The 57,345-nt window shown below is 72.5% G+C and carries 50 protein-coding genes (2 of these 50 only partly in view); 32 read left to right on the top strand and 18 right to left on the bottom strand.

From position 1 onward, the window contains the following. The 4 genes from ABT106_RS00305 to ABT106_RS00320 all read left to right on the top strand — a co-directional run. Positions 1–566, top strand: the final stretch of a protein-coding gene (locus ABT106_RS00305) for a YifB family Mg chelatase-like AAA ATPase (protein ID WP_351270046.1). The gene continues 1,060 nt to the left of window position 1, outside the view; only the last 566 of its 1,626 coding nucleotides appear in the window; the start codon falls outside the window, past its left edge; it ends in the stop codon at positions 564–566. Further along, positions 563–1,933, top strand: a complete 1,371-nt coding sequence (gene dprA / locus ABT106_RS00310; RefSeq protein ID WP_502979125.1) for a DNA-processing protein DprA — start codon at positions 563–565, stop codon at positions 1,931–1,933. Before ABT106_RS00305 ends, dprA begins: the two co-directional genes overlap by 4 nt. Positions 1,934–2,142: 209 nt before the next feature. Next, positions 2,143–2,979, top strand: coding sequence for an RNA polymerase sigma factor WhiG (whiG, locus tag ABT106_RS00315; protein ID WP_351270051.1), 837 nt, complete (start codon positions 2,143–2,145; stop codon positions 2,977–2,979). 70 nt (positions 2,980–3,049) lie between these two features. After that, entirely contained in the window at positions 3,050–3,589 is a 540-nt protein-coding gene (locus tag ABT106_RS00320) for a TetR/AcrR family transcriptional regulator (protein ID WP_351270258.1), read from the top strand. A gap of 44 nt (positions 3,590–3,633) precedes the next feature. Here the strand turns inward: ABT106_RS00320 and ABT106_RS00325 are convergent, their stop codons facing one another. Continuing rightward, on the bottom strand, positions 3,634–4,107 hold the full coding sequence (locus ABT106_RS00325) for a M23 family metallopeptidase (protein WP_351270054.1): 474 nt from the start codon (positions 4,105–4,107) through the stop codon (positions 3,634–3,636). A 248-nt stretch (positions 4,108–4,355) separates the two neighbouring features. Here ABT106_RS00325 and rpsB point away from each other — a divergent pair, with 248 nt between their 5' ends. From rpsB to ABT106_RS00370, 9 genes are all read left to right on the top strand, one after another. Next, entirely contained in the window at positions 4,356–5,309 is a 954-nt protein-coding gene (rpsB, locus tag ABT106_RS00330; RefSeq protein ID WP_351270057.1) for a 30S ribosomal protein S2, read from the top strand. A 135-nt stretch (positions 5,310–5,444) separates the two neighbouring features. Next, the gene (gene tsf / locus ABT106_RS00335) at positions 5,445–6,281 is read left to right on the top strand and encodes a translation elongation factor Ts (RefSeq protein ID WP_351270060.1); all 837 of its coding nucleotides are present in this window, start codon (positions 5,445–5,447) and stop codon (positions 6,279–6,281) included. A gap of 163 nt (positions 6,282–6,444) precedes the next feature. Then, complete coding sequence (pyrH, locus tag ABT106_RS00340; protein WP_267717575.1) at positions 6,445–7,224, top strand: UMP kinase; 780 nt, start codon at positions 6,445–6,447, stop codon at positions 7,222–7,224. Between the two features lie 75 nt (positions 7,225–7,299). Then, the gene (frr, locus tag ABT106_RS00345) at positions 7,300–7,857 is read left to right on the top strand and encodes a ribosome recycling factor (protein WP_351270063.1); all 558 of its coding nucleotides are present in this window, start codon (positions 7,300–7,302) and stop codon (positions 7,855–7,857) included. After that, entirely contained in the window at positions 7,857–8,927 is a 1,071-nt protein-coding gene (locus ABT106_RS00350; RefSeq protein WP_351270066.1) for a phosphatidate cytidylyltransferase, read from the top strand. The genes frr and ABT106_RS00350 overlap by 1 nt, the downstream gene beginning before the upstream one ends. A gap of 75 nt (positions 8,928–9,002) precedes the next feature. Next, positions 9,003–10,115, top strand: coding sequence for a dual-specificity RNA methyltransferase RlmN (gene rlmN / locus ABT106_RS00355; protein ID WP_267717572.1), 1,113 nt, complete (start codon positions 9,003–9,005; stop codon positions 10,113–10,115). A 251-nt stretch (positions 10,116–10,366) separates the two neighbouring features. Further along, positions 10,367–11,464, top strand: coding sequence for a thiamine ABC transporter substrate-binding protein (locus ABT106_RS00360; protein WP_351270069.1), 1,098 nt, complete (start codon positions 10,367–10,369; stop codon positions 11,462–11,464). Between the two features lie 101 nt (positions 11,465–11,565). After that, positions 11,566–13,182: an ABC transporter permease gene (locus tag ABT106_RS00365; RefSeq protein WP_351270261.1), complete on the top strand. Its 1,617-nt coding sequence runs from the start codon at positions 11,566–11,568 to the stop codon at positions 13,180–13,182. After that, a complete protein-coding gene (locus tag ABT106_RS00370) occupies positions 13,182–14,204 on the top strand; it encodes an ABC transporter ATP-binding protein (protein WP_351270072.1) in 1,023 nt (340 codons plus the stop codon). Before ABT106_RS00365 ends, ABT106_RS00370 begins: the two co-directional genes overlap by 1 nt. A gap of 28 nt (positions 14,205–14,232) precedes the next feature. Here ABT106_RS00370 and ABT106_RS00375 read toward each other — a convergent pair whose 3' ends face one another. From ABT106_RS00375 to ABT106_RS00420, 10 genes are all read right to left on the bottom strand, one after another. Continuing rightward, on the bottom strand, positions 14,233–15,477 hold the full coding sequence (locus ABT106_RS00375; RefSeq protein WP_351270075.1) for a cytochrome P450: 1,245 nt from the start codon (positions 15,475–15,477) through the stop codon (positions 14,233–14,235). Positions 15,478–15,517: 40 nt separating this feature from the next. Then, complete coding sequence (locus ABT106_RS00380) at positions 15,518–16,912, bottom strand: NAD(P)/FAD-dependent oxidoreductase (protein WP_351270078.1); 1,395 nt, start codon at positions 16,910–16,912, stop codon at positions 15,518–15,520. After that, on the bottom strand, positions 16,909–17,184 hold the full coding sequence (locus tag ABT106_RS00385; RefSeq protein WP_351270081.1) for a ferredoxin: 276 nt from the start codon (positions 17,182–17,184) through the stop codon (positions 16,909–16,911). The genes ABT106_RS00380 and ABT106_RS00385 overlap by 4 nt, the downstream gene beginning before the upstream one ends. A gap of 79 nt (positions 17,185–17,263) precedes the next feature. Next, positions 17,264–17,869, bottom strand: coding sequence for a hypothetical protein (locus ABT106_RS00390; RefSeq protein ID WP_351270084.1), 606 nt, complete (start codon positions 17,867–17,869; stop codon positions 17,264–17,266). A gap of 98 nt (positions 17,870–17,967) precedes the next feature. Continuing rightward, positions 17,968–18,873, bottom strand: a complete 906-nt coding sequence (locus tag ABT106_RS00395) for a DMT family protein (protein ID WP_351270087.1) — start codon at positions 18,871–18,873, stop codon at positions 17,968–17,970. Positions 18,874–18,954: 81 nt separating this feature from the next. After that, positions 18,955–20,046 carry an LOG family protein gene (locus tag ABT106_RS00400; RefSeq protein ID WP_351270090.1) on the bottom strand — a complete coding sequence of 364 codons (1,092 nt, stop codon included), beginning with the start codon at positions 20,044–20,046 and terminating at the stop codon, positions 18,955–18,957. A gap of 26 nt (positions 20,047–20,072) precedes the next feature. Further along, positions 20,073–21,146 (bottom strand): hypothetical protein, encoded by a 1,074-nt coding sequence (locus ABT106_RS00405; RefSeq protein WP_351270092.1) that lies wholly within the window; start codon positions 21,144–21,146, stop codon positions 20,073–20,075. Then, a complete protein-coding gene (locus tag ABT106_RS00410) occupies positions 21,128–21,925 on the bottom strand; it encodes an ABC transporter ATP-binding protein (protein ID WP_351270095.1) in 798 nt (265 codons plus the stop codon). The genes ABT106_RS00405 and ABT106_RS00410 overlap by 19 nt, the downstream gene beginning before the upstream one ends. Positions 21,926–22,119: 194 nt before the next feature. After that, on the bottom strand, positions 22,120–23,499 hold the full coding sequence (locus ABT106_RS00415) for an aspartate aminotransferase family protein (protein WP_267717557.1): 1,380 nt from the start codon (positions 23,497–23,499) through the stop codon (positions 22,120–22,122). Continuing rightward, the gene (locus ABT106_RS00420; protein ID WP_351270098.1) at positions 23,484–23,987 is read right to left on the bottom strand and encodes an Lrp/AsnC family transcriptional regulator; all 504 of its coding nucleotides are present in this window, start codon (positions 23,985–23,987) and stop codon (positions 23,484–23,486) included. The genes ABT106_RS00415 and ABT106_RS00420 overlap by 16 nt, the downstream gene beginning before the upstream one ends. Before the next feature lie 169 nt (positions 23,988–24,156). Here ABT106_RS00420 and ABT106_RS00425 point away from each other — a divergent pair, with 169 nt between their 5' ends. The 3 genes from ABT106_RS00425 (at position 24,157) to ABT106_RS00435 (ending at position 27,421) form a co-directional block, all read left to right on the top strand. Beyond that, complete coding sequence (locus ABT106_RS00425; protein WP_351270100.1) at positions 24,157–25,596, top strand: gamma-aminobutyraldehyde dehydrogenase; 1,440 nt, start codon at positions 24,157–24,159, stop codon at positions 25,594–25,596. A 92-nt stretch (positions 25,597–25,688) separates the two neighbouring features. Beyond that, the gene (locus tag ABT106_RS00430) at positions 25,689–26,867 is read left to right on the top strand and encodes an ABC transporter substrate-binding protein (protein ID WP_351270103.1); all 1,179 of its coding nucleotides are present in this window, start codon (positions 25,689–25,691) and stop codon (positions 26,865–26,867) included. Positions 26,868–26,953: 86 nt separating this feature from the next. Next, entirely contained in the window at positions 26,954–27,421 is a 468-nt protein-coding gene (locus ABT106_RS00435; RefSeq protein WP_351270105.1) for a hypothetical protein, read from the top strand. Between the two features lie 87 nt (positions 27,422–27,508). Here the strand turns inward: ABT106_RS00435 and ABT106_RS00440 are convergent, their stop codons facing one another. Together ABT106_RS00440 and ABT106_RS00445 are read right to left on the bottom strand one after the other, a co-directional pair. Then, entirely contained in the window at positions 27,509–28,198 is a 690-nt protein-coding gene (locus ABT106_RS00440) for a glycerophosphodiester phosphodiesterase (protein WP_351270108.1), read from the bottom strand. A gap of 21 nt (positions 28,199–28,219) precedes the next feature. Beyond that, positions 28,220–29,245, bottom strand: a complete 1,026-nt coding sequence (locus ABT106_RS00445) for an adenosine deaminase (protein WP_351270111.1) — start codon at positions 29,243–29,245, stop codon at positions 28,220–28,222. Positions 29,246–29,355: 110 nt separating this feature from the next. On the opposite strand from ABT106_RS00445, the gene ABT106_RS00450 reads away from it, so the two are divergent. Then, positions 29,356–30,099 (top strand): DUF4190 domain-containing protein, encoded by a 744-nt coding sequence (locus tag ABT106_RS00450; protein ID WP_351270113.1) that lies wholly within the window; start codon positions 29,356–29,358, stop codon positions 30,097–30,099. A 47-nt stretch (positions 30,100–30,146) separates the two neighbouring features. On the opposite strand, the gene ABT106_RS00455 is transcribed toward ABT106_RS00450, so the two are convergent. Together ABT106_RS00455 and ybiA are read right to left on the bottom strand one after the other, a co-directional pair. Continuing rightward, positions 30,147–31,793 carry a TROVE domain-containing protein gene (locus ABT106_RS00455; protein WP_351270116.1) on the bottom strand — a complete coding sequence of 549 codons (1,647 nt, stop codon included), beginning with the start codon at positions 31,791–31,793 and terminating at the stop codon, positions 30,147–30,149. Positions 31,794–32,371: 578 nt separating this feature from the next. After that, complete coding sequence (gene ybiA / locus ABT106_RS00460; protein ID WP_351270118.1) at positions 32,372–32,926, bottom strand: riboflavin biosynthesis intermediates N-glycosidase; 555 nt, start codon at positions 32,924–32,926, stop codon at positions 32,372–32,374. A 194-nt stretch (positions 32,927–33,120) separates the two neighbouring features. Between ybiA and ABT106_RS00465 the strand changes: the two genes are divergently transcribed. The 8 genes from ABT106_RS00465 (at position 33,121) to ABT106_RS00500 (ending at position 43,092) form a co-directional block, all read left to right on the top strand. Continuing rightward, positions 33,121–34,635, top strand: a complete 1,515-nt coding sequence (locus tag ABT106_RS00465; RefSeq protein ID WP_351270264.1) for a gamma-aminobutyraldehyde dehydrogenase — start codon at positions 33,121–33,123, stop codon at positions 34,633–34,635. 52 nt (positions 34,636–34,687) lie between these two features. After that, positions 34,688–35,938, top strand: a complete 1,251-nt coding sequence (locus ABT106_RS00470; RefSeq protein WP_351270121.1) for a polyamine ABC transporter substrate-binding protein — start codon at positions 34,688–34,690, stop codon at positions 35,936–35,938. Positions 35,939–36,092: 154 nt separating this feature from the next. Beyond that, positions 36,093–37,241 carry an ABC transporter ATP-binding protein gene (locus ABT106_RS00475; protein ID WP_351270124.1) on the top strand — a complete coding sequence of 383 codons (1,149 nt, stop codon included), beginning with the start codon at positions 36,093–36,095 and terminating at the stop codon, positions 37,239–37,241. Beyond that, positions 37,238–38,167, top strand: a complete 930-nt coding sequence (locus ABT106_RS00480) for an ABC transporter permease (protein WP_351270126.1) — start codon at positions 37,238–37,240, stop codon at positions 38,165–38,167. Before ABT106_RS00475 ends, ABT106_RS00480 begins: the two co-directional genes overlap by 4 nt. Then, positions 38,167–38,973, top strand: coding sequence for an ABC transporter permease (locus ABT106_RS00485; RefSeq protein WP_351270129.1), 807 nt, complete (start codon positions 38,167–38,169; stop codon positions 38,971–38,973). Before ABT106_RS00480 ends, ABT106_RS00485 begins: the two co-directional genes overlap by 1 nt. Positions 38,974–38,997: 24 nt before the next feature. After that, positions 38,998–40,416, top strand: a complete 1,419-nt coding sequence (locus tag ABT106_RS00490; protein ID WP_351270131.1) for an NAD(P)/FAD-dependent oxidoreductase — start codon at positions 38,998–39,000, stop codon at positions 40,414–40,416. Positions 40,417–40,691: 275 nt separating this feature from the next. After that, a complete protein-coding gene (locus tag ABT106_RS00495) occupies positions 40,692–41,198 on the top strand; it encodes a hypothetical protein (RefSeq protein WP_351270134.1) in 507 nt (168 codons plus the stop codon). Positions 41,199–41,298: 100 nt separating this feature from the next. Next, positions 41,299–43,092: a chitinase gene (locus ABT106_RS00500; RefSeq protein WP_502979130.1), complete on the top strand. Its 1,794-nt coding sequence runs from the start codon at positions 41,299–41,301 to the stop codon at positions 43,090–43,092. 102 nt (positions 43,093–43,194) lie between these two features. On the opposite strand, the gene kilB is transcribed toward ABT106_RS00500, so the two are convergent. The 3 genes from kilB to gabT form a co-directional block, all read right to left on the bottom strand. Next, positions 43,195–43,686 carry a plasmid transfer protein KilB gene (gene kilB, locus ABT106_RS00505; RefSeq protein ID WP_351270138.1) on the bottom strand — a complete coding sequence of 164 codons (492 nt, stop codon included), beginning with the start codon at positions 43,684–43,686 and terminating at the stop codon, positions 43,195–43,197. Between the two features lie 71 nt (positions 43,687–43,757). Then, positions 43,758–44,546 carry a phosphatase PAP2 family protein gene (locus ABT106_RS00510; RefSeq protein ID WP_351270140.1) on the bottom strand — a complete coding sequence of 263 codons (789 nt, stop codon included), beginning with the start codon at positions 44,544–44,546 and terminating at the stop codon, positions 43,758–43,760. A 141-nt stretch (positions 44,547–44,687) separates the two neighbouring features. Continuing rightward, positions 44,688–46,022 (bottom strand): 4-aminobutyrate--2-oxoglutarate transaminase, encoded by a 1,335-nt coding sequence (gabT, locus tag ABT106_RS00515; protein ID WP_351270142.1) that lies wholly within the window; start codon positions 46,020–46,022, stop codon positions 44,688–44,690. A 242-nt stretch (positions 46,023–46,264) separates the two neighbouring features. Between gabT and ABT106_RS00520 the strand changes: the two genes are divergently transcribed. The 7 genes from ABT106_RS00520 to ABT106_RS00550 all read left to right on the top strand — a co-directional run. Continuing rightward, positions 46,265–48,367, top strand: a complete 2,103-nt coding sequence (locus ABT106_RS00520) for an ATP-binding protein (RefSeq protein ID WP_351270145.1) — start codon at positions 46,265–46,267, stop codon at positions 48,365–48,367. Positions 48,368–48,637: 270 nt separating this feature from the next. Then, positions 48,638–50,218 (top strand): PucR family transcriptional regulator, encoded by a 1,581-nt coding sequence (locus tag ABT106_RS00525; RefSeq protein ID WP_351270148.1) that lies wholly within the window; start codon positions 48,638–48,640, stop codon positions 50,216–50,218. A 163-nt stretch (positions 50,219–50,381) separates the two neighbouring features. After that, positions 50,382–51,827: an aldehyde dehydrogenase family protein gene (locus ABT106_RS00530; RefSeq protein ID WP_351270151.1), complete on the top strand. Its 1,446-nt coding sequence runs from the start codon at positions 50,382–50,384 to the stop codon at positions 51,825–51,827. A 155-nt stretch (positions 51,828–51,982) separates the two neighbouring features. Further along, complete coding sequence (locus tag ABT106_RS00535) at positions 51,983–53,998, top strand: acyl-CoA dehydrogenase family protein (protein WP_351270153.1); 2,016 nt, start codon at positions 51,983–51,985, stop codon at positions 53,996–53,998. 58 nt (positions 53,999–54,056) lie between these two features. Further along, entirely contained in the window at positions 54,057–55,433 is a 1,377-nt protein-coding gene (locus ABT106_RS00540; protein WP_351270156.1) for a hypothetical protein, read from the top strand. Between the two features lie 12 nt (positions 55,434–55,445). Next, entirely contained in the window at positions 55,446–56,708 is a 1,263-nt protein-coding gene (gene dxr, locus ABT106_RS00545; protein ID WP_351270158.1) for a 1-deoxy-D-xylulose-5-phosphate reductoisomerase, read from the top strand. After that, positions 56,705–57,345 carry the 5' end (the start) of a M50 family metallopeptidase gene (locus ABT106_RS00550; protein ID WP_351270160.1) on the top strand. It continues 661 nt past the right edge of the window, so the window shows 641 of its 1,302 coding nt (coding positions 1–641); it begins with the start codon at positions 56,705–56,707; its stop codon lies off the right edge, out of view. Before dxr ends, ABT106_RS00550 begins: the two co-directional genes overlap by 4 nt.

Genomic DNA, 57,345 nt, shown 5'->3' on the forward strand with positions numbered 1-57,345 from the left:
CGCGCGCCGCCGGGGTGGTGCGGCTGCCCGCCCGGTTCCTGATGGTGCTCGCGGCCAACCCCTGCCCGTGTGGGCGGCACACGCTCCGGGGGCAGGGGTGCGAATGCCCGGCCTCGGTGGTCCGGCGCTACCAGGCGCGGCTGTCCGGGCCCCTGCTCGACCGGGTGGACCTGCGGGTCGCGGTGGAGCCGGTGACCCGCTCCGACCTGCTCCGCCAGGGCGGGCGCGGGGAGTCCACCGCGGTCGTCGCCGACCGGGTCCGGGAGGCGCGGGAGCGCGCCGCGTTCCGGCTCGCGGACACTCCCTGGCTGCTCAACTCCGAGGTGCCCGGGCAGGAACTGCGGACCCGGTGGCCCGTGGACCCCGGAGCGCTGGCCCAAGCCGAACGCGACCTGGAACGCGGGATGCTCAGCGCGCGCGGGCTGGACCGGGTGCTGCGGGTCGCCTGGACGGTGGCCGACCTGCGCGGGCGGGACCGGCCGGAGGCGCCGGACGTGGCGGTCGCGCTCGAACTGCGGACCGGGGTCGCCCGCGGGGCGGCGCTGGGGACGGGGGCAGCGGCATGACCGGGCCGCGGGCGCCGGGGCGCGTGCCGGAGCCGGAGCCGGACCCGGGGCGGCGGCCGGGAGAACGGCCGCAGGACGGGCCGGGGGCGCCGGAGGGCGTGGCGGGCCGGGCGCCGGGGGAGCGGCCGGAGGCGGATCGGGAGCGGGAGCCCGAGCGGGGGACGGGGTGTCCGCCGGGGCGGCGGTCGGGGCAAGGGCCGGGAGCGGAGGCGGAGTTGCTGGCGCGGGCGGCCCTGACCCGGGTGCTGGAGCCCGGGGAGGAACGGGGCGGCCGCTGGCTGCGGGAGCACGGCGCCGTGGGGCTGATGCGGCTGCTGACCGGCCCCGAACCGGAGGCGGCCGTGCTCACCGGGGTGCGCCCGGACCGGCTCGCCGGGTACCGCAGACGGGCGGCGCTCGCCGACCCCCGGCGGGACCTGGAGCTGGCCGCCGAGGCGGGGGGCCGGTTCGTGTGCCCCGGATCGGCGCAGTGGCCGACCCAGCTCGACGACCTCGCCGACGCCCGGCCCGTCGGGCTGTGGCTGCGGGGCCGGCCCGACCTGCGGACCTGGGCGCTGCGCTCGGTGGCCGTGGTCGGGGCCCGGGCCTGCACCCCGTACGGCGCGCACATGGCCCAGACCCTGGCCGCCGGCCTGGCCGAGCGGGGCTGGGTCGTCGTCTCCGGCGCGGCCTACGGGATCGACGGCGCCGCCCACCGCGGGGCCCTCGCCTCGGGCGGCGCCACCGCGGCGGTGCTGGCCTGCGGGGTGGACGTGTCCTACCCGCGCGGGCACGCCGGGCTCCTCGGCCGGATCGCCGGTCAGGGGCTGGTCCTCGGGGAGCTGCCGCCCGGCAGCCACCCCACCCCCAGCCGGTTCGTCCTGCGCAACCGGGTCATCGCCGCCCTCACCCGGGGCACGGTGGTGGTGGAGGCCGCCCACCGCAGCGGCTCCCTGGTCACCGCCCGCCGGGCCCAGCAGCTCGGGCGGTTCACCATGGGGGTGCCGGGGCCCGCGACGAGCGGACTCTCCGCGGGGGTGCACGAGTTGCTGCGGGGCGAGGCCGTGCTCGTATCCGACGCGGCGGAGGTCGTCGAGCTGGTCGGATCCATCGGCGAACTGGCCCCCGAGCGGCGCGGACCGGTCCTCGCCCGGGACCTGCTGGACCGCGCCACGGCCCGGGTGCTCGAAGCGCTCCCGGCCGGCCGGCCCGCGGACGTGGCGGAGTTGGCACATGCCTCCGGCACCGGCGCTGATGACGTCATCGGCAGACTGTACGAACTTCACTCTCTGGGGTTCGTCGAACGGCAGGGCGACGTCTGGCAGTTGAGCAGACAAACGCCGGGAACGCGCACGCAAACCGGCTCTGCCCGGCGAGGCGGTCGTTGACCTGGGGTGTTCCGGTGAAAGAGTGAAACCGATGAGAGACGCGGTGCTCCCGGCGGCAGCAGCCGGGACCGTGCGCGATGCGCCGGTCCCGGGTCGGCCGCGCGAGTCCGGAGGCCGTCGAGGCCCTGCGCGATCCCGTACTCTTCGCGCACCGCGACACTTCCGTCACGCTACGCTCCCAAGGAATCCGGCTCCGGCAAAGGCGAAGCATGCCCCAGCACACCTCAGGGTCCGACCGCGCTGCGGTGCCCCCCGCAGCCCGCGGCGGCGTGCGGTCCGCCGCACCCTCGTCCCTGGAGGTGCTGTGGCGCTCGTACAAGGAGTCCGGTGACGAGCGGCTGCGGGAGCAGCTGATCCTGCACTACTCGCCCCTGGTGAAGTACGTCGCGGGCCGCGTCAGCGTGGGCCTGCCGCCCAACGTGGAGCAGGCCGACTTCGTCTCCTCCGGGGTCTTCGGGCTGATCGACGCCATCGAGAAGTTCGACATCGAGCGGTCGATCAAGTTCGAGACGTACGCGATCACCAGGATCCGCGGCGCGATGATCGACGAGCTGCGGGCGCTGGACTGGATCCCCCGCTCGGTCCGCCAGAAGGCCCGGGCCGTGGAGCGCGCCTACGCCACGCTGGAGGCCCAGCTGCGGCGCACCCCGACCGAGAGCGAGGTCGCGGGCGAGATGGGGATCGGCGTGGAGGACCTCCACGCCGTTTTCAGCCAGCTGTCCCTGGCGAACGTCGTCGCCCTGGAGGAACTCCTGCACGCCGGCGGGGAGGGCGGTGACCGCCTCTCGCTGATGGACACCCTGGAGGACCGGGCCGCCGACGACCCGGTGGAGGTCGCGGAGGACCGCGAGCTGCGCCGCCTGCTGGCCCGGGCCATCAACACGCTGCCCGAGCGGGAGAAGACCGTGGTCACCCTCTACTACTACGAGGGCCTCACCCTGGCCGAGATCGGCAACGTGCTGGGCGTCACCGAGAGCCGGGTCAGCCAGATCCACACCAAGTCGGTGCTGCAACTGCGGGCGAAGCTGGCCGATGTGGGGCGATGAGCTTGCGGTACCTCCGTAGAGTGGACGCGTGCCCAGGATTCGAGCGGCCTCCGTGGCCGAGCACCGGTCGATGCAGCGCGGCGCCCTCTTGGACGCCGCGCGTTCCCTGCTGTCCGAAGGCGGGACGGAAGCGCTGACCTTCCCCGCCCTCGCGGAGCGGACCGGCCTCGCCCGGTCCTCCGTGTACGAGTACTTCCGCTCCCGCGCCGCCGTGGTCGAGGAACTGTGCGCGGTGGACTTCCCCGTGTGGGCCGCCGAGATCGAGGCGGCCATGGAGCGGGCCGAGTCGCCCGAGGCGAAGATCGAGGCTTACGTGCGCAGCCAGTTGGCGCTGGTGGGCGACCGCCGGCACCGGGCCGTGGTGGCGATCTCGGCCGGCGAGCTGGACGCCGGGGCGCGGGAGAAGATCCGTGCCGCGCACGGCGGGCTGGTGGCGATGATCGTCGAGGCGCTGGGCGCCCTGGGGCAGGCCGAGCCCAGGCTCGCCGCGATGCTGCTGCAGGGTGTCGTGGACGCCGCGGTACGCCGCATCGAGCTCGGCGCGGCGCAGGACCCCGGCGTCGTGACGGAGGCGGCCGTCGCCATGGCCCTGCGCGGCGTCCGGGGCTAGACCGTTTCGTGCGGATCCTGTCGGCCGGGGTCCGGCGCCTCCCCTCAGGTGCCGCCGGGTGCGGCGGGCAGCAGGCGCGCGGTCGGGCGGGGGAGCAGTGACAACGGGTTGAGGTAGGTCTCGCCCGCCAGCAGGCCCCAGTGCAGACACGGCGCCGGGCAGTGGGAGCCCGCCGTGAGGACCGCGACCACCTGGCCCGCCGTGACCCGCCCGCCCTCCGAGACCAGGGGCCGCACCGGTTCGTAGGTCGTTCGCAGTCCGTTCGCCAGCACGAGGGAGAGGACCCCCCGGCCGGCCACCCACCCCGCGTAGTGCACCCGGCCGTCGGCCACCGCGCGGAGCTCGGCGCCCACCGGCGCGGACAGGTCGACCCCGCGGTGGCCGGCCGCGTACGGGGTCGGGGGCGGGTCCCACCAGCGGGTCACCGTCAGGGGCCCGGGCAGCGGCCGGACCGAGGGGGCGGCGGCCTGGACCAGGGCCAGGAACAGGGCGAACAGCAGGGTCGGCAAGGTCGTCATGGACCCAGCGTCCCGCGCGCCCGGCGACCGCGGCGGGGGCTGTGGACAAGGCCGGGGGTGTGGACGACGGCGTCACCCGGCATACCGCCGGGTCCCGTACACTTCTTGTGGCGATCCGGGTCACCGGGTCGACTTCGCACGCCCCAACATCAGCCCGAAACGGCCTGGTGACAGCGTCTCTCGGTCCCTCTACGGGGCAGGACGCGGCGGGGCGTCAGGAACCAAACCGAGAAAACAAGGAGATGGCCATGGCCGTCGTAACGATGCGGGAGCTGCTGGAAAGCGGCGTCCACTTCGGTCACCAGACCCGTCGCTGGAACCCGAAGATGAAGCGCTTCATCTTCACCGAGCGCAACGGCATCTACATCATCGACCTGCTCCAGTCGCTGTCGTACATCGACCGCGCCTACGAGTTCGTGAAGGAGACCGTCGCGCACGGCGGCTCCATCATGTTCATCGGTACCAAGAAGCAGGCGCAGGAGGCCATCGCCGAGCAGGCGACGCGCGTCGGCATGCCGTACGTCAACCAGCGGTGGCTGGGTGGCATGCTCACCAACTTCTCGACCGTCTACAAGCGCCTCCAGCGTCTGAAGGAGCTTGAGGCGATCGACTTCGAGGACGTCGCCGCCTCGGGTCTCACCAAGAAGGAGCTCCTGGTCCTCTCCCGCGAGAAGATCAAGCTGGAGAAGACCCTCGGTGGTATCCGCGAGATGTCGAAGGTTCCCAGCGCCGTCTGGATCGTCGACACCAAGAAGGAGCACATCGCCGTCGGTGAGGCGCGCAAGCTCCACATCCCGGTCGTCGCGATCCTCGACACCAACTGCGACCCCGACGAGGTCGACTACAAGATCCCGGGCAACGACGACGCGATCCGCTCCGTCACCCTGCTCACCCGCGTGATCGCCGACGCCGTCGCCGAGGGCCTCATCGCCCGCTCCGGCGCTGCGACCGGCGACTCGAAGCCGGGCGAGAAGGCCGCCGCCGAGCCGCTCGCCGAGTGGGAGCGCGACCTGCTTGAGGGCGACAAGAAGGCCGACTCCGACGAGTCGACCGAGGCTGCGGCCGCTCCGGCCGAGGCCGCTGCCGAGGCCCCCGCGGCCGACGCCGACGCCGAGGTCGTCGAGGCTCCGGCCGCCGAGGCCGACGCCGCCGCCGACGCCGAGGTTGTCGAGGCCCCGGCCGCCGACGCCGAGCAGGCCTGACCCACTGAGGGGGCCCGGCGTTCACCCGCCGGGCACTCACGGTACGGACGATGACGGCGGGGGAGCCGCGCCACGAGCGCGGCGCCTCCGCCGTTCACCCGTAGATCTACGACTTCGAGAGAGAATCACAGACTCATGGCGAACTACACCGCCGCTGACGTCAAGAAGCTCCGCGAGCTCACCGGCGCCGGCATGATGGACTGCAAGAACGCGCTCGTGGACTCCGACGGTGACGTCGACAAGGCCATGGAAGCGCTCCGTATCAAGGGTCAGAAGGGCGTCGCCAAGCGCGAGGGCCGCTCTGCCGAGAACGGTGCCGTCGTCTCCCTCATCTCCGACGACAACACCTCCGGTGTCCTCGTCGAGCTGAAGTGCGAGACGGACTTCGTCGCCAAGGGCGAGAAGTTCCTCGCCGTCGCCAACCAGCTGGCCGCGCACGTCGCCGCGACCTCCCCCGCCGACATCGAGGCGCTCCTCGCGTCCGAGATCGAGGCCGGCAAGACCGTCCAGGCGTTCGTGGACGAGGCCAACGCCAACCTCGGCGAGAAGATCGTCCTGGACCGCTTCGCGCAGTTCACCGGCGGTTACGTCTCGTCGTACATGCACCGCACGATGCCCGACCTGCCGTTCCAGATCGGCGTCCTGGTCGAGCTCGACAAGGAGAACGCCGAGGTCGCCCGCGGCATCGCGCAGCACATCGCCGCGTTCGCCCCGCAGTGGCTCTCCAAGGAAGACGTTCCGGCCGAGAAGGTCGAGTCCGAGCGTCGCATCGCCGAAGAGGTCACCCGCGCGGAAGGCAAGCCCGAGGCCGCCCTCCCGAAGATCGTCGAGGGTCGCATCAACGGCTTCTTCAAGGACGCCACGCTGCTCGGCCAGCCGTACGCGCTCGACAACAAGAAGTCCGTCCAGAAGGTCCTGGACGAGGCCGGTGTCACCCTGAAGCGCTTCAGCCGCATCAAGGTCGGCATCTGAGTCCGTCCGTACGCGACGGACACCGGACCCCAGGTAGGGTCTGAAGCAGTCGTCCGCGCTCGCGCAGGGCGACCGCAGATCTGACGAGGAGGCCATTGCCGTAGAGGGAACCGCGAGGACCCACCGGCAATGGCCTTCTTCGTATGTGCACGAGGAGATCTCCATGAATCAGGGCGTGGACCACCACACCGCATCCGACGACAAGAGCGACCAGCACAAGAAGGGCCGCCGCTTCATGCTGAAGCTGTCGGGCGAGGCCTTCTCCGGTGGCGGAGGACTGGGCGTCGATCCCGACGTGGTCCACGCCATCGCGCGCGAGATCGCCGCGGTCGTCCGCGACGGCGCGGAGATCGCCATCGTGATCGGCGGTGGCAACTTCTTCCGCGGCGCCGAGCTCCAGCAGCGCGGCATGGACCGGGCGCGGTCCGACTACATGGGCATGCTGGGCACGGTCATGAACTGCCTCGCCCTCCAGGACTTCCTGGAGAAGGAGGGGATCGACTCCCGCGTGCAGACCGCCATCACCATGGGCCAGGTCGCCGAGCCGTACATCCCGCTGCGCGCGGTGCGCCACCTGGAGAAGGGCCGTGTCGTCATCTTCGGCGCCGGCATGGGCATGCCCTACTTCTCCACCGACACCACGGCCGCCCAGCGCGCCCTGGAGATCGATGCCGAAGCCCTGCTCATGGGCAAGAACGGTGTCGACGGCGTCTACGACTCGGACCCGAAGAAGAACCCGGACGCGGTGAAGTTCGACGCGCTCGAGTACAGCGAGGTGCTCTCGCGCGACCTCAAGGTCGCCGACGCCACCGCCATCACGCTGTGCCGCGACAACAAGCTGCCGATCCTGGTCTTCGAACTGCTCGCCGAGGGCAACATCGCCCGCGCGGTCAAGGGTGAGAAGATCGGCACGCTCGTCAGCGACCAGGGAACCCGGGCCTGAGCAGTCCGCTGCCGGACACGGCCCCGCCCGCCCCGCCCGCCCGAACCATCCAAATCTGACATGCAGGAGCACGTGGTGACCGAAGAGATCCTCCTCGAGGCCGAGGAGAAGATGGAAAAGGCCGTCGTCGTCGCCAAGGAAGACTTCGCCGCGATTCGCACCGGTCGTGCGCACCCGGCGATGTTCAACAAGATCGTGGCCGAGTACTACGGCGCCGTCACGCCCATCAACCAGCTCGCGTCGTTCTCGGTTCCGGAGCCGCGCATGGCGATCGTGACCCCGTTCGACAAGAGCGCCCTGCGCAACATCGAGACGGCCATCCGCGACTCCGACCTCGGTGTGAACCCGAGCAACGACGGCAGCATCATCCGGGTGACCTTCCCCGAGCTGACGCAGGACCGCCGCAAGGAGTACATCAAGGTCGCGCGGACCAAGGCCGAGGACTCCAAGATCTCCCTGCGCGCCGTCCGCCGCAAGGCGAAGGACGCCCTTGACAAGCTGGTCAAGGACAAGGAGGCCGGCGAGGACGAGGTGCGCCGCGCGGAGAAGGAGCTCGACGACACCACCGCGAAGTACGTCGCGCAGGTGGACGAGCTGCTCAAGCACAAGGAAGCCGAGCTCCTCGAGGTCTGATGAACGACTCTCCCTGGGCCACGGAGCCGGTTCCGGCGGGTCCCGCATACGATGCGCTGGTGGGCCCGCACACTCGGCCCATGCCCATCGTGCCCGATGCCGCCGGCCGTGACTTCGACGACCGGGAAGCACGCGATCGGGGGGCCGCCGGATTCGGCGGCCCCCCGTTCCGCGCCGAGACGCCGCCGCAGGAGCCCATGCCCAGCCCCCCGCCCCCGCAGGCCCCGCAGGCCGCCTCAGCCCCGCCGCCGAAGAAGCGCGCGGGGCGGGATCTGCGTGCCGCCATAGGGGTCGGTGTCGGCCTCGGCGCGGTCATCTTCGCCTCGCTGCTGATCGTCAAGGCCGTGTTCGTCGGCGTCGTCGTCGTCGCGGTCGTCGTGGGCCTGTGGGAGCTCACCTCCCGGCTCCAGGAGAAGAAGGGCATCAAGGCGCCCCTCGTCCCGCTCGCGGTCGGCGGCGCCGCCATGATCATCGCCGGATACGTCCGGGGAGCCGAGGGGGCCTGGGTCGCCATGGCCCTGACCGCGCTGGCGATCCTGGTCTGGCGCATGACCGAACCGCCCGAGGACTACCTCAAGGACGTCACGGCGGGCGTGTTCGCCGCGTTCTACGTGCCCTTCCTGGCGACGTTCGTCACGATGCTGCTCACCGCCGACGACGGACCGCAGCGGGTGATCACCTTCCTGCTGCTGACCGTGGTCAGCGACACCGGGGCGTACGCGGTCGGCTGGCGCTTCGGCAAGACCAAGCTCGCGCCCCGCATCAGCCCCGGGAAGACCCGGGAGGGACTGCTCGGCGCGATGGCCTTCGCGATGGCCGCCGGCGCGCTGTGCATGGAGTTCCTCATCGACGGCGGCGCCTGGTGGCAGGGGCTGCTGCTCGGTCTCGCGGTGGCCGTCAGCGCCACCCTCGGTGACCTGGGCGAGTCGATGATCAAGCGGGACCTGGGCATCAAGGACATGGGCACGCTGCTGCCGGGCCACGGCGGCATCATGGACCGGCTGGACTCCCTGCTGCCGACCGCCCCGGTGGTCTGGCTGCTGCTGGCGGCCTTCGTCGGCACGGGCTGATACCGTCCGGGCGGTTACTCTTGAAGGGCGCGCTGCTTCTGCGGCGCGCCTTTCGTCTTACGAGGAGTACCTGCCATGGCCCGCCCTGTTCCGGGAGAGCTCACCTTCGTCACCCCTCGGGGAGCCAAGAAGCCGCCCCGGCACCTTGCCGACATGACCCCGGCCGAGCGCCGCGAGGCGGTCGCCGCGATCGGTGAGAAGCCGTTCCGGGCCAAGCAGCTCTCGCAGCACTACTTCGCGCGCTACGCCCACGACCCGGCCGAGTGGACGGACATCCCCGCGGGCTCCCGCGAGAAGCTCCAGCAGGAGCTGCTGCCGGACCTGATGAACGTCCTGCGGCACATCTCGTGCGACGACGACACCACCCGCAAGACCCTGTGGAAGCTGCACGACGGCACGCTGGTCGAGTCCGTGCTGATGCGCTACCCCGACCGGGTCACCATGTGCATCTCCTCGCAGGCCGGCTGCGGCATGAACTGCCCGTTCTGCGCCACCGGCCAGGCCGGGCTCGACCGCAACCTGTCCACCGCCGAGATCGTGCACCAGATCGTCGACGGCATGCGCGCCCTGCGCGACGGCGAGGTTCCGGGCGGGCCGGCCCGGCTCTCGAACATCGTCTTCATGGGCATGGGCGAGCCGCTGGCCAACTACAACCGCGTCGTCGGCGCCATCCGCCGGCTCACCGACCCGGAGCCCGACGGCCTGGGCCTGTCGCAGCGCGGCATCACCGTCTCCACCGTGGGACTGGTTCCGGCCATGCTGCGCTTCGCCGACGAGGGCTTCAAGTGCCGTCTCGCGGTCTCGCTGCACGCGCCGGACGACGAGCTGCGCGACACCCTGGTCCCCGTGAACACCCGCTGGAACGTCCGCGAGGTGCTCGGCGCGGCCTGGGAGTACGCGGAGAAGTCCGGCCGCCGGATCTCCATCGAGTACGCCCTGATCCGCGACATCAACGACCAGGCGTGGCGCGGTGACCTGCTGGGCAAGCTGCTCAAGGGCAAGCGGGTCCACGTCAACCTGATCCCGCTGAACCCGACGCCGGGCTCGAAGTGGACCGCCTCGCGGCCCGAGGACGAGAAAGCCTTCGTGGAGGCCATCGCCCGGCACGGCGTGCCCGTGACCGTACGGGACACCCGGGGGCAGGAGATCGACGGCGCGTGCGGCCAGCTGGCCGCCTCGGAGCGCTAGCCTCCCGTTCTGTTCGACCGTATTCGGCCACGGGGTACCCTGTGGCCGAACCAACTTAATATTCCGACAGGGGAGCGCCACAGCGCTGAGAGTGCGGTAACCGTCACCGCAGACCCTCTGAACCTCGCCCCGGTCATTCGGGGTAGGAAGTTCGGTCACCACTCAAGCTGTTGCGCCCTGCCCGGCGTCCGCTCCGCAGAGCGCCGGGCAGGGCCGCGTCTTCTCCTGGACATCCCAGGAGGAATTGACCAGTGAGCACCACCAAGAAGATCGCGGGCGCCGCGCTCGCGGCCGCGCTGGGCGTCACCACGCTCAGCGCCTGCGGCGGCGACGCCAAGGACACGTCCGCGGGCGCGAGCGACGCCCCGAAGTCCACGACCGTCACCCTCGTCTCGCACGACTCCTTCAACGTGACCGACGCGGTCCTCAAGGAGTTCGAGACGCAGAGCGGCTACACCGTCAAGAAGCTGAAGTCCGGAGACGCGGGCGCCGCGCTCAACCAGGAGATCCTGACCAAGGGCTCCCCGCGCGGCGACGTCTTCTTCGGCGTCGACAACACCCTGCTCTCCCGCGCCCTCGACAACGGCATCTTCACCCCGTACGAGGCCAAGGGCCTGGGCGAGGTGAAGCCGGAGTACCTGCTCGACAAGGAGCACCGGGTCACGCCGGTCGACTCCGGTGACATCTGCGTCAACTACGACAAGCAGTACTTCGCCGACAAGAAGATCGCCCCGCCGCAGACGCTGGACGACCTGATCAAGCCGGAGTACAAGGACCTGCTGGTCACCGAGAACGCCGCGACCTCCTCGCCCGGCCTCGGCTTCCTCCTCGCCTCCGTCGGCAAGTACGGCGAGGAGGGCTGGAAGGACTACTGGAGCAAGCTCAAGGCCAACGGCGTCGAGGTCGTCGACGGCTGGGAGCAGGCCTACAACGAGCGGTTCTCCGGCTCGGCCGGCGGCAAGAAGGCCAAGGGCGACCGCCCGCTGGTCGTCTCCTACGCCTCCAGCCCGCCGGTCGAGGTGCTGTACGGGGAGCCGCAGCCGGCCGAGGCCCCCACGGGCGTCTCCACCGGTACCTGCTTCCGCCAGATCGAGTTCGCGGGCCTGCTCAAGGGCGCGAAGAACGAGGCGGGAGGCAAGGCGCTCCTGGACTTCCTGATCAGCAAGAAGTTCCAGGAGGACATGCCGCTCCAGATGTTCGTGAACCCGGTGACGAAGGACGCGGCCCTGCCGGAGCTGTTCACGAAGCACGGTGTGGTGGTCGAGAAGCCCGAGGCCGTGGCTCCGGAGACCATCGCGAAGAACCGTGAGCAGTGGGTCAAGGCATGGTCCTCGCTCGTCGTGAAGTAGGAACGCCGACGGGCCCGGGGGCGGCGCCGGGGGGCGCCGCACCGGGTCCCGGTCCCGGTCCCCGTGAGGGAGGCCGGGCCACGGCCGTGCGGCTCGGCCTGATGGCCGTGCCCCTCGTCTTCTTCGCGCTGTTCTTCGCCTACCCCGTCGGCGCGATCGTCGGGCGCGGGCTCGACACGGACGCGGGCTGGCAGTTCGGCCGGATCGGGGAGGTGCTGGCCCGGCCCGACATCATCGGCGTGCTGTGGTTCACCACCTGGCAGGCGCTCGCCTCCACCGTGCTCACGCTGCTGATCGCGCTCCCCGGCGCGTACGTCTTCGCCCGCTTCGACTTCCCCGGCAAGCAACCGCTGCGGGCCGTGGTCACCGTGCCGTTCGTCCTGCCGACCGTCGTCGTCGGGACCGCCTTCCTGGCGCTGGTCGGCCGGGGCGGGCTGCTGGACGAGCTGTGGGGCGTCCGGCTCGACACCACCGTGTGGGCCATCCTGCTGGCTCACGTCTTCTTCAACTACGCCGTCGTCGTACGGACCGTGGGCGGGCTCTGGGCGCAGCTCGACCCCCGCCAGGAGGAGGCCGCCCGGGTGCTGGGCGCCGGACGGTTCGCCGCCTGGCGGCGGGTGACGCTGCCGGCGCTGGCCCCGGCGGTGGCCGCCGCGGCGCTGATGGTGTTCCTGTTCACCTTCACCTCCTTCGGCGTCGTGCAGATCCTGGGCGGACCCGCGTACTCCACCCTGGAGGTGGAGGTCTACCGGCAGACCGCGCAGCTGCTGGACCTGCCCGCCGCCGCCGTGCTGACGATGGTGCAGTTCGCCGCGGTCGGCCTGATCCTCGGCGTCCACGCCCGGACCGTGCGCAAGCGGGAGACCGCCCTGCGGCTCGTCGATCCCGGGCGGACCGCGCACCCGCCGCGCGGCTGGGCGCAGCGCTCCCTGCTGGGCGGGGTCCTGCTGACGGTGGCCCTGCTGATCGTCCTGCCGCTCGGGGTGCTGGTCGAGCGCTCCTTCGACGCCCCCGGCGGGTACGGCCTCGCCTTCTACCGGGCGCTCCAGGACGAGGGGGCCGGCGGCGGGACCTTCCTGGTGCCGCCGCTGGAGGCGATCGGGAACTCCCTGGAGTACGCGCTCGCCGCCACCGCCATCGCCCTGGTCGTCGGGGGGCTCGCGGCCGCGGCGCTGACCCGGCGCGCGGGCCGCTTCGTGCGGGGCTTCGACGCGCTGCTGATGCTGCCGCTCGGGGTGTCCGCCGTGACGGTGGGCTTCGGCTTCCTGATCACCCTGGACGAGCCGCCGCTGGACCTGCGGACCTCGTGGATCCTGGTGCCGCTGGCGCAGGCGCTGGTCGGCGTGCCGTTCGTCGTACGGACCATGCTGCCGGTGCTGCGGGCCGTGGACGGGCGGCTGCGGGAGGCGGCCGCCGTCCTCGGCGCGTCCCCGCTGCGGGCCTGGCGGGAGGTGGACCTGCCGCTGGTGCGGCGGGCGCTGCTGATCGCGGCGGGCTTCGCCTTCGCGGTCTCGCTGGGGGAGTTCGGGGCGACCGTGTTCATCGCGCGGCCGGACGAGCCGACGCTCCCGGTGGCCGTGGCGCGGCTGCTGGGGCGGGCCGGCGAGCTGAACTACGGGCAGGCGATGGCCCTGAGCACGATCCTGATGCTGGTGTGCGCGGTGTCCCTGCTGGTGCTGGAGCGACTGCGGCCCGACAAGACCTCCGGAGAGTTCTGATGACACTGCTTCAGCTGGACGGGGTGTCGGTCCGCTTCGGCGAGCGCGCGGTCGTGGACTGCGTGGACCTCTCGGTCGCCGAGCACGAGACCGTGTGCGTGCTGGGGCCGAGCGGCAGCGGGAAGTCCACCCTGCTGCGGGTCGTCGCGGGACTCCAGCGGGTCTCGGCGGGCCGGGTGCTGCTGGACGGCGCCGACCAGGCGGGCGTGCCCGTACACCGGCGGGGGGTGGGCCTGATGTTCCAGGACCACCAGCTCTTCCCGCACCGGGACGTCGGCGGGAACGTCGCCTTCGGCCTGCGGATGCGCGGCTCCGGCCGCCAGGAGAGCGCGGAGCGGGTCGCGGAGCTGCTGGAGCTGGTCGGGCTTCCCGGTGCGGGGGGCCGCGCGGTCGCCTCGCTGTCGGGCGGCGAACAGCAGCGGGTCGCGTTGGCCCGGGCGCTGGCGCCGTCGCCGAGGCTGCTGATGCTGGACGAGCCGCTGGGGCAGCTGGACCGGGGGCTGCGGGAGCGGCTCGTGGTGGAGCTCCAGGGGCTGTTCTCCCGGCTCGGGACGACGGTGCTCGCCGTCACGCACGACCAGGGGGAGGCGTTCGCGCTGGCCGACCGCGTCGTGGTGATGCGGGACGGGCGGATCGCGCAGGCGGGGACCCCGCTGGAGGTGTGGCAGCGGCCCGCCTCGGAGTTCGTGGCGCGCTTCCTCGGCTTCGAGAACGTGGCGCCGGCGACGGTGTCCGCGGGCGTCGCCGCCACCCCCTGGGGCAAGGTGCCCGTACCGGACGGCTCGCCGGAAGGGGAGCGGCTGGTCCTGATCCGCCCGGCCGGGGTCCTGCTGACGGACGACGGCCTGCGGTGCGCGGTGGAGTCCCGTACGTTCCGCGGCACGCACGTCGCGCTGCTGCTGCGCCCGGAGGCCGGGCCGCCGCTGGAGGCGGAGTGCGGCCTGGCCGGGGCCCCCGCCGTGGGCGACCGCGTCACGGTGGCCTTCGCCCCGGCTGAGGTGGTCGTCCTGCCGGCGGCCTGAGCGGGCCGCCGGCGGCCGGCGCCGCTCCTCAGGGGCGGATGCCGTCGCAGGCGATCGGCAGATGGCGCGGTCCGCGCAGGACCGCGTTCTGGCGGTACGGGGGCGGGTCCTGAAGCAGGCGCGGGTTCTCCAGCCGGCGGGCCAGCTCGCTCAGGGCCAGCTGGGCCTCCTGCCGGGCCAGCGGGGCACCGAAGCAGCTGTGGATGCCGCTGCCGAGGCCGAGGTGCTGGATGTCCTCGCGGTCCGGGTCGAAGCGGTCCGGGTCCGGGAACCGCTTCGGGTCCCGGTTCCCGGAGGCCAGGACCAGCCACAGGGACGCGCCCTTGGGGATGGAGACGCCGGCCACCTCGATGTCCGCGAGCGTGGTGCGGTGCGGGATCAGCTGCACCGGCGGCTCGAAGCGCAGCAGTTCCTCGACGATGGGGACGGACAGGGCCGGGTCCTCGCGCAGCCGGGCCAGCACCTCCGGGTGGCGCAGCAGGGTCAGCATGCCGTTGGTGATGAGGTTGACCGTGGTCTCGTGGCCCGCGATCAGCAGCAGCGCCGAGGTGCTCAGCGCCTCCATCGTGGTCATGGACCCGTCCGGGCCGTCCGCGGTCGCCAGCTGGGACAGCATGTCGTCGCCCGGGTTCTTGCGGCGCTCCTCGATCAGCCCGGCGAGGTACATGCCGAGTTCCATCCGGGCGTCCGTCGAGCTCTTGCCGCGCTCGGAGGGGTCCGCGTCGGGGTCGGGGTCCAGGCTCGCGGCGATGGCCTCCGCCCAGACGTGGAACCGCGGCTCGTCCTCGGGCGGCACCCCCAGCAGCCGGCAGATGACGGAGACCGGGAACGGGTAGGCGAACTGGTCGACCAGGTCCACCTGGCCGAACGAGCCGGTGGCGGCGATGCGGTCGATCAGGCCGGTGACGAGTCCCTCCAGCTCCCCGCGCATGTCGTGGACCTTGTGCGGGGAGTGCGGCGGGCCGAACGGGCGGTTCGTCATGCGCCGCAGCCGGTCGTGGTCCGGCGGGTCGAGCTTGAGGAAGGACGGGGGCAGCGCCGTCTCCTCCTGCGCCCCCTGCCCCAGCGGGTCGTCGCCCGACTGCTTCAGGTTGCGGGAGTCGGAGCTGATGCGGGGGTCGTGCAGGAGGCTCTGGATCTCGTAGTACGTGCTGATGACGTACGGGCCGTCGCCCTCGTGGGACACCGGCGTCTTGCGGAGCTCCTCGTACAGCGGATACGGATCGGCGCGGTGCGCGTAGTCGATGATCTGCCGCAGGATGGCTTGGCTCATGACAGGTCCTCGTGGGTCCTCGGAGGAGGGCGCGCCGGGGTCAGTGGTGCGCGGGGATGAACGTCATCTTCCGGTCGGCCGGCGAGTAGCCGCTGAGGGTGATGGTCGGCCCGTGGGTGGGCACGGAGGGGTCGGGGAAGTCCGCGGACACCGGCTTGTGACCCTCCGGCCTGCGGTCCATGGTCTCGAACGGCACCGGGAAGGGCGCCCCCGTCTCGATCTGCTGCTGGTAGAAGGGCAGCCAGCGGCAGTTGTCGAAGGTCACCGCGGCGATCACGCGGCCCTGGTAGCCGTACACGGCGGCGAAGCGGCGCTCCTCGCGGGAACCCTGCGTGATCATGATCTCGGTGCCCATCGGGGGCACCCCGACGGACTTGATGTTCACGCCGAACTGCGAGGACCAGAACCCCGGCACCCACAGGTGCGGGAGGCGGTCGGCGCTCTCGCTGAGCATGTTGTGCGCCGCAGTCTCGGCCTGGGCGACCGCGTTGCCCCAGTGCTCCAGCGACAGGAACTGGTACCCGAAGAGCGCGTGCGGGGAGCGTGCCACGTCACCGGCCACGAAGATGTCGTCGGTGACGATGCCCCGGACGTCGAAGGCGCGGCAGCCCGCGTCGCAGGCGATGCCCCGCGGACCGGCGCCCAGGCCCGACCCGGAGAGCCACTCGGTGTTGCGCTGGGCGCCGAGGGAGACCACGACCACGTCGGCCTCGATCGTCTCCCCGTCGGAGAGGTGGGCGCCGCGGACGTGCCCGGAGGGGTCGCCCTCCAGACCGGTGACCATCACCCCGGTGCGCAGGTCGACGCCGTTCTCGTGGTGCATCTCGGCCGCGACCTCGCCGATGACCCCGCCGAGCGCGCCGACCAGGGGCGCGGCGCCCCGTTCGGCGACGGTCACGGGCAGGCCGCGCTCCCGGCAGGCGGACGCGATCTCGGAGCCGGTGAAGCCGGCCCCGATGACCAGGACCCGGCGGGGGCCGGCTGACAGGGCGCGTTCCAGGGCGGCGCCGTCGTCACGGGTGCGCAGGACGAAGACCCCGCCGAGGGCGCCCTCCTCCTCGTTCGGCCAGGGCCGTGCCCGTACCCCGGTGGCGATCAGCAGCCGGTCGTACTCCACCTCGTCGCCGTTGCCGAGCCGGACCCGGCGCGCCGCCATGTCCAGGCCGGTGGCCGGGACCCCGAGCCGCCACTCGGCGTCGATGTCCCGGCGGCGGGGGAGCGCGGTGTGCTCCGCGGTCGCCTTGCCGAGGAGGACCTGCTTGGACAGCGGGGGCCGGTCGTACGGCTCGTACGGCTCGTCGCCGATCATCGTCAGCGACCCGGTGAAGCCCTTCTCCCGCATGGTCTCGGCGGCCCGCAGGCCGGCGAGGGAGGCGCCGACGACCACGATGCGGCCGTCGCGCTTGAGGTGTTCCAGGGTTCTGTCAGCGCTCACCGCGCGCCTCCGGAGACCGGCACGCGGGCGGAACGGGCGGCTGCGGGGTCCGCAGGGTCCGTGGGGTCCGCGGGGTCCGCGGAGTCCGCCTCGACGAGGATCGCCCCGACCGGGCAGGCGGCGACGGCGCGCGCGACGTCCTCGCGGTGCTCCTCCGGCGCCTCGGGGTTGTACAGCAGCGACTCGTCGCCGTGCATGGCGAACACGTCGGGAGCGAGGAACGCGCACTGGGCGTATCCCTGGCAGCGGTTGAGGTCGACGACGAGCCTCATGAGTCATCAGCCCTTCCGTGGACCGGTACCCCGAGTGATCTCTTCTCCTCCTCAGCATGCGCGAGGGGGACGGAGCGCGCTACCGGATGCCGACCCGCACGATGTGCAGGCCCACGACCAGGGCCCATGCCGGAAGGATCAGTTCGGACCAGGGCATCCCGGAGCCCACGACGAGCAGCACCAGGCCCGTGACGTAGCCCAGCAGCGCCAGCGGGCGCGGGAAGATCCCGAGGCGGCGGCCGATCGTCGAGGTCGCGAAGACGAACACGGCGGCCATCCGCATCGAGTACGTCGTCAGGACCGTGTAGGCGTAATGGCGGCCGAAGACGGTGTCCGTGCCCTCCTGGAGCACGGTGCCGGCCGCGGCGGCGGCGACGAACAGCGTGGCGACGAAGACGATGCCGCTGCCCAGGAAGACGGTGGACACGAACCGGTCCTCGGCCTCCCCGGCGTGCGCGTGCAGGGCGCCCATGAACCAGAGGAAGAAGATCCCGGCGAACGGGACGATCTCCAGAGCCGTCCGCACCGCCCAGCGGTCGCCGGAATCGACGGCCGCGTCGGCTCCGTCGGCCGACGGGATGGCGATCCGCATCAGGACGATCGCCGCTCCGAGCAGCACCGCGAAGGCGATGCCGGCCGTTCCGGCGGCCCGGGGGGTGCGCAGACGCGCGCCGCTGGTCTCCATGGACCCCTCGCTCTCTCCCCCGTCCAGCAAGCGGCAGACCCCGTGCGGCCGCCACCAGGAGGCGGCCGCACGGGTGAGGAGCGGTCCGAGGGGGCCGGCTACGCCACCGCCGCCGGGACCGGGGGTTCGACCTCCTCCTCGGCGGCCTCGTGCTTGCCGTACCAGGCGACCGCCACCGCGCCGGCCACCGCCAGGACGAAGCCGAGGACGGCCAGCCAGCCCAGGCCAGGCCGGGAGGCATCGCCGAGCCAGAGCACCCCGATCGCGCCCGGCAGCACCGTCTCGCCGACGACCAGGGCGGCGGTCGCGCCGTTGACCGAGCCGATCTGCAGGGCGACCGTGTGCAGGTACATGCCGCCGAAGCCCGCCGCCAGGATCGCGTAGAGGGCCGGGTCGGACAGCAGAGTGCCCAGGTCGAAGGGGTCGATCCCGTCCAGGATCCGCACGCCGACGCCGAGCGCGCCGAAGCCGAGGCCCGACAGCAGACCGGCCAGGATCGCGGCCCCGCCGCCGAGGAGGCGTACGGCGACGGTACCGCCCACCATCAGCACCAGGGTGATCCCCAGCAGCCACCAGTGGGTGGACATCGGGGCGTGATGGCCGCCCTCGTGGCCGGCCGCCGTCGCCAGCAGGACCAGCGCCGCGCAGACGACACCGATGGAGGTCCACTCCTTGCGGGTCAGCCGGATGCCGAGCATCTTCACGCTCAGGACGGCGGTGACCACCAGGTTGGCGCTGATCACCGTCTGGGAGAGGAACAGCGGGAGCATCCGGGCCGCCAGCGCGCCGAGCCCGAAGCCCACGAAGTCCAGGATGGTGCCGACGATGAACTCCCAGGTCATCGCGGCTTTCGCGGTGGACGACAGATTGGGTCCGCCGTGCGCGGTCACCCCGGCCGCGGCCGGGGACATCCGGGCGGCGCGGCGCGATCCGACGGCTTGCAGGACGGATCCCGTGCCGTAACAGATGGACGCCGCGACGGCGGTCAGCAGGCCTATGAGCACCCGAAGGCTCCGTTCACGTCTGGCAGGTTTCGCTGTACCACTGCCAGACGTCAGAACGGGCCGGGAAGTTGCCTCCCGGGTTCAGCGCATTGACGCGAGCGCCGCCGGGACCTCGTCGACCGAGTCCACCAGCGCGATCCGGGACTCCATCGAGCGGCCGCGCGCCAGCGCCCGCAGCAGCGGCCACACCGGGAGGCGCTCGGTCCAGTGCGCACGGTCGACCAGGACCATCGGGGTCGGCTCGCCCCGCGACGCGTAGTAGTTGGGCGTCGCGTTGTCGAAGACCTCCTGGACGGTGCCCGCCGCGCCCGGAAGGAAGACCACACCCGCGGTGGACCGGGCCAGCAGACCGTCCTCCCGGGTGGCGTTCGCGAAGTACTTCGCGACGTGCCCGGCGAACGCGTTCGGCGGCTCGTGCCCGTAGAACCAGGTGGGGATGCCCACCGAGTCGCCGCCGCCGGGCCAGCGGTCCCGTACGGCGAAGGCCGCCCCGGCCCAGTCGGACACCGACGGGGTGAAGGACGGCGCCTTCGACAGCAGCTCCAGGGCCTCCGGGAGCGCCTCGTCCGGCGCCGGGGCCAGGTAGGCGCCCAGGTTCGCGGCCTCCATCGCGCCGGGGCCGCCGCCGGTGGCCACCGTGAGGCCGGACCGGGCCAGCGTCCGGCCGAGCTCGGCCGCACCGCGGTAGTCCCTGCCGCCGCGGGACATGGCGTGGCCGCCCATGACGCCGACGACCCGGGCGCCCGCGAGGTGCTCGTCGAGGGCGTCGGAGACCGCGTCGTCGTGGATCGAGCGCAGCATCGAGGAGAAGACGTCGCCGTCCGCCTTGGTCTCCTGGAACCACTCGTACGCCAGGGCGTCCGGGGTGGCCTCGTAGCCGGAGGGCAGACCGGCGAACAGCTCGTCCGGTGTGTAGAGCAGGCCGCGGTAGGGGTTGAACGGCAGGTCCGGGACGGGCGGGTAGACCAGGGCCCCGTCCGCGCGGACCTTCGCCGAGGCGTCGGGCTCCATCGCGCAGCCCAGGAACACGGCCGCCGAGGTGTCGGCGGCCAGCAGGGCGAACGTCCGCTCCAGCAGGTTGACGGACTGGATCCGGTAGCCGCTCAGCGAGCCCCGGGCGGCGACCCGGTCGAATTCGTCGAGCGTCTCGATCTCGATGTCTGCGTTGACCATTCGGCCCACACTAAGGGCTGCCCGCGTCAGCGGGTCAATGCCATCGACGTCAGCTGCGCCACACCCCAGCTGAGCGGCAGGCAGACCGCGACGAGGGCCGTGGCCCGCAAACTCGCCGCCGTACGGAGGACCTTGGCCGGAGCGCCGAGGGCGAGCAGGGCCTCGCGGCCGGGGCCCCTGGACCGGCGTGCCTCCACCGCCGATGTGAGAAGGGTCGCGGCGGCGCACAGCACGACCAGAACCGCGGCCGGCCCGGTCAGCGGGCCGAGCGGCACGAGCAGCCCGCCCCGGTCGCGCAGCGCCAGCGCGGTCAGGGCGCCCGCGCCGACCGCGCACAGCACGCCCAGTGGCGGCCCCAGCCGGGGGGCCTCCTCCTGGAGCGCCCGGCCGGCGAGCAGCCGCAGCGCGCCGGGGCGTACGGCCTGCACCAGCGTGCCGCAGGCGTAGGCCAGACCGGGCCCCGCGAGGGCGAGCCCGATCGCGGTCAGTGACCAGCCGGCCAGCATGCCGGGTCCGCCGCGGCCGGCGTACGCCTGGGTGGCGAGCCCGCAGGCGGTGAGGGTGATGCCCCAGGGCAGCCCGGTCTGCGGGGCCAGCGGGGTGCGCGGGCGCAGCAGGACGGCGGTCGCGGCCGACGCGGCCAGCGGTACCAGGGCCAGCAGGGTCAGGGCCGCGGCGACGGGCAGCGGCCGGTCGGCGTGGAGCAGCCGGGCCCCGGCGCCGTCGAAGGGCAGCCCGGCCAGGTCCCCGCGCAGGTGGAGGAAGACGGCCAGGGCGAGCGCGCTGCCCAGGGTGCACGAGACGGCGGTGGAGATCGCCGCGACCAGGGTGAGCCGTACGGGCCCCAGCCCGGCGGCGTCCAGTCCCTCCCGGGGGCGGGTCGCCGGGTCGGTACGGGCCACGGCCACGGCGAACTGGACGGTGGCGGCCAGCGGGACCAGGGCCCACAGCAGCCGGGGGAACGATCCGGCGGGCCGTTCCAGGGCTTCGGCGAGCACGTACAGCAGCAGGAACCCGGTGCCGGCCGCGGCGGCGGCGACGAGCAGCCGGCGCAGCTGGACGAGCGGCCGGGAGCCACGGGCTAGGCGGAGAGCGAGCACGCGGCCTGGTCCTCCGTGGTGTCGGCGGCGGGGGAGCCGGGGGAGTCGGGGGCGGCCTCGGTCACCTGGGCGGCGGCGTCGGCTGCCTCGGCGGTCTCGGCGGACCGGCCGTCGAGGAGGGCGAGGCGGCGGTCGGCGGCGGCCGCGGTCTCCTCGTCATGGGTGGCGAGCACCACGGTGATCTCGTGGGACCGGGCGGCGGTGGTCAGCGTACGGAGCAGCAGGGTCCGCTCGGCGCGGTGCAGCGGGGCGGTCGGCTCGTCGGCGAACAGCACCGCGGGCTCGCCGACCAGCGCCCGGGCCAGGGCGACGCGCTGGCACTCGGCCCGGGTCAGGGCGGAGGGCCGCTTGCCGGCGAAGGCGCCGATGTCGAGGCGCTCCAGCCAGGCGCAGGCGGCGTGTTTCGCGGTGCGGTGGGAGGCGCCGGTGAGGAGCAGCGGCAGAGCCGCGTTCTCCCACACCTTCAGCTCGGGCAGCAGCGCGGGCTCGGGCCCGATCCAGCCGAACCGGTCGCGGCGCATCCGCTCGCGGGCCGGCTCGCCCAGGGTGTGCACGGGGAGGCTGTTGAACCAGACCTCGCCCTGCTCGGGAGCCAGCTGCCCGGAGAGGCAGCGCAGCAGCGTGGTCTTGCCGCTGCCGCGGGGGCCGGTGACGGCCAGGATCTCGCCCTGGCGGACTCCGACGGAGACGCCGATGAGGCCGGGGGAGCCGCTGTGGGAGTAGTGCAGGGAGCGTGCCCAGAGCACATCGTTGTCCGGTGGGGCCACCATGGCGTACACCTCTTCGGTTCGACTGCGGATCGGGACTGGACCAGCCCGGCTCCCCCGGACGGGGGAACGAAGCCGGAGGCCGATCGGTCACTGGCGCCGTAAAGAGATGTAAAGAGATGAACGTCTTGTCGGCGGACAGCACACGGCCCGGACCCCTTCGTTCTCACTCGAACGGAGGGATCCGGGCCGTGTGGCCGGACGTTTTAGAGCTTGGTCCAGGCTTCGGTGAGCACCGAGCGCAGGATGCCTTCGATCTCGTCGAAGGTGCCCTGGTCCGCGATCAGCGGCGGGGCCAGCTGGATGACCGGGTCGCCGCGGTCGTCGGCCCGGCAGTACAGGCCGTTCTCGAAGAGCGCCTTGGAGAGGAAGCCGTAGAGCACGCGCTCCGTCTCCTCGTCCGTGAAGGACTCCTTGGTGCTCTTGTCCTTGACGAGCTCGATGCCGTAGAAGTAGCCGTTGCCGCGGACGTCGCCGACGATCGGCAGGTCGTGCAGCTTCTTCAGCGTCGAGAAGAAGGCGTCCTCGTTGTCCAGCACGTGCTGGTTGAGGCCCTCCTTGTCGAAGATGTCGAGGTTGGCCAGCGCGACCGCCGAGGAGACCGGGTGGCCGCCGAAGGTGTAGCCGTGCAGGAAGGTGTTGTCACCCTTGTAGAACGGCTCCGCGAGGCGGTCCGAGATGATGCAGGCGCCGATCGGGGAGTAGCCCGACGTCATGCCCTTGGCACAGGTGATCATGTCCGGGACGTAGTCGAACTTGTCGCAGGCGAACATGGTGCCGAGGCGGCCGAAGGCGCAGATCGTCTCGTCGGAGACGAGCAGCACGTCGTACTCGTCGCAGATCTCGCGGACCCGCTGGAAGTACCCGGGCGGCGGCGGGAAGCAGCCGCCGGCGTTCTGCACCGGCTCCAGGAAGACGGCCGCGACGGTGTCGGCGCCCTCGAAGAGGATCTCCTGCTCGATCTGGTCGGCGCACCAGCGGCCGTAGGCCTCGGGGTCGTCGCCGTAGATCGGGGCGCGGTAGATGTTGGTGTTGACCACCTTGTGCGCGCCGGGGACCAGCGGCTCGAAGGGGGCCTTCAGGGCCGGGAGGCCCGTGATGGACAGGGCGCCCTGCGGGGTGCCGTGGTAGGCGACCGCACGCGAGATGACCTTGTACTTGGTGTGCTTGCCCTGAAGCTTGAAGTACTGCTTCGCGAGCTTCCACGCGGTCTCGACGGCCTCGCCGCCACCGGTGGTGAAGAAGACCTTGTTCAGGTCGCCCGGGGCGTAGTGGGCGAGGCGCTCGGCGAGCTCCACGGCCTTGGGGTGCGCGTACGACCAGATGGGGAAGAACGCGAGTTCCTGGGCCTGCTTGTAGGCGACCTCGGCCAGTTCCTTGCGGCCGTGACCGGCGTTGACCACGAACAGTCCGGCGAGACCGTCGAGGTAGCGCTTGCCCTTGTCGTCCCAGATGTACGTGCCCTCACCGCGGACGATGGTGGGGACGGGTGCGTTCTCGTAGGACGACATGCGGGTGAAGTGCATCCACAGGTGGTCGTACGCGGTCTTGGAGAGGTCCTGGCTCACGGTTATCGGGTTCCCCACATGTAGGTCTGCTTCTTCAGCTTCAGGTAAACGAAGCTTTCGGTTGATCGCACGCCGGGGAGCGCGCGGATCTTCTTGTTGATCGTCTCGAGCAGGTGGTCGTCGTCCTCGCAGACGATCTCCACCATCAGGTCGAACGATCCCGCGGTCATCACCACGTACTCGCACTCGGCCATCGCCGCCAGGGCGTCGGCCACGGGGTCGAGGTCTCCCTCGACGTTGATCCCGACCATCGCCTGGCGCCTGAGCCCCACGGTGAGCGGGTCGGTGACGGCGACGATCTGCATGACGCCCTGGTCGAGCAGCTTCTGCACGCGCTGGCGCACAGCCGCTTCCGACAGGCCGACGGCCTTGCCGATCGCTGCGTAGGGACGGCGCCCGTCCTCCTGCAGTTGCTCGATGATCGCCAGGGACACAGCATCGACCGAAGGGGACGGTTGTCTGTTCCTGGAATCTGCGCTTCGACTGACCACGACCTCACTCTGCACGAGGAGTCGTCTGTTCCGCAAGACGGAATCGATGAAATCCGTTGTTTGACGACTCGGATCTCACCGATTTCGTAGTTCGTGGCCTACGGGCCTGTCGAAAGCCTCCGCCGAAGAGCTAGGCTTGGGATTCGTCTCAATCGTTGGACATGTGATCAGGAGTGTGGCTGTAGTGACCACCGAACTGCGTCGTCTGCGCAACTACATCGGCGGGGAGTTCAAGGACGCCGCCGACGGCCGGACCACCGAGGTGGTCAACCCCGCCACCGGCGAGGCGTACGCCACCGCCCCGCTCTCGGGCCAGGCCGACGTCGACGCGGCCATGGCCGCCGCCGCGGCCGCCTTCCCGGGCTGGCGCGACACCACCCCGTCGGAGCGGCAGAAGGCGCTGCTGAAGATCGCGGACGCCTTCGAGGCGCGCGCCGACGAGCTCGTCGCCGCCGAATCGGAGAACACCGGCAAGCCGCTGGGCCTCACGGCCAGCGAGGAGCTGCCGCCGATGGTGGACCAGATCCGCTTCTTCGCCGGCGCCGCCCGCCTGCTCGAGGGCCGCTCGGCCGGCGAGTACATGGAGGGGATGACCTCGATCGTCCGCCGCGAGCCGGTCGGCGTCTGCGCCCAGGTCGCGCCGTGGAACTACCCGATGATGATGGCCGTGTGGAAGTTCGCCCCGGCCATCGCCGCGGGCAACACCGTGGTCCTCAAGCCCTCGGACACCACCCCCGCCTCCACCGTCCTGATGGCGGAGATCATCGACTCGGTGCTGCCCAAGGGCGTGTTCAACGTCGTCTGCGGCGACCGCGAGACCGGCCGGGCCATGGTGGAGCACCGCACCCCGGCGATGGCCTCCATCACCGGTTCCGTGCGCGCGGGCATGCAGGTCGCCGAGAGCGCCTCCAAAGACGTCAAGCGCGTCCACCTGGAGCTGGGCGGCAAGGCCCCCGCGGTGGTCTTCGCGGACGCCGACCTCGCCAAGGCCGTCGAGGACATCGCGGTCGCGGGCTACTTCAACGCGGGCCAGGACTGTACGGCCGCCTGTCGCGTGCTCGTGCACGAGTCGATCCACGACGAGTTCGTGACCGCGCTGGCCAAGGCCGCCGCCGACACCAAGACGGGCCTGCCGGACGACGAGGACGTGCTGTACGGCGCGCTGAACAACCCGAACCAGCTGAAGCAGGTCGCGGGCTTCATCGAGCGCCTCCCCGCGCACGCCAAGGTCGAGGCGGGCGGCCACCAGGTCGGCGAGAAGGGCTACTTCTACGCCCCGACCGTGGTCTCCGGCCTCAAGCAGGACGACGAGATCATCCAGCACGAGGTCTTCGGCCCCGTCATCACCGTCCAGTCCTTCACCGACGAGGCGCAGGCCGTGGAGTACGCGAACGGCGTCGAGTTCGCCCTCGCCTCCTCCGTGTGGACCAAGGACCACGGCCGTGCGATGCGGATGTCCAAGAACCTCGACTTCGGCTGCGTGTGGATCAACACCCACATCCCGCTCGTCGCCGAGATGCCGCACGGCGGCTTCAAGAAGTCCGGCTACGGCAAGGACCTCTCCGCCTACGGCTTCGAGGACTACACGCGCATCAAGCACGTGATGACCTCGCTCGACGCCTGAGCGGCCGCATCGGTCACAGCACAGCGTTGATGGGGCGGGCAGTAGACACCATGTCTATTGTCCGCCCCCTCGCGTTCCCCGAGGCTGTGCCCATGCCTGAACTCGCCTTCTCCCGCCGCGCGGCGCTGCGCGGCCTCGGTGCCACGGGTCTGCTGGCCGCGGTCGCCGGCTGCGGTGTGCCCGCCGCCTACGTTCCCGAGGGCCGGCGGCAGGGTCCCGACCGGTCCGAGCCGGACCAGAGCGTGTCCTTCTCCAACTGGCCGCTCTACATCGACACCGACGAAGAGGACGAGACGCGCCGTCCGACCCTGGAGACCTTCTCGGAGCGGTCCGGCATCGAGGTCCGGTACACCGAGGAGATCAACGACAACGACGAGTTCTTCGGCAAGATCAGCCCGGCCCTCATGAACCGCCAGGAGACCGGCCACGACCTGGTCGTGGTCAGCGACTGGATGGCCGCCCGCTTCGTTCACCTGGGCTGGGCCCAGAAGATGGACCGCTCGGCCCAGCCCAACGTGGCCCGGCACCTCGACCCGCAGCTGCGTTCCCCCGCCTTCGACGACGGCCGGCTGCACACGGTCCCCTGGCAGTCGGGGATCACCGGCATCGCCTACAACCGCAAGGCCCTGGGCCGGGAGATCAAGTCCGTCAAGGATCTGTGGCGGCCCGACCTGGCGGGGAAGGTCACCCTCTTCTCCGGCCTCGACGAGTCCTTCGCCCTGCTGATGCAGGGCAACGGGGTGGACGTCACCGCCTGGACCGAGACCGACTTCCACCGGATGTGCGACCAGGTCGAGAGCATGGTCAAGAAGAGGCACATCCGCCGCTTCACCGGCAACGACTACACCTCCGACCTCAGCAAGGGCGACGTGCTCGCCTGCCAGGCCTACTCCGGCGACGCCATCCAGCTCCAGGCCGACAACCCCGACATCGAGTTCGTGGTCCCCGAGGAGGGGGCCGAACTGTGGGCGGAGAGCCTGCTCGTCCCCAACCTGGCCCGGCACAAGGCGAACGCCGAGGCCCTGATCGACTACTACTACTCCCCGGAGGTGGCCGCGGAGCTGGCCGCCTCCGTCAACTACGTCTGCCCGGTCCCGGCCGCCCGCGAGGTCCTGGCCGCCTCGGACGACGAGGAGACCGCCGCACTGGCCGAGAACCCGCTGATCTTCCCCGACGACGAGATGCGGGGGCGCCTCGTCGTCGCCCGGGACATCTCCTCCGTCGAGCGCCGGTCCCTCGCCAAGCGCTGGAACGCGATCGTCGGGCTCTGACGGGGGAGCGGGCCCGCGCCGAGAAGAACTGAACATGTTCAGAGATTGTGCTGAACGTGTTCAGAAAAGTGGGTAGGGTTCCTTCCATGAGCGAGAGAAGCGCCCTTCAACGGCGTATCCGTGCCTGGCTGGTCCTGTTCCTCGTCTGCCTCGTCATCAGCGGGCTCACCGCGTTCCCCCTGGTCAGCGAGGTCCGCCTCGGCAACTCCCTGGTGGACAACGCGTGGCTGCGAAGGGTGGGCGACGGACTGGACCGGGCCGACGCCGAGTACCCCTTCCTGCTCTACGGCAACGACTGGCTCGCCTTCGCCCACCTCGTCATCGCCGTCTTCTTCTACGGGGTCTACCGCGACCCCGTCCGCAACATCTGGATCGTCGAAGCCGGCATGATCGCCTGTGCCGGAGTCGTCCCGCTGGCCCTGATCTGCGGCCCGATCCGCGGGATCCCCTTCGGGTGGTCGCTCATCGACATCTCCTTCGGCGTCTTCGGGGTGATCCCGCTGCTGGTCCTGCGCCGCACGATCAGGCGGCTGGAAGCCGTACCGGCCACCTGACGCGGCGGTTGCCCGGCGAACGCCGTCACCACGATGCCGAGGGCCACCGGGGACCCGCGGGCAGCGGGCGCCCGACGGGCCGGCGCTTCACCGGCCGAACCCGGCGCGCACCTCCGCCAGCGCGTCCAGCCGGTTCGTGGTCACCGAGTCCACCCCGGCGGCGACGAGGGAGCGCATCGTCCGCTTCGTGTCCGCCGTCCAGGCCGAGACGAGCAGCCCGTCCCGGTGGAGCGCGTCGCACAGCTCCCGGCTCACCAGCCCGAAGCGGTAGTTGAGCCAGCGCGGGCGCACCGCGTCCGTCAGCACCCGCCGCGGCGGCGACAGCGTGGTCCAGGTCAGCGCGATCTCCGCGCCCGGATCGGCGGCGCGGACCGCCAGCATGCTGCGGGGCCCCGCGCAGTAGTACGTCCGGTCCCGCGCCCCGCACGCGCGGACCAGGTCCACGACGGTGCGCACCGCCGCCGTGGACGCGCCGGGCAGGTCGATCATCACCCGGCCCGCGCCCGCCGCCATCAGCGCCTCGCGCAGGGTCGGGATCCCGCCCCCCGCCAGCTCCTTGAGCTGCGGGGCCGTGACGGCGTCGAGCCGCACGTCGTGGCCCCACAGCCGCTGGAGCGTCTCGTCGTGGAGCAGGACCGGCACCCCGTCGCGGGTCAGCCGTACGTCGATCTCGACCGCGTCCGCCCCGCGGGCGAAGGCGGAGCGGATCGACGGAAGGGTGTTCTCACGGACACGGTAGGGATCGCCGCGGTGGCCGACGGCAGTCAGGGTGCGCATGGCCCCATTCTCAGGGGGACTTCAGGGCGCGAGCCACCCGTCGGTGTACGTGTCGATCTCCGCGGTGAGCCTCGCCTTCCCGGCCGGGTCCAGGAAGGAGACCTCGACGGCGTTCTTCGCGAGCCGCGCGAGACCGCGCTCGTCGAGGCCGAGGAGGCGGGCGGCCACCGCGTACTCGTTATTGAGGTCGGACCCGAACATCGGCGGGTCGTCGCTGTTGATGGTGACGAGCACGCCCGCCGCGACCATCTCCTTGACCGGGTGGAGGTCGAGGTCGGTCACGGCGCGGGTGGCGATGTTGGACGTCGGGCAGACCTCCAGCGCGATCCGGTGCTCGGCGAGGTAGGCGAGGAGCTCCGGGTCCCGGGCGGCGCTGGTGCCGTGCCCGATGCGCTCGGCGCCCAGTTCGCGGATGGCGTCCCAGACGGTCTCCGGGCCGGTGGTCTCGCCGGCGTGCGGGACGCTGTGCAGGCCGGCGGCGCGCGCCCGGTCGAAGTACGGCTTGAACTGCGGGCGCGGGACGCCGATCTCGGGGCCGCCGAGGCCGAAGGAGACCAGGCCCTCGGGGCGCAGGTCGACGGCGAGGCGGGTGGTCTCGGCTGCGGCCTCCAGGCCGGCTTCGCCGGGGATGTCGAAGCACCAGCGCAGGATGACGCCGAGCTCGGTCTCGGCCGCCCTGCGGGCGTCCTCGATGGCCTCCATGAACGCCTTCTCCTCGATGCCGCGGCGCGTGGAGGAGTACGGGGTGATGGTCAGCTCGGCGTAGCGGATGTTCTGCCGGGCCATGTCACGGGCGACCTCGAAGGTGAGGGTCCGTACGTCGTCGGGGGTGCGGACCAGGTCGACGACCGACAGGTACACCTCGATGAAGTGCGCGAAGTCGGTGAACGTGAAGTAGTCGGCGAGGGCCTCGGGGTCGGTGGGGACCTTCGAGTCGGGGTGCCGGGACGCGAGCTCCGCCACGATGCGCGGGGATGCCGAGCCGACGTGGTGGACGTGGAGTTCCGCCTTGGGCAGCCCCGCGATGAAGGGGTGCAGGTCGGTCATGAGGGTGCCTCCGGTGGGACGCGGGTGCGGGCAGTTCGGCGTTCATCGTAGGCAGCCCGGTGACTGTCGGTGGCAGCGCATAGCATGGATGCACGAGAGGGGGGTGCCGTATGACCGGGAACAGCCAGGATCCGAGGGGCCCGTGGGCGCCGCCCGAGCGGCCGGCGGTCGACCTGGGCAAGACGCAGGACCCGCCCGCGGGAGCGGCCGGTCCGGCAGGCGCGCCGGGGGTGACGGGTGAGCCGGGTGAGCCGGGTGTGCGGCGGCCGCCGTCCGGGTATGACCATCCGACGCTCGCCGGGACCCCGGGTGACGCCCCGCCCACCGCCGACACCGTGATATCCGGGCCGGGGGCGTCCGGGCAGCCCGTGTACGGCTATCCCGCGCAGCCCGGCCAGGGGACGCACGGATACGGCCACCCCGCCGCGCCGGGCTACGGGTACCCGGGGGACGCGGGATACCCCGGCCCCGCGTTCCACTCCGGCTCCGCCGGATACCCGCCGTTCGGGCCGTCGCCGTACGGGCGGCCGCCGAGCAACGGGTTCGGCATCACCGCCCTGGTCCTCGGCATCGCGGCCGTCCTCCTCGGGCTGTTCGGGTGCTTCGTGGCCTTCGTGGGCCTGCCGCTCGGCATCGCCGCCGTCGTCTTCGGCGTCCTGGGCCGCGGCAAGGCCCTCCGGGGCGAGGCGGACAACGGCGGGATGGCCCTGGCCGGCGTCATCACGGGCGCGGTGGGCATCGTCGTGGCCGCCGTGGTCACGGCGCTGTTCTTCGGGGTCCTCGCCGGGATACCGGACGGCGGTGGTGGCGACGACGGCCCGTACTCGGACCTCCCGGTCTCCGAGCGGGTCTGACCGGCGGGGCGCCGCCCCTGGGGGTGCCCCGCCGGTGCGGCCGCTCCTCAGGGCAGCCAGGGCCAGTCGGCGTCCCGGCCGCCCTCGATCAGGGACACCATGCGGAAGGCCGCGTCGGTGAGACCGCCGAAGGTGTACCGGCCGTCCGCACCGGAGGGCGCGTGGCCCACCCGGTAGCCGGCCAGGTTCCAGGTGTACACCGGCACCCCGGCCGGCACCTCGGCCGTCGGGTCGCCCCCGTACCGGTAGGAGACCGCCTGCTCGTCGGTGACGATCAGGACCCGGTCGTGTCCCCGGTAGTGCTCCTTCACGGCCTGCGCCGTGTTGGTGCCGCCGAGGTCGCCGAACCGCTCCAGGACCTTCAGCACGGACTCGCCGCGGGCGTACGCGACGACCTGGCTGGAGGTGCCGAACTGCACCAGGTCCGCCTCGGCGGCCCGAAGCGCCAGCGCCGCCCCGAACACGGCCGCCGCGTCCGCCCGGTTGAGCCGGGAGCGCTCCGACAGCGCGGACCACATCGACCCCGAGCGGTCGACGAGGACCAGCGTCCGGCCGGGCAGGGCCGGGACGTTGGCCAGCGAGTGCCCGAGCGCCCGCTCCAGCGGGTAGGCCCAGCGCAGCGAGGGGGCGTGCCGGTAGGCGGCCAGGTAGCGGAAGGGGAACTGCCGGGAGCGGGCGACGGCCTCCGGCCCGGAGATCCTCTCCGCGACCCCGGCGGCCACCGCGTCCGAGACCCCGGCCTCGTCGAAGTTGCGCAGGTTGCGCAGCAGGGCCATCGGGCCCATGGACGGGATGACCGCCTCCCAGGCGGCCGCGTCCATCGGCCCCTGCAGCCAGCCGGCCAGGGCCTCCCACGTCATGCCGGCCGCGGCGAGCCGGTCCGCGCCGTCGGGACCGGTGACCACGGCGCGCCGTTCGGCGACCGGCAGCTCCATCAGCGCCCGGTGGGCGACGAGGGTGCGGCTGCCGTCGGGGACCTGTGCGTCCTGCGGGTGGTGGCGCCGGTCGAGGGCGTGCCGGAACAGCTCGCCCTGCCACGGCTTGGCCGGGTCGGGCGCGGCGTGCACCACGTTGAGGACGTCGCCGAAGCGGTAGCCCCGGGAGGCGGTGTCGTACTTCAGGAGCGAGGCGGGGGAGTAGAGCCGGCGGACGGCGCCGGCGATGCCGCGCTTGACGGGCTTGGGCACGTTCCTGCCGTACGCCGACGTCCAGTAGGCCAGCAGTTCGCCGGGCTCGTCCGCGCGCCGCAGGACGGAGTCGACGACCTGACGGTTCGACGGCCCGCCGGTGGCGCCCGCGTCGAGCCGCGCGCGGACGTACTCGGCGGCGCCGACGAGCGAGGCGGTCCGCATGTTCGCGTCACCGCGGAGCCAGCCCAGCAGGCCCGCGGTCCACTGCGGGTCCTCGACCGCGAGCCGGCGCACGAGCGCGGCGAAGCGGTCGTCACGCTCCTCGCCGCTCTCGTAGAAGGTCTTCTGCGCCACGAAGTTGGCGACCGCGAGCAGGAACAGCTCGGAGCGCGGATCCCGCTCGTGGCCGGGAGCGCCCTCGTGGGTGCGGGCGCGGCGGCCGGTGGAGCGGACGGGCGAGGCGGGCGAAGCGGCCGAGGCGGTCGCGGCGGGCGAAGCGGTCGGTGCGGTCGAGTCGGTGGAGGCGGGAGCCGCCTTGGACCGGCGCAGGTTGAATCGAGCCATGTGAATCCCCCCGGATCCAGCAGAGAAGTACGGGGGAGGCGCGACGCGGGGATGCCCGAGGTCAAGGTCGGAGACGGCGTTGCCAATTGCTCTGCCGACTGAGCTACCGGCCGAAGCCGGGCGGGACTCGAACCCGCGACCGATCGATCCGAAGGAGCCGTCGCCTGCGCACCGGGCATCCCCCCGCGCGGCCTCCCGAGATCGAAGCGGCGGCGGCCTGGTTTCTTGGAAGGAAGGAGCCGCAGCCTGCGCACCGGGAGGTGCGTGAGACAGGTGTCCAGAGATCAAGAGCGGCGACACCACGTGGTGCTCTACCGACTGAGCTACACCGGCCCGAAGCCGGTGACGGGACTCGAACCCGCGGCCGCCCCATTAGCAGTGGAAGTAGGTCTCGCCTGCGCACCTGGACGAGCATCACGGTAGGCGCCGGGCGGCGGCGTCCGCCAGGCAATTAACGCGGGCCGGGGACCGGGGGCGCCGTCGTACCCCTCAGACCCGCGCGGACCGCGGCGGCCTCCGCGCCGCCATGATCGCGCCCCCGTCCCCGACGGTCACCGCGGCGACCCGGCGGCGGACGCTCACGCCGCGGTCCGCCGCAGCCGCTCCCGCGCCTCCATCAGCGCGAAGCCCAGCAGGTTCAGGCCGCGCCAGCGGGCCGGGTCCAGGGCGCGGTCGTCGTCGGCCGCCAGCCCGATGCCCCAGATCCGGTCCATCGGGCTCGCCTCCACCAGCACCCGGTTCCCGGTGGACAGGAGGTAGGAGCGCAGTGCCGGATCGGCGCCGAACTTGTGCACGCTGCCCTCCACCACGAGGGCGAACCGCTCCCGCTCCCACGTCGCGTCGTCGAAGCCCCGCACGAGCCGGCCGGCCTTCTTCGCCTCGGCGGGGGTCTGCGCCCCCAGGACGGCCCGTTCCGCTTCCGGGTCCTCGAACAGGCGGGCCTTCCCGGCCATCATCCAGTGCTCAGCCGTGGCGTACCGGACGTCACCCACAGTGAACTCGGAGGGCCACCACTGGCTCAGACAGCTGGCTCCGAGCGTCCCGTCGGGGCGCGGGCGGTGCCCCCAGAACGGCAGGAACTTCACCCGTTCACCGCTGCTGACCTGCTTGATCAGTTCATCGATCATCTCCATGCACGCGAGTCTGACAGTCGCCACTGACACTTCGTACGGGATTTCGGGCGTGCCTCGACACATGGTCGACCGATTTCGTCGCGTAATCAAAAGGCAACAACGGAATCACTTGGCCGGGGGCACCACCTCTGCCAGGATCGGCACTCAATTCGAGCTGTAGCTCGAACTGTAGCTACGGAGAGCGTGAGAGCGTGATGGGCAACCGCTTCCAGGTCAAGGACCGCTTCGCGGACGGCACGCAGTACATCGACGGACAGCTCAGGTCCGGTACCTCGGGCCGGTCACACACCGTGGTCGATCCGGCCACCGGTGACGAGGTCCTCACCTACGAACTCGCGAGCACGGCGGACGTCGACGCGGCCGTCGCCGCCGCCAAGAGGGCCTTCCCGGCCTGGTCCGGCGCCACCCCCGGCGAGCGTTCGGACGCGCTGCACCGGCTGGCCGCCGTGCTCGCCGAGCGGGCGGAGGACTTCGCGTACGCCGAGTCCCTGCAGTGCGGCAAGCCGGTCAAGCTGTCGACCGAGTTCGACGTGCCGGGCACCATCGACAACACCGCCTTCTTCGCGGGGGCCGCGCGCCACCTCCAGGGACAGGCGGCCGCCGAGTACTCCGGCGACCACACCTCCTACGTACGCCGCGAGGCCATCGGGGTGGTCGGCTCCATCGCGCCCTGGAACTATCCGCTCCAGATGGCCGCCTGGAAGATCCTCCCGGCCATCGCCGCGGGCAACACCATCGTCCTCAAGCCCGCCGAGCTGACCCCGCTGACCTCGCTGATGTTCGCCCAGGCCGCCAAGGAAGCGGGCCTGCCCGACGGAGTGGTCAACATCGTCACCGGCGCCGGGCGCGACGCCGGCGAGCACCTGGTCGGGCACCCGGACGTGGTCATGACCTCCTTCACCGGCTCCACCGCCGTCGGCAAGCGGGTCGCCGAGATCGCCACCGCCACCGTCAAGCGGCTGCACCTGGAGCTCGGCGGCAAGGCCCCCTTCCTCGTGTTCGACGACGCCGACCTGGAGGCCGCCGCGCACGGCGCGGTCGCCGCCTCCCTGATCAACACGGGCCAGGACTGCACGGCCGCCACCCGCGCCTACGTCCAGCGCCCCCTCCACGACGCCTTCGTCGCCCGGGTCGCGGAGCTGATGGAGACCGTGCGCCTCGGCGACCCCTTCGCGGCCACCACCGACCTCGGTCCGCTCGTCTCGCACGCCCAGCGCGACCGCGTCGCCGGCTTCGTCGAGCGCGCCCGGTCCTACGCCACCGTCGTCACCGGCGGCGAGGCCCCGGGCGGCGCGCTCGCCGCGGGCGCCTACTACCGGCCCACCCTCATCTCCGGCGCCGCCCAGGACAGCGAGGTCGTCCAGTCCGAGATCTTCGGCCCGGTCCTGGTCGTCCTGCCCTTCGACACCGACGACGAGGGCATCGCGCTGGCCAACGACACCCCGTACGGACTCGCCGCCTCCGCCTGGAGCCGCGACGTCTACCGGGCGAACCGCGCCACCCGCGAGCTCAAGGCGGGCTGCGTCTGGGTCAACGACCACATCCCGATCATCAGCGAGATGCCCCACGGCGGCTACAAGGCGAGTGGCTTCGGAAAGGACATGAGCGCCTACTCCTTCGAGGAGTACACGCAGGTCAAGCACGTGATGTACGACAACACCGCGGTCGCCGCGAAGGACTGGCACCGCACGATCTTCGGGGACCGATAGAAGCCAGCCGCCGGACCAGCGGCGACGTACCCATCCCGAAAGGGCAACGCGCATGGAGCAGTTCGAGCCCGACCGCCTCTCGGCGGCGCAACTCGCCGCGATGCGGCGCAGCCTTGACAGCGGCCGGGGCGCCCTCACCCGTCGCTCGCTGCTGCGCGCGTCCGGAGTCGGAGCGCTCACCCTCGGGGGCCTGTCCGCCCTCGCGGGCTGCGGCATCCCGCCCGCCAAGCGGGAGGGCGCCGCGGCGGCGGCCTCCGACGACCGCTCGGACCGGGAGAAGGAGATCGTCTTCTCCAACTGGACCGAGTACATGGACACCAGTGAGGACGAGAAGTCGCGTCCCACCCTGGAGGAGTTCACCAAGCGGACCGGGATCAAGGTCAAGTACACCGAGGACATCAACGACAACGTCGAGTTCTTCGGGAAGATCCGCCCGCAGCTCGCGGCCGGCCAGGACACCGGCCGCGACCTGATCGTCGTCACCGACTGGCTCGCGGCCCGCATGATCCGCCTCGGCTGGGCGCAGAAGCTGGACGCCTCCCGCCTCCCGCACGCCTTCGCCCACCTCTCCCCGCAGTTCCGCAGCCCCGACTGGGACCCGGGGCGCGCGTACAGCTACCCCTGGACCGGCATCTCCACCGTCATCGCCTACAACTCCAAGGCGACCGGCGGAAGGACGGTCGACTCCGTCACCCAGCTCCTCGACGACCCCACCCTCAAGGGGCGGGTCGGTTTCCTCACCGAGATGCGCGACAGCGTCGGCATGACCCTGCTCGACCAGGGCAAGGACCCGTCGAACTTCACCACCGCCGACTACGACGGGGCGATCGGCCGGCTCCAGAAGGGCGTGGACAAGAACCAGATCCGCCGCTTCACGGGCAACGACTACACCGCCGACCTCGACAAGGGCGACCTCGCCGCCTGCCTCGCCTGGGCGGGCGACGTCATCCAGCTCCAGGCCGGCAATCCGGACATCAAGTACGCGATCCCGGCCGCCGGCTACATCACCTCCAGCGACAACCTCCTCGTCCCCGCGAAGGCCGGCCACAAGGCCAACGCGGAGCAGCTCATCGACTACTACTACGAGCTCCCGGTCGCCGCGCAGCTCGCGGCCTACATCAGCTACGTCTGCCCGGTCGAGGGGGTCAAGGACGAGCTCGCCAAGATCGACCCCGAGCTCGCGGAGAACACCCTGATCGTCCCGGACAAGGCCATGACCGCCAAGTCCCACGCCTTCCGCTCCCTCACCAGTGAGGAAGAGACGGCGTACGAAGAGAAGTTCGCCAAGCTCATCGGCGCCTAGCGCCCGGCGCCCGGTGCCAGGCACCGCGCACCCGGCGCCGGCCCCGAACCCCGGAGGACCGGGGCGCCGCCACCGGACGAGCCCGGTGGCGGCGCATCCCGGCCGGCTCCGCCGAGCCCCCGACATCTTCCGCACCCAACCCCGGGACCCACCCATGACTGACAAGACCGCGGGCGGCGACGTCCGCCTCGCCGGGATCAGCAAGCACTACGGCACCTTCACCGCCGTGCACCCGCTGGACCTCACCATCCCCCAGGGCTCCTTCTTCGCCCTGCTCGGCGCCTCGGGCTGCGGGAAGACCACCACCCTGCGCATGATCGCCGGCCTGGAGGAGCCCTCCACCGGCACGGTCCACCTCGGCGACCGCGAGGTCACCGACCTGCCGCCGTACAAGCGCCCGGTCAACACGGTCTTCCAGAGCTACGCCCTCTTCCCGCACCTGAACATCTACGAGAACGTCGCGTTCGGGCTGCGCCGCCGCGGCATCAAGTCGGTCAAGAAGCAGGTCGACGACATGCTGGAGCTGGTCCAGCTCGGCCAGTTCGCCCAGCGCAAGCCGCACCAGCTCTCCGGCGGCCAGCAGCAGCGCGTCGCGGTGGCCCGCGCCCTGATCAACCACCCCCAGGTGCTCCTCCTCGACGAGCCGCTCGGCGCCCTCGACCTCAAGCTGCGCCGCCAGATGCAGCTGGAGCTCAAGCGCATCCAGACCGAGGTCGGCATCACCTTCGTGCACGTCACGCACGACCAGGAGGAGGCCATGACCATGGCCGACACGGTCGCCGTGATGAACGGCGGCCGCGTCGAGCAGCTGGGCGCCCCCGCCGACCTGTACGAGAACCCCGGCACCACCTTCGTCGCGAACTTCCTCGGCACCTCCAACCTCATCGAGGCCGCGGTGGAGTCCGCCGGCTCCGAGGTCGTGGTCTGCGCCCCGGGCGCGACGCTCCGGCTGCCCGCGGCCCGATGTTCGACCACGCCCTCCGCGGGCGGCAAGCTGCTCGTCGGCGTGCGCCCGGAGAAGATCACCCTGGTCCACGCCGACGAGGAGCACACCATCGCGGCCGGCCGCAACAAGGTGCCCGGCCGCATAGCCGCCTCCTCCTTCATCGGCGTCTCCACCCAGTACGTCATCGACAGCCCGGTCTGCCCCGGGCTGGAGGTGTACGCGCAGAACGTCGAGCGGGACGCCCGCCTGGTCCCGGGCGCCGAGGTGATCCTGCACTGGAACCCGGAGCACACCTTCGGCCTCGACGCCGCCCAGGCCATCGACGCGGGCATCGAGACGGTGGAGGAGGGCGCGTGACCGTCACCGCGGCGCCGCCCCAGGCGCCCGCCGAAGCCGAGCCGCCGGTCCACAAGGCGTCGCTGCGCAAGCGGCTGATCCCGTACTGGCTGCTGCTCCCCGGCATCCTGTGGCTGCTCGTGTTCTTCGTGCTCCCGATGGTCTACCAGCTCTCCACCTCGGTGCAGACCGGCTCCCTCGAAGAGGGCTTCCAGGTCACCTGGCACTTCCAGACCTACTGGGACGCCTTCACCGAGTACTACCCGCAGTTCCTGCGCTCCCTGCTCTACGCGGGCACCGCCACCGTGCTGTGCCTGATGCTCGGCTACCCGCTGGCCTACCTGATCGCCTTCAAGGCCGGCCGCTGGCGCAACCTGCTGCTGGTGCTGGTCATCGCCCCGTTCTTCACCAGCTTCCTGATCCGCACCCTGGCCTGGAAGACGATCCTCGCCGACGGCGGCCCGGTGGTCGGCGTCCTCAACGACATCGGCTTCCTCGACGTCACCAGCTGGCTCGGCATGACCCAGGGCGACCGGGTGCTGGCCACGCCGCTCGCGGTGGTCTGCGGCCTCACGTACAACTTCCTCCCCTTCATGATCCTGCCGCTGTACTCCTCGCTGGAGCGCATCGACACCCGCCTCCACGAGGCGGCCGGGGACCTGTACGCCCGCCCCGCCACGGTCTTCCGGAAGGTCACCTTCCCGCTGTCCATGCCGGGCGTGGTCTCGGGGACCCTGCTCACCTTCATCCCGGCGAGCGGCGACTACGTCAACGCCGAGCTGCTCGGCTCCACGGACACCCGGATGATCGGCAACGTCATCCAGTCGCAGTACCTGCGGATCCTCGACTACCCGACGGCGGCAGCGCTGTCCTTCATCCTCATGGCCATCGTGCTGATCGTGGTCACCGTCTACATCCGCCGAGCGGGAACGGAGGACCTGGTCTGATGCGCACACCCCTCACGTGGCTCCGGCGCAATCTGGTCGTCATCGCGGGCCTCGCCACGCTCGCCTACATGATCCTGCCGAACGTCGTCGTCACCGTCTTCTCCTTCAACAACCCCACCGGACGGTTCAACTACGCCTGGCAGGAGTTCTCCCTCGACGCCTGGAAGGACCCCTGCGGGGTCGCCGACCTGTGCGGCTCGCTCTCGCTGTCGCTCCAGATCGCCCTGTGGTCCACGCTGGCCGCCACCGCGCTCGGCACCGCCATAGCCTTCGCGATGGTCCGCTACCGGTTCCGGGGGCGCGGCGCGGTGAACTCGCTGATCTTCCTCCCGATGGCCATGCCCGAGATCGTGATGGCGGCCTCGCTGCTCGCGCTCTTCCTCAACATGGGCATCCAGCTGGGCTTCTGGACGATCCTCATCGCCCACATCATGTTCTGCCTCAGCTTCGTCGTCGCCGCCGTCAAGGCGCGTGTGCTGTCGATGGACCCCCGGCTGGAAGAGGCCGCCCGCGACCTCTACGCGGGGCCGGTGCAGACCTTCGTACGGGTCACCCTGCCGATCGCCGCCCCCGGCATCGCGGCGGGCGCACTGCTCTCGTTCGCACTCTCGTTCGATGACTTCATCATCACCAACTTCAACTCGGGCAACACCGTCACCTTCCCCATGTTCGTGTGGGGATCGGCCCAGCGCGGTACGCCTGTACAGATCAACGTCATCGGCACGGCGATGTTCGTCATCGCGGTGCTGGTGGTCCTCGCCGGCCAGATGGTCGGCAACCGCCGCAAGAAGGCACAGCCCAAGTAAGTCACCCGTAGGGAGTTGGAAGACATGGCCCCAGACGCCATGCGCACCGCTGCACGATCCCTTTCCGCCGCACGACCGGTCTCGTACTGGCTGGACGACCCCGGCAAGCCCGCCCCGCAGCCCGCCCTCACCGGCGACGAGCACTGCGACCTGCTCGTCATCGGCGCCGGCTACAGCGGCCTGTGGACCGCGCTGCTCGCCAAGGAGCGCGACCCCGCCCGGGACGTCGTTTTGATCGAGGGCCACGAGGCGGGCTGGGCCGCCTCGGGGCGCAACGGCGGATTCTGCGCCGCCTCCCTCACGCACGGCCTGGCCAACGGGCTGGCCCGCTGGCCGGACGAGCTGGCGCGGCTGGAGGAACTGGGCGCCCGCAACCTCGACGCCATCGAGGAGGCCGTCGCCCGCTACGGCATCGACTGCGACTTCGAGCGCAGCGGCGAGATCGACGTCGCCACCGAGCCGCACCAGGTCGAGGAACTGCGCGAACTGCACGCGGAGGCGGAACGCCTCGGCCTCGCCGGCGGCTCCCAGTGGCTGGATCGCGACGCCCTGCGCGCCGAAGTCGACTCCCCGACCTTCCTCGGCGGCGTCTGGGACCGCGACGGCGTCGCGATGCTCAACCCGGCGAAGCTGGCCTGGGGCCTCAAGCGGGCCTGCCTGGGCCTCGGGGTGCGGATCTACGAGCACACCCGCGGCCTGGACCTGGCCGCCTCCGGGGCCGGGATGGCCGTACGCACCCCGTACGGGCGGGTCTTCGCGCGCCGGGTGGCGCTCGGCACCAACATCTTCCCCTCGCTGGTCAAGCGGATCCGGCCGCTCACCGTCCCGGTCTACGACTACGCGCTGATGACCGAGCCGCTGACCGAGGCCCAGCTCGACTCGGTCGGCTGGAAGAACGGCCAGGGCCTGGGCGACAGCGCCAACCAGTTCCACTACTTCCGGATCACCCCCGAGCGCCGCATCCTGTGGGGCGGCTACGACGCGATCTACCCCTACGGCGGCCGGCTCGACGCGGAGCACGACCACCGCCCCGAGACGTACCTCAAGCTGGCGGAGCACTTCTTCACCTGCTTCCCCCAGCTGGAGGGGGTCAATTTCAGCCATGCCTGGGGCGGGGCGATCGACACCTGCTCGCGCTTCTCGGCCTTCTTCGGCACCGCGCACGCGGGCAAGGTCGCGTACGCCGCGGGCTACACCGGGCTCGGCGTCGGAGCCACCCGCTTCGGCGCCGACGTGATGCTCGACCTGCTCGCGGGGGAGCGGACCGAACGCACGGAGCTGGAGATGGTCCGCTCCAAGCCGATGCCGTTCCCGCCGGAGCCGCTCGCCTGGACCGGTATCAGCCTCACCAAGTGGTCGCTGGCCCGCGCCGACAGCAACGGCGGGCACCGGAACCTGTGGCTCAAGGCGCTGGACCGGGTCGGCCTCGGATTCGACAGCTGATCATTTGGTCGCCGGTCGGTCAGCCGGCCAGCCGGCCAGCCGGCCAGCCGGCCAGCCGGCCAGCCGGCCAGCCGGCCAGCCGGCCGGTCGGCCGGTCTGCTGATCCGTTGATCGGCTGATCGCGGTGCGCGCGCCCCGGCGTGCCCCGCCCCGCACGCCCGCTCACCGTGTGACCTGTTTCACTACCACGGAGTAACGAAACCCGCGTCATACCCGCGCCCGGCCCCGCTCTCTCCCGGTGAGAACCCTTCACCAGACGGAACGGAGGCCGGGCGATGACGATCCCGGGGGCCAAGACGGCAGTGGAATGGCTGGTATCGGCGGCGTCGGACCCCGAGACCTGCCGATGGGAGTGGGAGCGCAGTCCCCTCGGGGCGGCGCTCCTGCCCGCCGGCCGGCGGTGGGACGTGCTGATCCTGCCCGCGGAGCTCGGGCGGGCCACCCTCGACGTGCTCGGACTCCTCGTGGAGCGGCCAGGCCCCGTGCTCGCCGACTTCGGCGCCGCCCGGCGCAGTGGTACGGCGATGCCGCGGCTGGGCTTCTTCGTGCCCCCGGGGACGGCGTCCCGGTGGATCGGCACCGGCGTACGGGGAGCGGGGCGCGGGACCTGGATCGTGGTCCCGTACCCCGGCCGGGCGGCGGGCGGGGTGCGCTGGCTGGTGCTCCCGGACGGCCGGGGGACCCTCACGGACCCTGCCGTACTGGAGCTGGCGATGCACGAGGCCGCGGCGAGCGTCGCCCGTGGCGCCGCCGACGAGGAGAAGGCGGGGCGCAAAAGTTGACAGGGGCATTGACAAGGCCATTGGTCTGGACCATCTTGGGCGCCGCTGACCCCCTCCATCCCCCCATGCCCCGGAGGCAGTTGTGCGCAGAGCCACGTCCATCCTTACGGCCGCCGCCCTGGCGGTGGCCGGCTTCCTCGCCGCGGGCCCGCCGGCCGCGGCGGCGGACGCCGACCTCGTCCGCAACGGCGGCTTCGAGTCCGGCCTCGACGGCTGGAGCTGCTCCGGCGGCAGCGGAACCGCCGTCACCACCCCCGTCCACGGCGGGAGTTCCGCCCTCAAGGCCACCCCGGCGGGCCAGGACAACGCCCGCTGCGCCCAGACCGTCGCCGTCAAGCCCGACTCCACGTACACGCTCGGAGCCTGGGTGCAGGGCGCGTACGTCTACCTCGGCGTGAGCGGCACCGGCACCACCGACGTGTCCACCTGGACCCAGAGCCCGGGCGCGTGGAAGCAGTTGGCGACCAGCTTCCGCACCGGCCCGTCGACGACCTCCGTGACGGTCTACACCCACGGCTGGTACGGCCAGCCGGCCCACCTCACCGACGACTTCACGGTGGTCGGCCCCGACCCCGGCGGCACCGGTCCCGAGGAGCCCCGGCCCCCGGCCGCCCCCACGGGCCTGACGGCGTCGGCGACCTCCTCCGACTCGGTGTCGCTCTCCTGGTCGGCGGCCGCCGGGGCCACTTCGTACAAGGTCTACCGGGACGGCGCCGCGCCCCTGACCGTGACCGCCGCCTCGGCCGTGGTGACCGGCCTCGCCGCGTCCACCGCGTACACCTTCCGGGTCGGCGCCGTGAACGCGGCGGGCGAGTCCGCGAAGAGCGCCCCCGTCTCGGCGACCACGACGGGCGGCGGCAACCCGGGCAACCCCGGGCTGCCCGCGCACGCCCTGGTCGGCTACCTGCACTCCAGCTTCGCCAACGGCTCCGGCTACGTCCGGATGGCCGACGTCCCCGCCTCCTGGGACGTCATCAACCTCGCCTTCGGCGAGCCGACGTCCGTGACCTCGGGCGACATCCGCTTCCAGCTCTGCCCGGTCGCCGAGTGCCCGAACGTCGAGTCCCCGGCCGAGTTCAAAGCGGCGATCAAGGCCAAGCAGGCCGCGGGCAAGAAGGTCCTGATCTCCATCGGCGGCCAGAACGGCCAGGTCCAGCTGGCCACCACCGCCGCCCGCGACGCCTTCGTCACCTCCGTCGGCAAGATCATCGACGAGTACGGGCTCAACGGCCTCGACATCGACTTCGAGGGCCACTCCCTCTCCCTGGCGACGGGCGACACCGACTTCCGCGCCCCGACCACCCCCGTCATCGTCAACCTGATCTCCGCCGTAAAGACCCTCAAGGCCCGGTACGGTCCGGACTTCATCCTGACCATGGCCCCCGAGACCTTCTTCGTCCAGCTCGGCTACCAGTACTACGGCTCCGGCCCCTGGGGCGGACAGGACCCCCGCGCCGGCGCCTACCTCCCGGTCATCCACGCCCTGCGCGACGACCTGACCCTGCTCCACGTCCAGGACTACAACTCGGGCTCGATCATGGGCCTCGACAACCAGTACCACTCCATGGGCGGCGCGGACTTCCACATCGCCATGACCGACATGCTCCTGACCGGCTTCCCGGTCGCGGGCAACACCGCCCGCGTCTTCCCCGCACTGCGCCCGGAGCAGGTGGCCATCGGCCTCCCCGCGACGACCAACGCGGGCAACGGCCACACCTCGCCCGCCGAGGTGAACAAGGCGCTGGACTGCCTGACGAAGAAGACGAACTGCGGCAGCTACCAGACCCACGGCACCTGGCCCGCCCTGCGCGGCCTGATGACCTGGTCGATCAACTGGGACCGGTTCGGCGGCTGGGAGTTCAGCCGGAACTTCGACGCGTACTTCGGCGGCTAGTCGCGTCGTCGAAGTCCCCTCCGGCCGAGGGGACTTCGACGGCCCGCTCCGGCGCTGCGGCGGCGCGCGCTACGACGAAGGCGCCCACCGCGGCGGCGCGCGCTACGACGACAGCCGGCCCGGAGCCGCCTGAACGTACCGGCGGGCCGTGCCGACGAAGCCGTCGATCAGCTCGCGGCTCGCGTCCCGCCGGGCGTCGAGGCCGGCGCGGTCCCGCGCCCGGTTGATCGCGCCGACCGTGGTGAAGGCCTCGACCGCGGCGGCGGTGAGATCGGGCTCGTCGGCGATCAGCTGGAGCTGGAACAGGGCGTGCTGCGCGCTGGAGCGCAGCTCGAACGAGCGCTTGCGCAGGGCGGTTTCGTCCTCGGCGTCGCGGCCCTCGTGCACGCAGAACCAGTGGTGCAGCGCGGCCTGGCGGAACTCGACGAGCAGCCCGGCGTACGTGCCGTACACGTCCAGCCGTTCCTGGCGCAGCTGGGCTTCGAGGGCGCTCCGCTCCATGCGCCGCGCGGACCGCTGCTGGAAGACGTGCGTCACCGTCGAGCCGAGCAGGGTGCCGAGGACCGCGATGACGCTCGTGACTATGGCGTTCATGGGACCTCATGCAACCAGATCCCGCGCCGCGGACCGCGGGCCGGCGGCGCGGTCCGGAGCGGGAACGCCCGCTAGATCCAGCGGCCTTGGCGACCGCCGTCCGGACCGGCAGTGGCCATCCGGCGCACCACCAGCAGCAACGGGGTGCACAGCAGGAGGCTCGCCAGGACGTCCAGCGGCCAGTGCCAGCCCCGCAGGACCAGCCCGGCGGCGGTCGCCCCCGTGAGCACCAGGGCCGCGGCCGCCGGCCAGGGGCGGCGGGTGTACGGGCGTACGAGCAGGGCGGCGCCGGCGTACGCGACGAACGCGGTCGCGGTGTGGCCCGAGGGGTAGTACCCGGCGGCCCAGGGCTCCAGGGGGCCCGGCCGGGCGGTCCACAGCTTGAGCGGGACGACCAGCGCCGGTACGAGGGCCATCGCCAGGCCGGCCGCGAGGGCGGCGCGCCGCCGGCCGCGCCAGGCGGCGTACGCCATGGCCAGGGCGAGGACGGGGACGGCGACCGGGATGTTGCCGAGGTCCGAGAGGCGTTCGGTGACGGAGTCCGGGACCGTGCGCACCAGTGCGCGGCTCAGCGCGCGGTCGGGCGCCAGCAGCGGGCCGGAGACCAGCACCTGCCAGGTGGCGAGGGAGAAGAGCAGGCCGCAGAGCGCGGCGAGGAGGAGGGTGGCCGGCCGTCCCGGAACAGGGGGGATGGTTCCGGGACGGCCGGCCGGACCGGGTTGCCGCACGCCCCGGGGGGTTTGGGGCGAACGGCTGTCCGATCGGTGAGGAGTGTGCGCGAACGCATGCCCAGTGCGGCGCTGGGGAAGCCCGGTACTGGTGTCGCCCCCGGTTTCCCGGGAGCGGGGTGTCTCACTCATCTGCAGAAACCGTACGGCAGAGAAAGGGGGGCCGACAGCAGGAACGCGTTCCCGCCATCGGCCCCCCACACCTTCTTCACAGCGCCCGACCGTTACCGGCGGTAGCGCTCGAGTGGAGCGCGCGGCCGTTCGACCCTTCGGTCAGATGCCCGCGAACGCGGCCTCGATGATGTCCAGGCCCTCGTTGAGCAGGTCCTCGCCGATGACGATCGGCGGCAGGAAACGGAGCACGTTGCCGTAGGTGCCGCAGGTGAGGACGAGCACGCCCTCGGCGTGGCAGGCCTTGGCGAGCGCGCCGGCCGCCTCCGGGAAGGGGGTCTTGGAGACCGGGTCCTTGACGAGCTCGATCGCGATCATGGCGCCGCGGCCGCGGATGTCGCCGATGATGTCGTACTTCTCCTGCATGGCCGTCAGGCGGGTCTTCATGAGGGACTCGATCTTCTTCGCCGCGGCGTTGAGGTCGAGCTCCTTCATGGTCTCGATGGAGCCGAGCGCACCGGCGCACGCCACCGGGTTGCCGCCGTACGTACCGCCGAGGCCGCCGCCGTGGACGGAGTCCATCATCTCGGCGCGGCCGGTCACGGCGGCGAGCGGCAGACCGCCCGCGATGCCCTTGGCGGTGGTGATCAGGTCGGGGACGATGCCCTCGTCCTCGCACGCGAACCACTGGCCGGTGCGGCAGAAGCCGGACTGGATCTCGTCGGCGACGAAGACGATGCCGTTGTCGTTGGCGAACTTCACCAGCGCCGGCAGGAAGCCCTTGGCCGGCTCGATGAAGCCGCCTTCGCCGAGGACCGGCTCGATGATGATCGCGGCGACGTTGTCGGCGCCGATCTGCTTGGAGATCTGGTCGATGGCCTGGGCGGCGGCCTCGGGGCCGCAGTTCTCGGCGCCGGTGGGCCAGCGGTAGCCGTAGGCGACCGGGACGCGGTAGACCTCGGGGGCGAACGGGCCGAAGCCCTGCTTGTACGGCATGTTCTTCGAGGTCAGGGCCATCGTGAGGTTCGTGCGGCCGTGGTAGCCGTGGTCGAAGACGACGACGGCCTGGCGCTTGGTGTACGAACGGGCGATCTTGACGGCGTTCTCGACGGCCTCGGCGCCGGAGTTGAACAGGGCCGACTTCTTGGCGTGGTCACCCGGGGTGAGCTCGGCGAGGGACTCACAGACCTCCACGTAGCCCTCGTACGGGGTGACCATGAAACAGGTGTGCGTGAAGTCCGCGAGCTGAGCGGAGGCGCGGCGCACGACGGCCTCGGCGGAGGCGCCGACGGAGGTCACGGCGATGCCGGAACCGAAGTCGATCAGGCGGTTGCCGTCGACGTCCTCGATGATGCCGCCGCCCGCGCGGGCCGTGAAGACGGGGAGCACGGAGCCCACGCCGCCGGCGACCGTCGACAGACGGCGGGCCTGCAGCTCCTGCGACTTGGGGCCGGGGATCGCGGTGACGATGCGGCGCTCCTGCGGGACAGCGGTCATAGGGGGCTCCTGGGGGTGTTTTCGGACGCACGTGTGTCTTTGTCCGCAGGCTAGGCCCGGGGGCGGGGCGAAGGCATGCGCCGATCGGGAGTGGTGGGGGCGAGTCGTTGTCCGTGACGGCCATAGGAGTGGCCGGGGGCGGGCCGTCCGGATCACTGCGCGGTACACCCCCCGGAGGGCGGGCGGGGCACTAGATTGAGCGCCGCAGCGCAGCGCAGGGCACTGGCAGGGGGCAGGGGTTCATGGACACCGACGGCACGCACGACGCACGCACCACCCACACGGGCCGTCTCCCCAGACCCGCCGCCCCCCCGCCCCCCCCGAAACCCCGCCACGCCCCGGCCCCCCCGCCCCCCGGCCCCACCCTCCCCGACTGGCTGCGTACCCCCCGGAACTCCGACGCCCCCGGCGTGTGGGCGTACGGGCACGTGCCGCGCGCCGCCGAGGAGCCGGAGGTGACTGCGACCCGGCAGCTGGTCAGCGGTGCGCTGATCGCCCTCCTCGCGGGACTGCTGCTGTGGTCGCTGCTGTGGAACGGCTACCTCGGCGCGTTCTGGCTGTGGCCGCTGTACATGTTCACGCCCGACTCCTGGGCAGGTGGCAACGCCTCCGTCGTCGCCTCGTACGTCTGGTACGCCATCGTCGCCGGGGCCCTCCTCTTCGGCTTCGGCCGCCTCGGCCGCTGGCCCGAACTGGGCCGCCGGATCCTCGGGAGCCGCGCCGCGCGGGCGACCCGCCCGGCGCCGCCGGCCGGCATCGAGGCAGGAGCGGACGACGACCCCGTTCGCTGGCCGCAGGTGCGGGAGGCCGGGCTGGGGGACGTGGCCGATCGGCTGGAGGGGGAGGCCGGGGCCGGGCGGATGAACGACGTGGACTACGCGCGGATCCGGCGTGCCTGGGAGGGCGTACGCGTCGACCCGTCCCGGCTGCGGGCCTTCGCCGACGCCGTGCGCGACAAGGGCGCCGGTGCCTGCGTGCACCCCTCCGGGGCGCGGGACCTGCCCGTGCGGGCCGCCCGGCACGACCTGATCTCCCGGCAGGTGCTCCTCGGAACCGTCGAGGACGGCGTCCGCAACCCGTACGCGCGCCGCGGCACCGCCTTCGGGCTCGACCCCGACGTCCTCGGCACCTCCGTGCTCGCCGTCGGACCCTCCGGCAGTGGGAAGACCGGCCGCCTGGTGCGGCCCGTCGTCGAGTCGCTGGCGCTCCAGGCGCTCGCCGGCCAGGCCGCCGTCGTCGCCGTCGGCGCGACCGGGGCGCGGCTCGGGCCCGACGAGGCGTACGACGTCGTCGTCCGCGTCGGGGACCCCGCCTCCGTCTACGACCTCGACCTCTACGGCGGCACGACCGACCCTGATGAGGCGGCCACCCTGCTGGCCGAGGCGTTCGTCGGCGACGTCCCCGGGGTCGAGGTGCGCCGCGCCGCCACCGCCCTCGCCCAGCTCCTGGGGCCGTTCCGCGCCGTCCACGGCCGCTTCCCCGCCGTGCCCGAGCTGCGCGAGCTGCTCGACCAGGAGCCGGAGGCCGTCGCCGGACTGCGGCGCGGCCTGGAGGGCACCGGCCGGGCGCCGATGCTCCGCGAACTCGACGCCCGCCGCCGCCAGCACGGGGCGCCCGGCGACCCCGGACCGGTCCTCGCCGACCGGGTGGCCCTGCTGGACCGGCCCGCCTTCGCCGGCTTCTTCGACACCACCGGCGCCGGACGGCCGTTCTCGCTGCGCGCCCTGGAGCACCCCATCCGCGTCCGCGTCGACCTGCCCGAGCGCGCCCACGCCGACGCCTCGCGGATGCTGGCCCGGCTGCTGCTCGCCCAGTTCAACGCGGCCGTGGCCGCCCGCGGCGACCGCTCCCTCTTCGCGTTCCTCGCCCTCGACGACGCTTCCCACACCCTCACCCCGGAGGCGGTGCGCGGCATCCAGCGGCTCCGTTCGGCCCATGCCGGAGTCCTGCTCACGCTGCGCTCCCTGGACGACGTACCGGAGGGGCTGCGCACCCCGCTGCTCGGCGCGGTCGGCTGCCGGATGGCCTTCTCGGGGGTCACCACCTGGGACGGCAAGCGCTTCGCCGAGGCCTGGGGCACCGAGTGGGTCGAGGCGCGCGACGTCACCCACCGCACCGTCTTCGCCGACCAGCCCCTGACCCGGGCCATCCACGCCTTCCGCAAGCTCGTCACCGGCAAGGCCGTCACCACGGACGCCGTGACCGTGCGCCAGGTGGAGCGGGAGCGCTGGTCGGCCTCCGACCTGGCGCACGCCGTACCGCCGGGGCACGCGGTGCTGTCGCTGACCTCCGTGCGCGGGGAGCGGGCGGCCCCGCTGCTGGTCCGGCTGGCCGACGCGCCCTGAGGCGCCGGGGGCCGAGCGCAGGACGCACGACGCGGACCGGGCGCCGAAACCGTACGGGGTGGCAGAATCGAGGGGAGTCGTTCGTACGACACGGCGAAAACGGCAGCCGGCGCGTGCGCTCTCCTGTTCCCACCGTCACCGTCATCCCGTCACCTGTCCCGTCACCGTCACCGTCATCGCCGTCGTCCGTCGCGCGGGGCCGTCCACCGGTCCCCGCAGACCTCCGCCGCAGCCGTCCGCCGCCCCCTCCGCCAAGGACCCTGGTAACCGATGCCGCTCACCCTCGCCTCACTCGTCCAGCACTCGGCGCTCAAGCTCAGCGTCCGGGCGGGGGAGGGCCGCCTCGACACCCCGGTGCGCTGGGCCCACGTCAGCGAGCTCGCCGACCCCGTCCCCTACATGGAGGGCGGGGAGCTGCTCCTGGTCACCGCGATGAAGCTGGACGCGGAGGATCCGCAGGAGATGGGCCGTTACGTGCGCCGCCTCTCCGCGGCCGGGGTCGTCGGCATCGGCTTCGCGGTCGGCGTCAACTACGACGCCGTCCCCGAAGCCCTCGTCGAGGCCGCGGCGGCCGAGGACATGCCGCTGCTGGAGGTGCCCCGGCGGACCCCGTTCCTCGCCATCAGCAAGGCCGTGTCCGCCGCCCTCGCCGCCGACCAGTACCGCGCCGTGACCGCCGGCTTCGAGGCCCAGCGGGAGCTGACCCGAGCCGCGCTCTCCGCCGACGGGCCCGCCGAACTGCTGGCGCGGCTGGCCGCGCACGTGCACGGCTGGGCCGCGCTGTACGACACCTCGGGCGCGGTGGTCGCCGCCGCCCCCGAATGGGCCGCCCGCCGCGCCGCCCGGCTCACCCCCGACGTGGAGCGGCTGCGCGAGCGGCCCGCGCCGGCCAGCGCCGTCGTCGGCGGCTCCGAGGACCGGGTCGAGCTCCAGTCCCTCGGCACCGGCCGGCGGGCCCGGGGCGCCCTCGCGGTGGGCACCGGGGCCCCGCTCGGCACCGCCGAGCGGTACGCCGTGCACTCCGCCGTCGCGCTGCTCACCCTCACCACCGAGCGCTCCCGCTCGCTGCACGACGCCGAGTCCCGGCTCGGCGCGGCCGTACTGCGGATGCTGCTGGCCGGGGAGGCCGAGCACGCCCGGGCCGTGGCCGGTGACCTGTACGGGGCCCTGCTGGAGGCGCCGTTCCGGCTGATCGCGGCCGAGCCGGCGCTGCCCGGCACGGCCCAGCCGCAGGGGCTCGCGCTGCTGGCCGACGCGGTGGAGTCGGCGGCGGCCCGTACGGGGGAGGCGCTGCTGGTGGTGCCGGAGCCGGGCCGGCTGGTGGTCCTGGCCGCCGACGCGGGCTCGGCCGTACAAGCCTGCCTGGCGCACGCGGAGAACCTGGAGGCGCGGCGCGGCCGCGACGCCTGCGGCCCGGAGCCGGACGAGCTGGTGGTCGGCCTGTCCGCGCCGGTCGGCTCCGGCGGGGTCGCGGCGGCGCTCAAGCAGGCCGACCAGGCCCTCGCGGTGGCCCGGCGGCGCGGCCGGCCGCTGGTGGAGCACGAGGAGATGGCGGCGGGCTCGGTCCTGCCCCTGCTCGCCGACGACGCCGTACGGGCCTTCGCGGACGGCACCCTGCGCGCCCTGCGGGAGCACGACGCGACCGGGCGCGGCGACCTGGTGGCCTCGCTCCAGGCGTGGCTGTCCCGGCACGGCCAGTGGGACGCGGCCGCGGCCGACCTCGGCGTGCACCGGCACACCCTGCGCTACCGGATGAAGCGGGTCGAGGAGATCCTGGGCCGGTCGCTGGACGACCCGGACGTGCGCATGGAGCTGTGGCTGGCCCTGAAGGCCACGTCCGCCCCGGCGTAGCCCCCCGCCGCCCCGCTACGGGCCCGTTCGCCGCCCGGACAGTGACAAAGCGGCGAACCCGGACGGCGCGGCGCTCCACGCCGGATAAACGCCGATTCCCCGGCGGCGTCCTACGGTGGTGGTGACAGGACCCCACCGCACACTCCGAAGGGCCGGGATTCGCATGACTTCCACCCACGCCTTCTGGCTCGCCGGCCGCCTGGCCACCGGCGAGGACAGCTTCGACGTCCACTCCCCGTGGGACGGCCGCCTCGTCGGTACCGTCAGCGTGCCCACCGACGCGCAGGTCGAAGAGGCCGTGGCCGCGGCGTACGCCGTGACGGCGGAGTTCTCCGCGACGCCCGCCCACGTACGGGCCGCCGCCCTGGACCACGTGTCCAAGCGGCTCACCGAGCGGACCGAGGAGATCGCCCAGCTGATCTCCGCCGAGAACGGCAAGCCCATCAAGTGGGCCCGCGGCGAGGTCGGCCGTGCGGTGTCCGTGTTCCGCTTCGCCGCCGAAGAGGCCCGCCGCTTCAACGGCGGAGACGCCCAGCGCCTCGACACCGACGCCGGCGGCGTCGGCCGCCTCGCCCTGACCCGCCGCTTCGTCAAGGGCCCGGTCCTCGGCATCGCACCGTTCAACTTCCCGCTGAACCTGTGCGCCCACAAGGTGGCTCCGGCCATCGCCGTCGGCGCGCCGATCATCCTCAAGCCCGCCCCGGCCACCCCGCTCTCCGGGCTGATCCTGGGCGAGCTGCTCGCCGAGACCGACCTTCCGGCCGGCTCCTGGTCGGTCCTGCCGGTCGCCAACGACAAGATGCCGGCCCTGGTGAAGGACGAGCGCCTGCCCGTCATCTCCTTCACCGGCTCCGACACCGTCGGCTACGCCATCCAGCAGTCGGTGCCCCACAAGCACTGCACCCTGGAGCTCGGCGGCAACGCCGCGGCCGTGGTCCTCGCCGACTGGGCCTCCGAGGCCGACCTCGACTGGGCCGCGACCCGCATCGCGACCTTCTCCAACTACCAGGCCGGCCAGTCCTGCATCTCCGTGCAGCGCGTCATCGCCGACGCCTCCGTCTACGACCGCCTCGTCGAGAAGGTCGTCACCACGGTCCAGGCGCAGGTCACCGGTGACCCGTCCGACTCCGCCACCGACGTCGGCCCCCTCGTCTCCGAGGACGCCGCCAAGCGCGTCGAGACCTGGGTCGACGAGGCCGTGTCCGCCGGGGCGAAGCTGCTCGCCGGCGGCAAGCGCGACGGCGCCTCGTACGCGCCGACTGTCCTCGCGGACGTCCCGGACGGCGTCAAGCTCGCCACCGAGGAGGTCTTCGGGCCGGTCCTGACGCTGCGGAAGGTCGAGAACACCGACGAGGCCTTCGCCGCCGTCAACGACTCGAAGTTCGGCCTGCAGGCCGGCGTCTTCACCCGCGACGTCCAGGTCGCCTTCCGCGCCCACCGCGAGCTGGAGGTCGGCGGCGTGATCATCGGCGACGCGCCGTCCTACCGCGCCGACCAGATGCCGTACGGCGGCGTCAAGCAGTCCGGTGTGGGCCGCGAGGGCGTGCGCTACGCGATGGACGACTACACGTACGAGCGCGTCCTGGTCCTGACCGGCCTCGACATCTGACCTCGTACGGCCAAAGAGCCGACGGCCGGAGCCCACTGTGCGGGGGCTCCGGCCGTCTCCCTTTTCCCGCCCGCTCCCACGGGGTACGACTCACTGGTAGCACCGGCCGGCCGATCCCGGCCACCCCCGACTCCGGCGGCGAGGTGAGTCCCCTCATGTCCGCAACACCCCCCAACAGCACACCCCCCAGCAGCAGCACACCACCGGGCGCAGATCCGGGCGCTGTCCCGGGCACCCGGCCCGGCACCCGGCCCAAGGTGACCGAGCGCGAGGCGCGGCGGGTCGCGGAAGCGGCCCGGGAGCAGGACTGGCGCAAGCCCAGCTTCGCCAAGGAGCTCTTCCTCGGACGCTTCCGGCTCGACCTGATCCACCCCCACCCGCTCCCCGCCGACGAGGACGTCCGGCGCGGCGTGGCCTTCCTCGCGCGGCTGCGGGAGTTCTGCGAGACCTCGGTCGACGGCGCGCGGATCGAGCGCGAGGCGAAGATCCCCGACGAGACGGTGCGCGGGCTCAAGGAGCTCGGCGCGCTCGGCATGAAGATCGGTACCGAGTACGGGGGCCTGGGGCTCACCCAGGTCTACTACAACAAGGCGCTCGCCCTCGTCGGCTCGGTCAGCCCGGCCATCGGGGCCCTGCTCTCCGCGCACCAGTCGATCGGCGTGCCCCAGCCGCTGAAGATGTTCGGCACGCGGGAGCAGAAGGACCGCTACCTGCCGCGCTGCGCCACCACCGCCATCAGCGCCTTCCTCCTCACCGAGCCCGACGTCGGCTCCGACCCGGCGCGCCTGGCCACCACGGCGGTGCCGGACGGGGACGACGCGTACGTCCTGGACGGCGTGAAGCTGTGGACCACCAACGGGGTCGTCGCGGACCTCCTGGTCGTGATGGCCCGCGTCCCGGCGTCCGAGGGACACCGCGGCGGCATCACCGCCTTCGTGGTCGAGGCCGACTCCCCGGGCGTCACCGTCGAGCACCGCAACGCCTTCATGGGCCTGCGCGGTCTGGAGAACGGCGTCACCCGCCTCCACCGGGTCCGGGTCCCCGCGGACCAGCGCATCGGCGCCGAGGGCGCGGGCCTGAAGATCGCGCTGACCACGCTCAACACGGGCAGGCTCTCCCTGCCCGCCCTGTGCGTCGGCGCCGGGAAGTGGTGCCTCAAGATCGCCCGCGAGTGGTCCGGCGTCCGCGAGCAGTGGGGGCGGCCCGTCGCGCTGCACGAGGCGGTCGGCGCCAAGATCTCCTTCATCGCCGCCACCACCTTCGCCCTCGAAGCCGTCGTCGACCTCGCCTCCCAGATGGCCGACGAGGACCGCAACGACATCCGCATCGAGGCGGCCCTCGCCAAGCTGTACGGCTCCGAGATGGCCTGGCTGATGGCCGACGAACTGGTCCAGATCCGCGGCGGCCGCGGCTTCGAGACCGCCGACTCCCTCGCCGCCCGCGGCGAGCGCGCCGTCCCCGCCGAACAGATGCTCCGCGACCTGCGCATCAACCGGATCTTCGAGGGATCGACGGAGATCATGCACCTGCTGATCGCCCGCGAGGCCGTCGACGCCCACCTGTCCGTCGCCGGCGACCTCATCGACCCGGAGAAGGACCTCGGTGACAAGGCGAAGGCGGGCGCCCGCGCCGCCGGGTTCTACGCCCGCTGGCTGCCGAAGCTCGCGACCGGCGCCGGCCAGGTCCCCGGCACCTACCGCGCCTTCCACCCCGGCGGCCACCCCGACCTCGCCACCCACCTGCGCTACGTCGAGCGCAGCGCCCGCAAACTCGCCCGCTCCACCTTCTACGCCATGTCCCGCTGGCAGGGCCGGATGGAGACCAAACAGGGCTTCCTCGGCCGCATCGTCGACATCGGCGCCGAACTCTTCGCCATGAGCGCGGCCTGCGTCCGAGCCGAGCGGCAGCGCGCCAACGGCGACCACGGCCGCGAGGCATACCAGCTGGCCGACGCCTTCTGCCACCAGTCCCGGCTGCGCGTCGAGGAGCTGTTCGGCCGCCTCTGGTCCCACACCGACGACCTCGACCGCAAGGTCGTCGCGGGCGTCCTGACCGGCACCTACACCTGGCTGGAGGAAGGCGTCCTGGACCCGTCCGGCGACGGCCCCTGGATCGCCGACGCCACCCCCGGCCCCTCCCGGCAGGAGAACGTGCACCGTCCCCTGCGCTGACCTGCGATCATCGAAGCCAGTCGGACGGACGTACGGGTACGAGCACGAGGCGGCGGCTATGTCGACGGCCAGGGAAGACGCCAGGGAGGACCGCGCCGGACGGCGCCTGGCCTGGTGCGTGGCGCTGGTCCTGCGCCACGCACCGGACCACGTCGCGGCCGGCCTGCTGGGCCGGCTCGACGGGCCGGCCCGCAAGTACCTCACCCGTGACGCATGGCTGCCCGCCTCCGCCGTGACGCTGCTGCTGCGCCACGGCACCGACCAGGACCGGCACTACATCGCCCGCAACCCCCGCGTCGTCGGCCGGCCGCTGCCGGGCCTGCCCGGCCCCGCGCGCTACGCGGCCCGCCCCGGGCCGTCGCCCGAGCTGCTGGCGCAGGCCGGCCCGGGCCCGTTCGGCGCCGAGGAGCTGCTCGGCCTGCTGCGCCGCCACGGCCGCCGGCCCCGGGTGCCGCTGACCCTGCTGCGGATGCCGCACGAGCCGCTCGACCCCGGCTTCCTCGTGCGCGAGCACGCCCGTACGCCGCTGCCGCCCGGGGCCGTGGAAGCCCTGCTGCTGGCCGGCGGCCTGTCGCCGCAGACCGCCGGGGCGCTGCTCGATACCGGCGCGCGGGACGGCGCCGGGGAGCGGGAGGCGTACGGGCCCTCCTGCGCCGCGGAGCGTCAGGCGTACGGGCCCTCCTGGCACCGGCCGGCCGTGCGGGCCGTCCGGATGGGGCTGCTGACCTTCGAGGAGCTCGTCGCCCACGTCGCCCCCGCGCACCGGACCCTGCTCCTCGCGGACCCGGCCGGGCTCCCGCCCCGGGGGCTGCGGTGGAACCTCCCCGAGCTGACGGGCATGCGCACCGCGGTCGCCCGGGCCCTGCGCCCCCTGGGGCAGGACCCCCGGCTCTGGGCGGAACTGCTCCGGCACGCCCGGACCGTCCCGCTGCCCCTGCCGGAACTCGTCGCGGGCCTGGCCGGCGGCTCCCCGCCCGAACCGGCGGACGGCCCGGGGCCCGCCGGGCTGGAGGCGGCGGTCCGCTCGCTGGCCCCGCGGGCCGAGCCCGATCCGCAGGGCGGCGTGGAACGCGAACTGGCCCTGGCGAGCCTCGCGGTGCCGATGGAGACCGTCGCGGAGGACATCCGCTGGGTACGGGACTGCCTGGCGCGCGGGCTCCTCGACGGCGCGGACGTCGTCCGGCACAAGCTGCCCGCCTGCTGGGCCCTGGACGAGGACCACTGGCTGGGGGAGACCTACACCCCCGACCGGCACGACCGGCCCGGTCCGGTGCTGACGGCGCGGGCGGAGGCCGGCCGGCTGTTCGCCCTGGCCCTCGGCGAGGACCCGGACGCCTGGTGGTCGGTGGCCCGGGCGCTCCCGGAGTTCGCCGGAACGCTCCCGCACCTCCTGCTGCGCGTCACGGACGGGGGATCCGTGTCCGCGCGCCCCTGAGTTGCGGCGACAATGGGGGGCATGAGCGACCGTCCAGCCCCCCTCGCCGATCCGCACCTCCTCTTCGACCCCGCGGCCGGCCGCCGGGACATCGTCATCCTCGGCTCCACCGGTTCGATCGGCACCCAGGCCATCGACCTGGCCCTGCGCAATCCGGACCGGTTCCGGGTGACCGCCCTGTCCGCCGCGGGCGGACGGGTGGGGCTGCTGGCCGAGCAGGCCCGGCTGCTGCGGGTCGACACGGTGGCCGTCGCCCGCGAGGACGTCGTCCCGGCCCTGAAAGAGGCGCTGAGCGCCCAGTACGGCCCCTCCGAGCCGCTGCCCGAGATCCTGGCCGGCCCGGACGCCGCGACCGAACTGGCCGCCTCCGCGTGTCACACCGTCCTCAACGGCATCACCGGTTCCATCGGCCTCGCGCCCACGCTCGCCGCGCTGCGGGCGGGCCGGACCCTGGCCCTCGCCAACAAGGAGTCGCTGATCGTCGGCGGCCCGCTGGTCAAGGCCCTCGCGAAGCCCGGCCAGATCATCCCGGTCGACTCCGAGCACGCGGCGCTCTTCCAGGCGCTGGCCGCGGGCACCCGGGCCGACGTGCGCAAGCTCGTGGTCACCGCCTCCGGCGGCCCCTTCCGCGGCCGTACGCGCGAGGAGCTGGCGGGGGTCACCGTCCAGGACGCCCTGGCCCACCCCACCTGGGCCATGGGCCCGGTGATCACCATCAACTCGGCGACGCTGGTGAACAAGGGGCTGGAGGTCATCGAGGCCCACCTGCTCTACGACATCCCCTTCGAGCGGATCGAGGTCGTGGTCCATCCGCAGTCCTACGTCCACTCGATGGTGGAGTTCACGGACGGCTCCACGCTCGCCCAGGCCACCCCGCCGGACATGCGCGGTCCCATCGCGATCGGTCTCGGCTGGCCTCAGCGCGTACCGGACGCCGCCCCCGCCTTCGACTGGACCAAGGCGTCCAGCTGGGAGTTCTTCCCGCTGGACACCGAAGCCTTCCCCGCGGTCGGCCTGGCCCGGCACGTGGGCGCCCTCGGCGGTACGGCCCCGGCCGTGTTCAACGCGGCCAACGAGGAGTGCGTCGAGGCGTTCCTGGCCGGTCGGCTGCCGTTCACAGCAATCATGGATACCGTCTCTGCCGTGGTCGATGAGCACGGGACGCCGGAGTCGGGAACCTCCCTGACGGTCCGGGACGTCCTCGAGGCGGAGACCTGGGCCAGGGCCCGGGCGCGGGAGATGGCGGCGCGGGCCGCCGTGGAGGCGAGCGCATGACCGTTCTGATGACCGTACTCGGGATCGCGATCTTCGCGGTCGGGCTGCTGGTCTCCATCGCCTGGCACGAGCTGGGGCACCTGTCCACGGCCAAGATCTTCGGCATCCGGGTGCCGCAGTACATGGTCGGCTTCGGCCCGACCGTGTGGTCGCGCCACCGGGGCGAGACCGAGTACGGGATCAAGGCCATCCCGATGGGCGGCTACATCCGCATGATCGGGATGTTCCCGCCCGGCGAGGACGGCAAGGTGACCGCCCGCTCGACGTCGCCGTTCCGGTCGATGATCGAGGACGCGCGCTCGGCGGCGTACGAGGAGCTCCAGCCCGGCGACGAGAAGCGGCTCTTCTACACGCGCAAGCCGTGGAAGCGCGTCATCGTGATGTTCGCCGGCCCGTTCATGAACCTGATCCTGGCCGTGGCGATCTTCCTCACCACGCTCATGACCTTCGGGGTGAACACCCAGACCACCTCGGTCGCCTCCGTCTCGGACTGCGTCATCCAGCAGAGCGAGAAGCGCGACACGTGCACCGCCGGCGACCCGGCCGCCCCCGCCAAGGCCGCCGGACTCCAGGCCGGCGACAAGATCGTCGCCTTCAACGGCCGCAGGGCCGACGACTGGGCCGCCCTCCAGAAGGA

Origin of the sequence: Streptomyces sp. NPDC002044, assembly GCF_040296725.1 — a bacterium.
Taxonomy (GTDB): domain Bacteria; phylum Actinomycetota; class Actinomycetes; order Streptomycetales; family Streptomycetaceae; genus Streptomyces; species Streptomyces antarcticus.

Excerpts from the sequence above, each read along its gene's own strand:
- dprA (WP_502979125.1), top strand. The coding sequence starts at position 563 with ATGACCGGGCCGCGGGCGCCGGGGCGCGTGCCGGAGCCGGAGCCGGAC.
- whiG (WP_351270051.1), top strand. The coding sequence starts at position 2,143 with ATGCCCCAGCACACCTCAGGGTCCGACCGCGCTGCGGTGCCCCCCGCA.
- ABT106_RS00320 (WP_351270258.1), top strand. The coding sequence starts at position 3,050 with ATGCAGCGCGGCGCCCTCTTGGACGCCGCGCGTTCCCTGCTGTCCGAA.
- ABT106_RS00325 (WP_351270054.1), bottom strand. The coding sequence starts at position 4,107 with ATGACGACCTTGCCGACCCTGCTGTTCGCCCTGTTCCTGGCCCTGGTC.
- rpsB (WP_351270057.1), top strand. The coding sequence starts at position 4,356 with ATGGCCGTCGTAACGATGCGGGAGCTGCTGGAAAGCGGCGTCCACTTC.
- tsf (WP_351270060.1), top strand. The coding sequence starts at position 5,445 with ATGGCGAACTACACCGCCGCTGACGTCAAGAAGCTCCGCGAGCTCACC.
- pyrH (WP_267717575.1), top strand. The coding sequence starts at position 6,445 with ATGAATCAGGGCGTGGACCACCACACCGCATCCGACGACAAGAGCGAC.
- ABT106_RS00350 (WP_351270066.1), top strand. The coding sequence starts at position 7,857 with ATGAACGACTCTCCCTGGGCCACGGAGCCGGTTCCGGCGGGTCCCGCA.
- rlmN (WP_267717572.1), top strand. The coding sequence starts at position 9,003 with ATGGCCCGCCCTGTTCCGGGAGAGCTCACCTTCGTCACCCCTCGGGGA.
- ABT106_RS00365 (WP_351270261.1), top strand. The coding sequence starts at position 11,566 with ATGGCCGTGCCCCTCGTCTTCTTCGCGCTGTTCTTCGCCTACCCCGTC.
- ABT106_RS00370 (WP_351270072.1), top strand. The coding sequence starts at position 13,182 with ATGACACTGCTTCAGCTGGACGGGGTGTCGGTCCGCTTCGGCGAGCGC.
- ABT106_RS00375 (WP_351270075.1), bottom strand. The coding sequence starts at position 15,477 with ATGAGCCAAGCCATCCTGCGGCAGATCATCGACTACGCGCACCGCGCC.
- ABT106_RS00385 (WP_351270081.1), bottom strand. The coding sequence starts at position 17,184 with ATGAGGCTCGTCGTCGACCTCAACCGCTGCCAGGGATACGCCCAGTGC.
- ABT106_RS00390 (WP_351270084.1), bottom strand. The coding sequence starts at position 17,869 with ATGGAGACCAGCGGCGCGCGTCTGCGCACCCCCCGGGCCGCCGGAACG.
- ABT106_RS00400 (WP_351270090.1), bottom strand. The coding sequence starts at position 20,046 with ATGGTCAACGCAGACATCGAGATCGAGACGCTCGACGAATTCGACCGG.
- ABT106_RS00430 (WP_351270103.1), top strand. The coding sequence starts at position 25,689 with ATGCCTGAACTCGCCTTCTCCCGCCGCGCGGCGCTGCGCGGCCTCGGT.
- ABT106_RS00435 (WP_351270105.1), top strand. The coding sequence starts at position 26,954 with ATGAGCGAGAGAAGCGCCCTTCAACGGCGTATCCGTGCCTGGCTGGTC.
- ABT106_RS00440 (WP_351270108.1), bottom strand. The coding sequence starts at position 28,198 with ATGCGCACCCTGACTGCCGTCGGCCACCGCGGCGATCCCTACCGTGTC.
- ABT106_RS00445 (WP_351270111.1), bottom strand. The coding sequence starts at position 29,245 with ATGACCGACCTGCACCCCTTCATCGCGGGGCTGCCCAAGGCGGAACTC.
- ABT106_RS00450 (WP_351270113.1), top strand. The coding sequence starts at position 29,356 with ATGACCGGGAACAGCCAGGATCCGAGGGGCCCGTGGGCGCCGCCCGAG.
- ABT106_RS00455 (WP_351270116.1), bottom strand. The coding sequence starts at position 31,793 with ATGGCTCGATTCAACCTGCGCCGGTCCAAGGCGGCTCCCGCCTCCACC.
- ybiA (WP_351270118.1), bottom strand. The coding sequence starts at position 32,926 with ATGGAGATGATCGATGAACTGATCAAGCAGGTCAGCAGCGGTGAACGG.
- ABT106_RS00465 (WP_351270264.1), top strand. The coding sequence starts at position 33,121 with ATGGGCAACCGCTTCCAGGTCAAGGACCGCTTCGCGGACGGCACGCAG.
- ABT106_RS00470 (WP_351270121.1), top strand. The coding sequence starts at position 34,688 with ATGGAGCAGTTCGAGCCCGACCGCCTCTCGGCGGCGCAACTCGCCGCG.
- ABT106_RS00475 (WP_351270124.1), top strand. The coding sequence starts at position 36,093 with ATGACTGACAAGACCGCGGGCGGCGACGTCCGCCTCGCCGGGATCAGC.
- ABT106_RS00485 (WP_351270129.1), top strand. The coding sequence starts at position 38,167 with ATGCGCACACCCCTCACGTGGCTCCGGCGCAATCTGGTCGTCATCGCG.
- ABT106_RS00490 (WP_351270131.1), top strand. The coding sequence starts at position 38,998 with ATGGCCCCAGACGCCATGCGCACCGCTGCACGATCCCTTTCCGCCGCA.
- ABT106_RS00495 (WP_351270134.1), top strand. The coding sequence starts at position 40,692 with ATGACGATCCCGGGGGCCAAGACGGCAGTGGAATGGCTGGTATCGGCG.
- kilB (WP_351270138.1), bottom strand. The coding sequence starts at position 43,686 with ATGAACGCCATAGTCACGAGCGTCATCGCGGTCCTCGGCACCCTGCTC.
- ABT106_RS00510 (WP_351270140.1), bottom strand. The coding sequence starts at position 44,546 with ATGAGTGAGACACCCCGCTCCCGGGAAACCGGGGGCGACACCAGTACC.
- gabT (WP_351270142.1), bottom strand. The coding sequence starts at position 46,022 with ATGACCGCTGTCCCGCAGGAGCGCCGCATCGTCACCGCGATCCCCGGC.
- ABT106_RS00520 (WP_351270145.1), top strand. The coding sequence starts at position 46,265 with ATGGACACCGACGGCACGCACGACGCACGCACCACCCACACGGGCCGT.
- ABT106_RS00525 (WP_351270148.1), top strand. The coding sequence starts at position 48,638 with ATGCCGCTCACCCTCGCCTCACTCGTCCAGCACTCGGCGCTCAAGCTC.
- ABT106_RS00530 (WP_351270151.1), top strand. The coding sequence starts at position 50,382 with ATGACTTCCACCCACGCCTTCTGGCTCGCCGGCCGCCTGGCCACCGGC.
- ABT106_RS00535 (WP_351270153.1), top strand. The coding sequence starts at position 51,983 with ATGTCCGCAACACCCCCCAACAGCACACCCCCCAGCAGCAGCACACCA.
- ABT106_RS00540 (WP_351270156.1), top strand. The coding sequence starts at position 54,057 with ATGTCGACGGCCAGGGAAGACGCCAGGGAGGACCGCGCCGGACGGCGC.
- dxr (WP_351270158.1), top strand. The coding sequence starts at position 55,446 with ATGGGGGGCATGAGCGACCGTCCAGCCCCCCTCGCCGATCCGCACCTC.